48 protein-coding genes (1 of these 48 running past the window's edge) are annotated in these 57,671 nt (G+C 69.7%); 29 read left to right on the top strand and 19 right to left on the bottom strand.

Annotated features, from left to right (window positions below; all coding sequences use genetic code 11):
- Together AB0I69_RS46485 and AB0I69_RS46480 are read left to right on the top strand one after the other, a co-directional pair.
- Positions 1-667, top strand: the 3' portion of a protein-coding gene (locus tag AB0I69_RS46485; protein ID WP_363101901.1) for a hypothetical protein. 452 nt of this gene lie to the left of the window's left edge; 667 of the gene's 1,119 nt are visible here — the last part of the coding sequence; the start codon falls outside the window, past its left edge; its stop codon occupies positions 665-667.
- The gene (locus AB0I69_RS46480; protein WP_363101900.1) at positions 664-2,004 is read left to right on the top strand and encodes a hypothetical protein; all 1,341 of its coding nucleotides are present in this window, start codon (positions 664-666) and stop codon (positions 2,002-2,004) included. The genes AB0I69_RS46485 and AB0I69_RS46480 overlap by 4 nt, the downstream gene beginning before the upstream one ends.
- An 882-nt stretch (positions 2,005-2,886) precedes the next feature.
- Here AB0I69_RS46480 and AB0I69_RS46475 read toward each other — a convergent pair.
- The gene (locus AB0I69_RS46475) at positions 2,887-4,383 is read right to left on the bottom strand and encodes an oligopeptide:H+ symporter (protein WP_363101899.1); all 1,497 of its coding nucleotides are present in this window, start codon (positions 4,381-4,383) and stop codon (positions 2,887-2,889) included.
- A 514-nt stretch (positions 4,384-4,897) separates the two neighbouring features.
- Here AB0I69_RS46475 and AB0I69_RS46470 point away from each other — a divergent pair.
- Positions 4,898-5,575, top strand: a complete 678-nt coding sequence (locus AB0I69_RS46470) for a response regulator transcription factor (RefSeq protein ID WP_174447603.1) — start codon at positions 4,898-4,900, stop codon at positions 5,573-5,575.
- A 126-nt stretch (positions 5,576-5,701) separates the two neighbouring features.
- The gene (locus AB0I69_RS46465; protein ID WP_363101898.1) at positions 5,702-6,979 is read left to right on the top strand and encodes an ATP-binding protein; all 1,278 of its coding nucleotides are present in this window, start codon (positions 5,702-5,704) and stop codon (positions 6,977-6,979) included.
- Between the two features lie 19 nt (positions 6,980-6,998).
- On the opposite strand, the gene AB0I69_RS46460 is transcribed toward AB0I69_RS46465, so the two are convergent.
- Complete coding sequence (locus tag AB0I69_RS46460) at positions 6,999-7,529, bottom strand: GtrA family protein (RefSeq protein ID WP_363101926.1); 531 nt, start codon at positions 7,527-7,529, stop codon at positions 6,999-7,001.
- A 128-nt stretch (positions 7,530-7,657) separates the two neighbouring features.
- Between AB0I69_RS46460 and AB0I69_RS46455 the strand changes: the two genes are divergently transcribed.
- The 4 genes from AB0I69_RS46455 (at position 7,658) to AB0I69_RS46440 (ending at position 11,801) form a co-directional block, all read left to right on the top strand.
- Positions 7,658-8,833 (top strand): 5-(carboxyamino)imidazole ribonucleotide synthase, encoded by a 1,176-nt coding sequence (locus AB0I69_RS46455; protein ID WP_363101925.1) that lies wholly within the window; start codon positions 7,658-7,660, stop codon positions 8,831-8,833.
- A complete protein-coding gene (gene purE / locus AB0I69_RS46450; protein ID WP_363101897.1) occupies positions 8,830-9,354 on the top strand; it encodes a 5-(carboxyamino)imidazole ribonucleotide mutase in 525 nt (174 codons plus the stop codon). The genes AB0I69_RS46455 and purE overlap by 4 nt, the downstream gene beginning before the upstream one ends.
- A gap of 5 nt (positions 9,355-9,359) precedes the next feature.
- A complete protein-coding gene (locus tag AB0I69_RS46445; protein ID WP_363101896.1) occupies positions 9,360-10,538 on the top strand; it encodes a dipeptidase in 1,179 nt (392 codons plus the stop codon).
- Between the two features lie 120 nt (positions 10,539-10,658).
- A complete protein-coding gene (locus AB0I69_RS46440) occupies positions 10,659-11,801 on the top strand; it encodes a dipeptidase (RefSeq protein ID WP_363101895.1) in 1,143 nt (380 codons plus the stop codon).
- 8 nt (positions 11,802-11,809) lie between these two features.
- On the opposite strand, the gene AB0I69_RS46435 is transcribed toward AB0I69_RS46440, so the two are convergent.
- Together AB0I69_RS46435 and AB0I69_RS46430 are read right to left on the bottom strand one after the other, a co-directional pair.
- On the bottom strand, positions 11,810-12,190 hold the full coding sequence (locus tag AB0I69_RS46435; protein ID WP_363101894.1) for a VOC family protein: 381 nt from the start codon (positions 12,188-12,190) through the stop codon (positions 11,810-11,812).
- 38 nt (positions 12,191-12,228) lie between these two features.
- Positions 12,229-12,588: a VOC family protein gene (locus AB0I69_RS46430; RefSeq protein ID WP_363101924.1), complete on the bottom strand. Its 360-nt coding sequence runs from the start codon at positions 12,586-12,588 to the stop codon at positions 12,229-12,231.
- A gap of 90 nt (positions 12,589-12,678) precedes the next feature.
- Here AB0I69_RS46430 and AB0I69_RS46425 point away from each other — a divergent pair, with 90 nt between their 5' ends.
- On the top strand, positions 12,679-13,179 hold the full coding sequence (locus AB0I69_RS46425; RefSeq protein ID WP_363101893.1) for a CGNR zinc finger domain-containing protein: 501 nt from the start codon (positions 12,679-12,681) through the stop codon (positions 13,177-13,179).
- Between the two features lie 128 nt (positions 13,180-13,307).
- Here the strand turns inward: AB0I69_RS46425 and AB0I69_RS46420 are convergent, their stop codons facing one another.
- A complete protein-coding gene (locus AB0I69_RS46420) occupies positions 13,308-14,651 on the bottom strand; it encodes a UDP-glucose/GDP-mannose dehydrogenase family protein (protein ID WP_363101892.1) in 1,344 nt (447 codons plus the stop codon).
- 178 nt (positions 14,652-14,829) lie between these two features.
- Here AB0I69_RS46420 and AB0I69_RS46415 point away from each other — a divergent pair, with 178 nt between their 5' ends.
- The 4 genes from AB0I69_RS46415 (at position 14,830) to AB0I69_RS46400 (ending at position 18,779) form a co-directional block, all read left to right on the top strand.
- Positions 14,830-15,987, top strand: coding sequence for an acyl-CoA dehydrogenase (locus AB0I69_RS46415; RefSeq protein WP_317885619.1), 1,158 nt, complete (start codon positions 14,830-14,832; stop codon positions 15,985-15,987).
- Positions 15,988-16,148: 161 nt separating this feature from the next.
- Positions 16,149-16,724: a hypothetical protein gene (locus AB0I69_RS46410; protein WP_363101891.1), complete on the top strand. Its 576-nt coding sequence runs from the start codon at positions 16,149-16,151 to the stop codon at positions 16,722-16,724.
- Positions 16,725-16,767: 43 nt separating this feature from the next.
- Positions 16,768-17,730, top strand: a complete 963-nt coding sequence (locus AB0I69_RS46405; protein WP_363101890.1) for a site-specific integrase — start codon at positions 16,768-16,770, stop codon at positions 17,728-17,730.
- 233 nt (positions 17,731-17,963) lie between these two features.
- On the top strand, positions 17,964-18,779 hold the full coding sequence (locus AB0I69_RS46400) for a methyltransferase domain-containing protein (protein ID WP_363101889.1): 816 nt from the start codon (positions 17,964-17,966) through the stop codon (positions 18,777-18,779).
- 6 nt (positions 18,780-18,785) lie between these two features.
- Here AB0I69_RS46400 and AB0I69_RS46395 read toward each other — a convergent pair whose 3' ends face one another.
- Positions 18,786-20,078: an LCP family protein gene (locus tag AB0I69_RS46395; RefSeq protein WP_363101888.1), complete on the bottom strand. Its 1,293-nt coding sequence runs from the start codon at positions 20,076-20,078 to the stop codon at positions 18,786-18,788.
- Between the two features lie 92 nt (positions 20,079-20,170).
- Between AB0I69_RS46395 and AB0I69_RS46390 the strand changes: the two genes are divergently transcribed.
- Positions 20,171-20,725: an acyl-CoA thioesterase gene (locus tag AB0I69_RS46390; RefSeq protein WP_363101887.1), complete on the top strand. Its 555-nt coding sequence runs from the start codon at positions 20,171-20,173 to the stop codon at positions 20,723-20,725.
- Positions 20,726-20,772: 47 nt separating this feature from the next.
- Here AB0I69_RS46390 and AB0I69_RS46385 read toward each other — a convergent pair whose 3' ends face one another.
- The gene (locus tag AB0I69_RS46385) at positions 20,773-22,227 is read right to left on the bottom strand and encodes an LCP family protein (RefSeq protein ID WP_363101886.1); all 1,455 of its coding nucleotides are present in this window, start codon (positions 22,225-22,227) and stop codon (positions 20,773-20,775) included.
- Between the two features lie 126 nt (positions 22,228-22,353).
- Between AB0I69_RS46385 and AB0I69_RS46380 the strand changes: the two genes are divergently transcribed.
- Positions 22,354-23,403, top strand: a complete 1,050-nt coding sequence (locus AB0I69_RS46380) for a glycosyltransferase family 2 protein (protein ID WP_363101885.1) — start codon at positions 22,354-22,356, stop codon at positions 23,401-23,403.
- A gap of 28 nt (positions 23,404-23,431) precedes the next feature.
- Here the strand turns inward: AB0I69_RS46380 and AB0I69_RS46375 are convergent, their stop codons facing one another.
- The 4 genes from AB0I69_RS46375 to AB0I69_RS46360 form a co-directional block, all read right to left on the bottom strand.
- Positions 23,432-24,985 (bottom strand): LCP family protein, encoded by a 1,554-nt coding sequence (locus AB0I69_RS46375; protein ID WP_363101923.1) that lies wholly within the window; start codon positions 24,983-24,985, stop codon positions 23,432-23,434.
- Between the two features lie 130 nt (positions 24,986-25,115).
- Positions 25,116-26,843, bottom strand: a complete 1,728-nt coding sequence (locus tag AB0I69_RS46370) for an LCP family protein (protein WP_363101884.1) — start codon at positions 26,841-26,843, stop codon at positions 25,116-25,118.
- 214 nt (positions 26,844-27,057) lie between these two features.
- On the bottom strand, positions 27,058-28,173 hold the full coding sequence (locus tag AB0I69_RS46365) for an LCP family protein (RefSeq protein ID WP_363101922.1): 1,116 nt from the start codon (positions 28,171-28,173) through the stop codon (positions 27,058-27,060).
- 283 nt (positions 28,174-28,456) lie between these two features.
- Positions 28,457-29,200, bottom strand: coding sequence for a TIGR03089 family protein (locus tag AB0I69_RS46360; protein ID WP_363101883.1), 744 nt, complete (start codon positions 29,198-29,200; stop codon positions 28,457-28,459).
- A gap of 128 nt (positions 29,201-29,328) precedes the next feature.
- Between AB0I69_RS46360 and AB0I69_RS46355 the strand changes: the two genes are divergently transcribed.
- Both AB0I69_RS46355 and AB0I69_RS46350 read left to right on the top strand, forming a co-directional pair.
- The gene (locus AB0I69_RS46355; protein WP_363101882.1) at positions 29,329-30,723 is read left to right on the top strand and encodes a peptidoglycan recognition protein; all 1,395 of its coding nucleotides are present in this window, start codon (positions 29,329-29,331) and stop codon (positions 30,721-30,723) included.
- A 60-nt stretch (positions 30,724-30,783) separates the two neighbouring features.
- Complete coding sequence (locus AB0I69_RS46350) at positions 30,784-31,866, top strand: NDP-sugar synthase (RefSeq protein WP_363101881.1); 1,083 nt, start codon at positions 30,784-30,786, stop codon at positions 31,864-31,866.
- A gap of 219 nt (positions 31,867-32,085) precedes the next feature.
- Here the strand turns inward: AB0I69_RS46350 and AB0I69_RS46345 are convergent, their stop codons facing one another.
- From AB0I69_RS46345 to AB0I69_RS46330, 4 genes are all read right to left on the bottom strand, one after another.
- On the bottom strand, positions 32,086-33,087 hold the full coding sequence (locus AB0I69_RS46345; RefSeq protein ID WP_363101880.1) for a DNA-3-methyladenine glycosylase 2 family protein: 1,002 nt from the start codon (positions 33,085-33,087) through the stop codon (positions 32,086-32,088).
- Between the two features lie 164 nt (positions 33,088-33,251).
- Positions 33,252-34,568, bottom strand: coding sequence for a coenzyme F420-0:L-glutamate ligase (locus tag AB0I69_RS46340; RefSeq protein ID WP_363101879.1), 1,317 nt, complete (start codon positions 34,566-34,568; stop codon positions 33,252-33,254).
- On the bottom strand, positions 34,565-35,524 hold the full coding sequence (gene cofD, locus AB0I69_RS46335; RefSeq protein WP_363101878.1) for a 2-phospho-L-lactate transferase: 960 nt from the start codon (positions 35,522-35,524) through the stop codon (positions 34,565-34,567). Before cofD ends, AB0I69_RS46340 begins: the two co-directional genes overlap by 4 nt.
- 78 nt (positions 35,525-35,602) lie before the next feature.
- A complete protein-coding gene (locus tag AB0I69_RS46330) occupies positions 35,603-36,112 on the bottom strand; it encodes a cysteine dioxygenase family protein (RefSeq protein WP_363101877.1) in 510 nt (169 codons plus the stop codon).
- Between the two features lie 616 nt (positions 36,113-36,728).
- Here AB0I69_RS46330 and AB0I69_RS46325 point away from each other — a divergent pair.
- The 3 genes from AB0I69_RS46325 (at position 36,729) to AB0I69_RS46315 (ending at position 42,396) form a co-directional block, all read left to right on the top strand.
- Positions 36,729-36,992 carry a WhiB family transcriptional regulator gene (locus AB0I69_RS46325; RefSeq protein WP_003975777.1) on the top strand — a complete coding sequence of 88 codons (264 nt, stop codon included), beginning with the start codon at positions 36,729-36,731 and terminating at the stop codon, positions 36,990-36,992.
- A gap of 197 nt (positions 36,993-37,189) precedes the next feature.
- The gene (locus AB0I69_RS46320) at positions 37,190-40,909 is read left to right on the top strand and encodes a glycosyltransferase (protein ID WP_363101876.1); all 3,720 of its coding nucleotides are present in this window, start codon (positions 37,190-37,192) and stop codon (positions 40,907-40,909) included.
- Entirely contained in the window at positions 40,906-42,396 is a 1,491-nt protein-coding gene (locus tag AB0I69_RS46315) for a DUF5719 family protein (protein ID WP_363101875.1), read from the top strand. Before AB0I69_RS46320 ends, AB0I69_RS46315 begins: the two co-directional genes overlap by 4 nt.
- 37 nt (positions 42,397-42,433) lie before the next feature.
- On the opposite strand, the gene AB0I69_RS46310 is transcribed toward AB0I69_RS46315, so the two are convergent.
- The gene (locus AB0I69_RS46310; protein WP_363101921.1) at positions 42,434-42,883 is read right to left on the bottom strand and encodes a metallopeptidase family protein; all 450 of its coding nucleotides are present in this window, start codon (positions 42,881-42,883) and stop codon (positions 42,434-42,436) included.
- A 240-nt stretch (positions 42,884-43,123) separates the two neighbouring features.
- Between AB0I69_RS46310 and AB0I69_RS46305 the strand changes: the two genes are divergently transcribed.
- The 6 genes from AB0I69_RS46305 to AB0I69_RS46280 all read left to right on the top strand — a co-directional run bounded on the left by AB0I69_RS46305 (position 43,124) and on the right by AB0I69_RS46280 (position 49,173).
- Positions 43,124-43,594, top strand: coding sequence for a DUF3499 domain-containing protein (locus AB0I69_RS46305; RefSeq protein WP_363101874.1), 471 nt, complete (start codon positions 43,124-43,126; stop codon positions 43,592-43,594).
- 293 nt (positions 43,595-43,887) lie between these two features.
- Positions 43,888-45,252 carry a phosphomannomutase/phosphoglucomutase gene (locus tag AB0I69_RS46300; protein ID WP_363101873.1) on the top strand — a complete coding sequence of 455 codons (1,365 nt, stop codon included), beginning with the start codon at positions 43,888-43,890 and terminating at the stop codon, positions 45,250-45,252.
- A 206-nt stretch (positions 45,253-45,458) separates the two neighbouring features.
- Positions 45,459-45,629: a Trm112 family protein gene (locus AB0I69_RS46295; protein WP_018567001.1), complete on the top strand. Its 171-nt coding sequence runs from the start codon at positions 45,459-45,461 to the stop codon at positions 45,627-45,629.
- A gap of 31 nt (positions 45,630-45,660) precedes the next feature.
- The gene (locus AB0I69_RS46290; protein ID WP_363101872.1) at positions 45,661-46,788 is read left to right on the top strand and encodes an SIS domain-containing protein; all 1,128 of its coding nucleotides are present in this window, start codon (positions 45,661-45,663) and stop codon (positions 46,786-46,788) included.
- 109 nt (positions 46,789-46,897) lie between these two features.
- A complete protein-coding gene (gene manA / locus AB0I69_RS46285; protein ID WP_363101871.1) occupies positions 46,898-48,049 on the top strand; it encodes a mannose-6-phosphate isomerase, class I in 1,152 nt (383 codons plus the stop codon).
- A 143-nt stretch (positions 48,050-48,192) separates the two neighbouring features.
- A complete protein-coding gene (locus AB0I69_RS46280) occupies positions 48,193-49,173 on the top strand; it encodes a cation diffusion facilitator family transporter (RefSeq protein WP_363101870.1) in 981 nt (326 codons plus the stop codon).
- A gap of 41 nt (positions 49,174-49,214) precedes the next feature.
- On the opposite strand, the gene lepB is transcribed toward AB0I69_RS46280, so the two are convergent.
- Positions 49,215-49,889 (bottom strand): signal peptidase I, encoded by a 675-nt coding sequence (gene lepB, locus AB0I69_RS46275; RefSeq protein ID WP_363101869.1) that lies wholly within the window; start codon positions 49,887-49,889, stop codon positions 49,215-49,217.
- A 107-nt stretch (positions 49,890-49,996) separates the two neighbouring features.
- Positions 49,997-52,159, bottom strand: coding sequence for a fructose-specific PTS transporter subunit EIIC (locus AB0I69_RS46270; RefSeq protein WP_363101868.1), 2,163 nt, complete (start codon positions 52,157-52,159; stop codon positions 49,997-49,999).
- A 468-nt stretch (positions 52,160-52,627) separates the two neighbouring features.
- Between AB0I69_RS46270 and ahcY the strand changes: the two genes are divergently transcribed.
- Both ahcY and AB0I69_RS46260 read left to right on the top strand, forming a co-directional pair.
- Positions 52,628-54,085 (top strand): adenosylhomocysteinase, encoded by a 1,458-nt coding sequence (gene ahcY / locus AB0I69_RS46265; RefSeq protein ID WP_363101867.1) that lies wholly within the window; start codon positions 52,628-52,630, stop codon positions 54,083-54,085.
- Positions 54,086-54,248: 163 nt separating this feature from the next.
- Positions 54,249-54,863: a hypothetical protein gene (locus AB0I69_RS46260; RefSeq protein ID WP_363101866.1), complete on the top strand. Its 615-nt coding sequence runs from the start codon at positions 54,249-54,251 to the stop codon at positions 54,861-54,863.
- Positions 54,864-54,933: 70 nt separating this feature from the next.
- On the opposite strand, the gene AB0I69_RS46255 is transcribed toward AB0I69_RS46260, so the two are convergent.
- Positions 54,934-55,983, bottom strand: a complete 1,050-nt coding sequence (locus AB0I69_RS46255; protein WP_363101865.1) for an RDD family protein — start codon at positions 55,981-55,983, stop codon at positions 54,934-54,936.
- A 128-nt stretch (positions 55,984-56,111) separates the two neighbouring features.
- Between AB0I69_RS46255 and AB0I69_RS46250 the strand changes: the two genes are divergently transcribed.
- A complete protein-coding gene (locus AB0I69_RS46250; RefSeq protein ID WP_363101920.1) occupies positions 56,112-57,119 on the top strand; it encodes a stage II sporulation protein M in 1,008 nt (335 codons plus the stop codon).
- Positions 57,120-57,671 lie beyond the last annotated feature (552 nt).

Raw genomic sequence — 57,671 nt, 5'->3', positions numbered from 1 at the left:
GGTCCTGTCCGACACCCGGCTGGACGGATCGAGCGGGCTGCTGACCTGGTTCGGGGCGCCGCCGTCCCGCACGCTGGTCTTCACCGTCGGCAACGCCGGCTCGTCCGCCGTCAAGAACCCCGTCTTCCAAGTAGGCACCTCCCACGGGGTGTTCGCGCCGCAATGGGACGACCAGCAGTTCAGCGGCACGATCGCGCCCGGCGGAAAGGCGGAGGTCAAACTCCCGGTCGAACTGTCGGCCGGGGCGCACGGCGACTACAACGTCTCGCTGAAATACGGCGGACGAGTGCTCGCCGACCAGCCGTGGGGCGTGGGCCGTCCGTGGGGCGTGACCCTGTTCTGGATCCTGCTCTGCGTGGTCGTACCGGCAGCGGTGTTCCGCGTCGGAATGGCAGTGGTGGACCGCATACGGCCACGCAGGGCGGGCCGCAGCACGGGCCCACCCCGACACCGGGGCCTTCGCATGCCCACCCAACTCACCCTGCGCATAACCAAGTTCGGCCAAGCGACCGCCGCTTCCCGGGAAGCAGCCGCAGCCGCCCCCACGACCTCGACCCTGCCGTGGTTCACCCCGGACTCCGATCCGGGCACGGCCGGTCGGCTCTCCGCACCGCACGACGACAGTCCGACGAGTCCGACGACTCCCACCAGGAAGGGACTTACGTGAGCAAGCGAAGGAGAGTCACACCGGCCGGCGGAGGCGGTGTACGGAGAGCGGGCGCGGCCACGTTCGCGCTGGTACTCGGCGGTGCGGGCCTCGCACTCGGCCTGACCGCCGGGACCGCACAGGCCGCCGAGGTGTCCTACGCCACCCACTGCGTGCCGCCCGCCGGCATAGACCCGGTCGACGGCACCACCAAGGTCGAGATCACCGCGCCGGCCACGGCGAAGGTCGGCGACACGGTCGACATCGTCTGGAAGTTCACACAAGCCGCGTCCAAGAACCCCAACATCATCGACCTGCCGGCCAACTCGGTCCAGCCGTCCGGGACTTTGAAGGCCAAAGGCGCGCAGACCGCCGACATCGCGATGCTGGGCCCGCGCGAGAACCCGGCGATCCCCAAGGGCGCGGCCATGAAGCTGTCCGACATGAAGGGCACGTTGAAGCTGACGACGGCGGGGTCGGTGACGCTGACACCGGACGCGTACACGGTCAACGCGTTCTCGACGGACACGAAGTGCACACCAACGGCGACGGTCTCGCCCTCAGCGACGATCAACGTGACGGCGGGGGACGGCAGTTCATCGAGCACGTCCCCCACTCCATCGGACTCGACGTCGACCTCCGCGTCGGCATCGGCATCGGAATCCGCCTCGGAGTCAGCATCGCCCAGTGACTCGACATCGGCATCGACATCGGCATCCGCGTCGGCGAGCGCCAGCGACGGCACCGGAACCGGTCAGACGGACTTCACCGGCAAGGAGGTCTCCGTCCCGTACGCGTGCAAGACGCCGATCGGTGACAAGAACGCGACCTCGCCCGTGCAGATCAACGCCACGAAGGACGGCGGGAGTTACGACCTCGCCGTGAAGTTCAACGGGTCGGTGATGGACAGCCCGGCCGACATCCCGGCGGACTCCGTGAAACCGTCGATGGAGGTGGTCCTGGGCGGCGCCGACAAGGGCACGGTCCACGTCGAGGGCCCGACGAACTCCTCCGCCATCAAGTCCGGCGACCCCATCGAGATCCCGGACCTGACAGGCACGTACAAGCCGGGCGCGAGCGGTACGTCGACGCTGTCACCCGGCGTCCTGACCGTCAAAGCCCTTGGTACGACCACGACTTGTACGCCCACGAAGTCGGAGGTCTCGCTGACCCTCGACACCACCGAGCAGGCGAGCGGCGCGTCCGGCGGTACGTCGACGTCGACCTCGGGAGGCTTGGCGGAGACGGGTTACGACAGCCACGGCGGGCTGAAGGCGCTGGGCCTGGTGTCCGGTACGGCGATCCTGTTGGGCGTGGCGGTGTTCACGTTCATGCCGGGGCGGAGGCGGCTGCGGTAGACAAGTGCTGGTTGGCCGCCCGCTTCTTTGCCAGTGTCGGGATTGCGCGAGCCGAGTAAAGGGCGCTCCCTGCGGTCGCGTCGCCTGCGGCGATGCCCCTTCGGGTCACCCTTGACTCGTCTCACGCAATCCCGTGAGAGAAGCGAGCGGGCGGCCGTGAGGGATGGGTGGCCCAGCTATGAATTCCCTTGCCTGTACTGCGTTCCGGGCCGGGGTGAGGGGGCGCGCTCGCGTCTCGCCAGCACGCCGGGCAGGCTTAGCGGCCAACGGTGAGTGGGGACACCCGCAACAGGCGGGATGGAGGATGGATAGATGGAGCCTCCGGGCCGGTCACCGACGACTGACGGCCGTCGGCGACTGGCGGCCGGTGGGGCGAGCGCGTCGGGCATCACACTTCCGCACCCACCACTCTCTGCGGTGTGGGGTCTTTTCTAACCAGTCATGGGGCGGGTGAATGGTTAGTCTGACCCACACACCTTCCAGCACCCCCACCCACCCACCCACCCACCCACCCACCCACGCGCGCGCTCACTCACTCACCCACTCGCGGTTGGCCGCTGAGACGGCCCGGCGTGCTGGCGAGACGCTGACGCGTCCCTCCACCCCGGCCAAGAACGCAGTACAGGCAAGGGAATTCATGGCTGGGCCACCCGTTCCTCCGGGCCGCTCGCTCGCTTCTGAAACGGGCTGGAGCGGGTTGAGTCAAGGGTGGAGCGCAGCGGAATCGGCGTAGCCGACGCGACCGTAGGGAGCGCCCTTTACTCGGGCCGTGGAAGCCCGACACTGGCCAAGAAGCGAGTGGCTCAACGTTCACCGGGAAACGCCGGAACACGAAAGGGCCGCCGTACCCCGAAGGATGCAGCGGCCCTTTGCAGACGAACGTCAGTGCACGTCGCCCATGAGTTCCTTGACCTTCTTGCGGTACATCCACACCGCCGCGCCCGCGAGGACGGCAAGGGCCGCCTGCAGCGTCACGATGCCCGTCTTGTTCAGGTCGACGCCCGCGATGGACAGGAGGCCCGTCGTCGCGTCGCCCGCCGTGACGGCGAGGAACCAGACGCCCATCATCTGGGAGGCGTACTTGGCCGGAGCCATCTTCGTGGTGACCGACAGGCCGACGGGGGAGAGGGTCAGCTCGCCGACCGTCTGGACGAAGTAGATCGCCACCAGCCACATCGCCGCCGCCTTGTGACCGCCGTCGGCGATGGCGAGCGGGGCGAGGAAGAGGAAGAAGGACGCGCCGATCAGGACCAGGCCCATCGCGAACTTCGTCGCCGTGCTCGGCTCCTTGCCGCGGCGGGCCAGGGCCAGCCAGGCCCAGGCGAAGACCGGGGCCAGCGCCATGATGAGGACCGGGTTGACCGACTGGTACCAGGAGATCGGGAAGTTCCAGCCGAAGACGGTGTTCTTCGCCGAGGAGTCGGCGAACAGGGACACCGTCGAGCCGCCCTGGTCGTAGATCATCCAGAACACGGCCGCGGCGACGAAGAACCAGATGTACGCGGACATCTTCGACTGCTCGGAGCGGTCGAGGTCCTTGTCGCGCTTGATGCGGGCGATGACGACGACGGGGATGAGCAGGCCCGCGACGGTGATCGGGACCAGCAGCCAGTTCAGCGTGTAGTGGCCGGAGAAGCCGACGACCGCGTAGAAGACGACCGCGACGGCCGCCCACAGTGCCGACTTGCGCAGCGTGGCCGCCTTCTCCTCGGCGGACAGCGGCGTGGGGACGATGTCCGAGCGGGAGCTGAGGTGGCGCGTGCCGATCAGGTACTGGGCGAGGCCGATGGCCATGCCGACCGCGGCGAGCGCGAAGCCGAAGTGCCAGTTGACGTTCTCGCCGACGGTGCCGATGGCCAGCGGCGCGGCGAAGGCGCCGACGTTGATGCCGATGTAGAAGAGCGTGAAGCCGCCGTCGCGGCGCGGGTCGTCCGGGCCGTCGTAGAGGTGGCCGACCATCGTGGAGATGTTGGCCTTCAGGAGACCGGAGCCGATCGCCACCAGGCCGAGGCCCGCGAAGAACGTGCCCGAGGACGGGAGGGCCAGGGTGAGGTGGCCGAGCATGATGATCACGCCGGCGACGGCGACCGTCTTGCGGGGGCCGAGGACACGGTCCGCGAACCAGCCGCCGGGCAGGGCGAGCAGGTACACGAGCGACAGGTACACCGAGTAGATCGCGGTCGCGGTGGCCGCGCTCATGTGCAGGCCGCCCGGTGCCACCAGGTACAGCGGGAGCAGAGCCTTCATGCCGTAGTAGGAGAATCGCTCCCACATCTCGGTCATGAAGAGAGTGGCCAGTCCGCGGGGGTGGCCGAAGAAGGTCTTCTCGGAACCGGGGGTGCCCGGAGTCACCGAGTCCTTCGTCAGGCTGGACGCCATGGTCGTTCCTTGCTGGTTCGGGACGCGCATGCAAGAGCGGTTGCGCGCCCGGTGGGGGGCGGCCGGCACCGGCGGGATCGGCACGTCCGTCCCCACGCCCTCGGGGAGTCCGCCCCGGGTCACGGGGCGGTGGACGGCGACCACTGGGATCCACGCCCTGCGCGTACTGCGCTCGGGCCCGGCCACAGGTCATTCCTTTCAAGGCTGGCAACAGCCAACCCGCACACAAAAGAGACCTTCAGCAGTAAATGCTCGCCAAAGGTCCCCTGTGTTGCTGCAGGCGTTCAGGTCACCATACGGCAGGACACTGCCGGATATGGAAGGACTTGAGAGATCGATCACAGGGAGAAGTGGAACCGCGGTCGGTCTTTCGAAGGTGGATACAAGGATGGCACCCCACAGGCACAGGTTCGGACCGGATTCTTCACCGCAGCGATTCCGACTTGCCCCAAGGTAAGAATCACTCGTGGCGATCACACCCCGACCGCTGTCCGAGGCGGACTACCATCACCTCATGACCCGTGTACTGCTCGCCGAGGACGACGCGTCCATCTCGGAGCCGCTGGCCCGCGCTTTGCGACGGGAAGGTTACGAGGTCGAGGTGCGCGAGGACGGACCGACAGCGCTCGACGCCGGCATCCAGGGCGGCATCGACCTGTGTGTCCTGGACCTGGGCCTGCCCGGCATGGACGGCCTGGAAGTCGCCCGCCGACTGCGCGCCGAGGGCCACACCGTCCCCATCCTCATCCTGACCGCACGCGCCGACGAGGTGGACACCGTCGTCGGCCTCGACGCGGGCGCCGACGACTACGTCACCAAACCCTTCCGGCTCGCCGAACTGCTCGCCCGTGTCCGGGCCCTGCTCCGGCGCGGCGCGGCCGAGCCCGCGCAGCCGCCCGCCACACACGGCGTCCGTATCGACGTCGAATCGCACCGGGCGTGGATGGGTGACGAGGAACTCCAGCTCACCGCCAAGGAGTTCGACCTGCTGCGGGTGCTCGTGCGGGATGCCGGGCGGGTTGTCACCAGGGATCAGTTGATGCGTGAGGTCTGGGACACGACGTGGTGGTCGTCGACGAAGACCCTCGACATGCACATCTCCTGGCTGCGGAAGAAGCTCGGTGACGATGCGGCGAACCCCCGGTACATCGCCACTGTGCGGGGTGTCGGGTTCCGGTTCGAGAAGAGCTAGGTCGGTCTACGCGCGACATCGCCGTGGTGGCTTGGGTGGGTGCGCGGGTGCTGGCTGTGTGTGGCTGGTCGCGCAGTTCCCCGCGCCCCTCTAGGGCGCTGAAGTCGCCGTTTCTCGGAGAGTGCCGTGCGTCGTCGTCTTATTCAGTCCACGCTTGCCGTCGTGCTCGTCGTGATCGCTGTCTTTGGTGTGTCTCTTGTCATCGTGGAGACGCGGACCATCAGCAACAGCGCCCAGGAACGCGTGGATTCCGAGGCGCTCAGGCTGGCCAGCATCGTGGACAGCCGGATTCTCGGGGCGGAGATCGTCGACTCGGAGGTGCTGCGCACCCAGGTCACGGAGGATCGGTACGCCGTGATCCGCATCCCGGGTGACCCGGTGATCGCGGTCGGCACCAAACCGACGGGTGACGTGATCCGCTCCACCGCCAAGGGCGAGGAGGGCGAGACGGTCACCGTCGAGGAGCCGCGCTCCACGGTGACTCGTGAGGTCGGGCGGACCCTGCTGATCATCGGCGCGGTCGCCCTGCTCGCCGTAGTGGCCGCAGTGCTGCTCGCGGTACGGCAGGCCAACCGGCTCGCCTCGCCGCTCACCGACCTCGCGGAGACCGCCGAGCGGCTCGGGTCCGGTGATCCGCGTCCCCGGCACAAGCGGTACAGCGTGCCCGAGTTGGACCGGGTCGCCGATGTTCTCGACGCCTCCGCCGAGCGCATCGCCCGTATGCTCACCGCCGAGCGCAGGCTCGCCGCGGACGCCTCCCACCAACTGCGTACGCCTCTCACCGCGTTGTCCATGCGGCTGGAGGAGATCACCCTCACCGACGACCCGGACACGGTGAAGGAGGAGGCGACGATCGCGTTGACGCAGGTCGAGCGGCTCACGGACGTCGTGGAGCGGTTGCTGACGAACGCGCGTGACCCCCGTACCGGCTCCGCCGTCTCCTTCGACCTCGACGAGGTCATCCAACAGCAGCTCGCCGAGTGGCGTCCCGCCTACCGCAGTGCGGGCCGCGCGATCGTCAGCTCGGGCAAGCGGCATCTGCAGGCCGTCGGCACCCCGGGCGCCGTCGCGCAGGTGCTGGCCGCGCTGATCGAGAACTCCCTGATGCACGGCGGCGGCACGGTCGCCCTGCGCACCCGCGTCACCGGCAACCAGTCCGTCGTAGAGGTGACGGACGAGGGCCCCGGAGTGCCCACCGATCTCGGCGCCCGCATCTTCGAGCGCACGATCAGTGGCCGCAACTCGACGGGGATCGGTCTGGCGGTCGCGCGTGACCTCGCGGAGGCGGACGGCGGGCGGCTGGAGATGTTGCAGGCGCAGCCGCCGGTGTTCGGGCTGTTCCTGTCGCGTACGCCGCCCACGAAGCGGCCGCTGGTGGAGGAAGAGGAGCCCACGGTCCGCTGAGCCGGAGAAAGAGGGTGTTTCAGCTCACGTGCTGCTTGGGGCGGGGCAGCGGCTCCGGCTGGGGCTGGGGCTTCAGAAAGGACTCCGCGACCGGGGCCTCGGCTTCTTCCTCTTCGTCCTCGGCCGGCAGCGCCTTGAACACCCAGCTGCGGTAGGACCAGAAGCGGAACAGCGTCGCGATGCCGATGCCGAGCACCTTGAAGACGTTGCGCTGCAGCGAGCTGTCCCAGCCGAAGCCGTAGATCGCCGCGAACAGGATGCCGTTCTCGATCACCAGGCCGACCAGGCTGAACGCCAGGAACAGGGTGAGTTCCTTGGTGCGGGCGCTCTTGTCGCGGTCACGGTAGGTGAAGTAGCGGAAGCCGATGTAGTTGCACGCGATGGCGACAATCGTGGCGATCACGTTGGCGCGCACGGCCTGCAGGCTGGTCAGATGCCACAGCAGGTTGGAGACCGCGAAATTCACCACGGTGCCCACCACGCCCACCGCGCCGAACTTGGCAACCTCTCGCGCGAGCCGTTTGAAAGGCCCTTCGGAACCACGTTCCATGGTTGTGCAGGCCCCTGTCATCTCGGATTCGTCGACCAAGCCATGCTAGCCACCGCTTTCCTCCGGCGCCCGTGAAGCCGCTCACAGGTTGGGAAGAGACCCGGAAAAGAACGGTAAGAGGTACGGAAATCGGGCCGCCGTGGCGTGACCGATACCCTGGGGGAGTGACGTTCCCGGTAGTCGGCATGGTCGGCGGGGGGCAGCTCGCTCGTATGACACACGAGGCGGGCATCCCGCTCGGCATCAAATTCAAGCTTCTCAGTGACACCCCTCAGGATTCCGCGGCGCAGGTCGTCGGCGATGTCGTCATCGGCGACTACCGCGACCTCGACACGCTGCGTGACTTCGCGCGGGGCTGCGATGTGATCACCTTCGATCACGAACACGTACCCACCGAGCATCTGCGCGCTCTGGAGGCGGACGGCATCCCCGTGCGCCCGGGCCCGGACGCGCTCGTGCACGCCCAGGACAAGGGCGTGATGCGGGCGAAGCTCGTCGAGATCGGTGTGCCGTGCCCGAGGCACCGCATCGTCGCCGACCCGGCGGACGTGGTCGCCTTCGCGGCGGAGGGGGACGGCTTTCCCGTCGTCCTCAAGACCGTCCGCGGTGGCTACGACGGCAAGGGCGTGTGGGTCGTCGACTCCGTGGAGGAGGCCGCCGAACCCTTCCGGGCCGGCGTCCCGGTCCTCGCCGAGGAGAAGGTCGACTTCGTGCGGGAGCTGGCGGCGAACGTCGTACGCTCCCCGCACGGCCAGGCGGTCGCCTACCCGGTCGTCGAGTCCCAGCAGGTGAACGGCGTCTGCGACACGGTCATCGCGCCCGCCCCCGGCCTCGACGAGTCCCTCGCGCTGCAGGCCGAGGAGATGGCGCTGCGCATCGCCAAGGAACTCGGTGTCGTCGGCCATCTCGCCGTCGAGCTGTTCCAGACCGGCGACGGCCGCATCCTCGTCAACGAACTCGCCATGCGCCCGCACAACTCGGGCCACTGGACGCAGGACGGCGCGATCACCAGCCAGTTCGCCAACCACGTCCGCGCCGTCCTCGACCTCCCCCTGGGCGATCCGCGCGCACGTGACACATGGACCGTGATGTGTAACGTGCTCGGCGGCGACTACCCGGACATGTACTCCGCGTACCTGCACTGCATGGCCCGCGACCCCCAGCTGAAGATCCATATGTACGGCAAGGACGTGAAGCCCGGCCGCAAGGTGGGCCACGTCAACACCTACGGCGCCGATCTGGACGACGTGCTCGACCGCGCCCGTCACGCAGCCGGCTACCTGAGAGGCACGATCACCGAATGAGCCCTGTCGTTGGAATCGTCATGGGGTCGGACTCCGACTGGTCCGTCATGGAGGCCGCCGCGAAGGCCCTCGACGAGTTCGAGATCGCGTACGAGGTCGACGTCCTCTCCGCGCACCGCATGCCGCGCGAGATGATCACGTACGGCGAGCAGGCCGACGGCCGCGGCCTCAAGGTGATCATCGCGGGCGCGGGCGGCGCCGCCCACCTCCCCGGGATGCTCGCCTCGGTGACCCCGCTGCCGGTGATCGGCGTCCCCGTACCCCTGAAGTACCTGGACGGCATGGACTCGTTGCTCTCCATCGTGCAGATGCCGGCCGGTGTGCCCGTCGCCACCGTCTCGGTCGCCGGTGCGCGCAACGCGGGCCTGCTCGCGGCCCGCATCCTGGCCACGCACGACGAGGAACTCCTCGTCCGTATGCGGGACTTCCAGCAGGAGCTGAACGACCAGGCCACCGAGAAGGGCAAGCGCCTGCGCGCCAAGGCCGAGGGCTCCGGCAGCGGCTTCGGCTTCGGGAAGTGACGGGGATGACTTCACTCGACGAGGCGCGGGAACTCCTGCGTGAGTTCCCGGTGGTCGACGGGCACAACGACCTGCCCTGGGCGCTGCGCAACCAGGTCCGCTACGACCTCGACGCCCGCGACATCGCCGTACACCAGAACGCCCATCTGCACACCGACATCCCGCGCCTGCGCGAGGGCGGCGTCGGCGCGCAGTACTGGTCGGTGTACGTGCGCTCGGACCTGCCCGACCCGGTGCCGATGACGCTGGAACAGATCGACTGCGTACGGCAGTTGCTGGCCCGCTACCCGCAGGACCTGGCGCCCGCGCTGACCGCCGCGGACATGGAGTCGGCGCGCGATGAGGGTCGTATCGCCTCGTTGATGGGCGCGGAGGGCGGGCACTCGATCGCCAACTCCCTTGCCACGCTACGGGGGTTGTACGCCCTCGGCGTCCGCTACATGACGCTCACCCACAACGACAACAACGCCTGGGCGGACTCGGCGACGGACGAGCCGGGCGTGGGCGGTCTGTCGGCCTTCGGCCGTGAGGTCGTGCGGGAGATGAACCGCGAGGGCATGCTCGTCGACCTCTCGCACGTCGCGGCGACGACGATGCGTGACGCGCTGGACGCGACGAGCGCACCGGTGATCTTCTCCCACTCGTCGTCGCAGGCCGTCTGTGATCACCCGCGCAACATCCCGGACGACGTGCTGGAGCGGCTGCCGGCCAACGGCGGCATGGCGATGGTGACGTTCGTGCCGAAGTTCGTGCTCCAGGCCGCCGTGGACTGGACGGCCGCGGCCGACGAGAACATGCGCGCGCACGGCCTGCACCACCTGGAGACCACGCCCGAGGCGATGAAGGTGCACCGCGCCTTCGAGGAGCTCAACCCGCGCCCGGTCGCCACGGTCTCCACCGTCGCCGACCACCTCGACCACATGCGCGAGATCGCGGGCGTCGACCACCTCGGCATCGGCGGCGACTACGACGGCACGGCCTTCACCCCCGACGGCCTGAACGACGTCTCCGGCTACCCGAACCTGATCGCGGAGCTGCTGGACCGCGGCTGGTCCAGGCCCGACCTGGCCAAGCTGACCTGGCAGAACGCGGTACGGGTGCTGGGCGCGGCGGAGGACGTGGCGCGGGAGATCCGGGCGACACGTGGGCCGTCGAACGCGACGATCGAGTCGCTGGACGGCTGACCGGCGCGGCGCGGGAGCGCCCACTCCCGCGCCCGTACCCCGAACGCCCCGCTCACCAGGTAGCCCCCTCGTCAGCGTGCGACGGTGACCGTACTGCCGTAACGACGTACGGAGCCCGCCATGGCCGACCTCCAGGACCAACTGCACTCGACGACCGAGGTCGGCGAGCTCGACGACTTGGTCCACGAGCCCTTTCCCGGTGAGCCCTTCCCACCGGACAGCGCGGAACCGTACGACCCCGTCTCCGACCCCGAGGCGGCCCCCCTGGAGCGCGCCCGCGCCATCCTCGCCGCGCACCCGGTCGCGGACGGCTACAGCGGGCTGCCGTGGGCGCTGCGGCACCTGCCGTGGTTCGACCTGGAGCTGGGCGAGAGTTCCGTGGACACCGATGTGCCGCGGCTGCGCGAGGGCCATGTCGGCGCCCTGTTCTGGTCGCTGCACCTGCCCGAGGGCCTCGCCGGGGACCGGGCGGTCGGCGCCACCCTGGAACAGCTGGACCTGGTGAACACGGTGGTCCGCGCCCACCCCGAGGGCCTGCGCCTGGCGTACACCGCAGGGCAGACCACCGACGTGCGCAACTGCGGCCGTATCGCCGTGCTGCTCGGCCCCGCCGGAGCCACCGCGCTCGGCGACTCCCTGGGCATCCTGCGCTCCCTGCACGCGCTGGGCCTACGGGTCCTCACGCTGGCCGGGGTGTCCTGGGCGAGCGAGGCCGGGCTGACCCGGTTCGGCGAGGAGGTCGTCCGCGAGATGAACCGCCTCGGCGTGCTCGCCGACCTCTCCGGCGCCTCCGACGGCACGGTCCGCCGCACCCTCGCGGTCTCCAAGGCGCCGGTCCTGTTCACCCGCTCCGCCGCCCGCAGCCTGCGCCCGCACCCGGCGAACCTCTCCGACGAACTCCTCGCCGCGGTCGGCGCCGCCAAGGGCCTGTGCATGGTGCCGCTCACCGCCGAGCAGACCGGCCCGTCCGTCCGGGACGTCGCCGACCACCTCGACCACGTCCGCGAGGTCGCGGGCCGCGAGTGCGTCGCCCTGTCCGGCACCTACGACGCCGGTACGGCCCACCCGCAGGACCTCGCCGACGCCTCCTGCTACCCGAACCTCATCGCCGAACTCCTCCACCGCGGCTGGCCCGAGCCCGACCTCGCCCTGCTGAGCTGGGGCAACGTCCAACGCGTCCTGCGCAGCGCCGACTTCACGTCCCGCGCCGCCCAGCAGCGCCGCGAGCCGTCCACGGCGAAGATCGCCGAGCTGGACGGGTAGATCCTCGGCTAGTGGTTGATCCGGCAGAGGCAGAAGGGATGCCCTGCCGGATCGGCGTACACCCGGAAGTCCTCCTTGTCCTGCCGCTCCAACACCCGCGCGCCGAGGGCCAGTACGGCACTCTCGGCCGCCTCGATCTCCTCCCAGGTCGACCCGGCGTCGAAGTCGAGATGGAACTGCTGCGGCCGGTCCGCGCGCGGCCACTCCGGTGGGGTGTAGTCGGTCGCCCGCTGGAAGGCGATCCGCGGCCCGTCCGGAATATCGAGTACGACCCATTCGTCGTCGGCGGCGTGGGGCGTGCCGCCCAGGATCCCGGCGTAGAACGCGGCGAGCGCGAGCGGGTCCGGGCAGTCGATCACGGTGGAACGGAAACGTGCCACGGCGGACATGGTGACCTCCAGAATCTCCAGAATCTCCGGGATTGACGTCAGCAGGCGCAGAGGCAGAACGGGTGCCCCGCCGGGTCGGCGTACACACGCCACGTGCGCGAGCGGTCCTCAGTGTCCAGCGGCGTCGCGCCCAGCGCCAGGACGCCCTTCTCGGCCGCGTCCAGGTCCGCGACGGTCAGGTCGAGGTGGAACTGCTGCGAGTCGCCGGGCGCGGGCCACTTCGGCGGTACGTGCCCTGGAGCCTTCTGGAACGCCAGTGACCGTCCTCCCGGCAGTTTCAGGTCCACCCAGTCCCCCTCGCCCTCGACGGTGCCGCCCAGGATCCCGGCGTAGAAACCGGCGAGTGCGCGGGGGTCGGGACAGTCCAGGACGACGGCACCCAGCTCGGCGATGGCGATGGCCATGACGGACTCCTCCTTGTTACCTGCGGATGGCATTATGTGGTAACGGTTACTGCATGCTCCCGCATTGGAGGTAACGTCGCAAGCATGAGTGAGAGAGTTTCCGCCCCCGGCGACCTGGCCCTGATCGAGGCGCTGGTCAACACGCTGGACATCGAGGCGGGCGCCGACGAACTCGACACGGCGGACGGCCGGGCGCGCTTCGGACTGACCGAGGACGAGGTGCCGCGCGCCCGCGAACTGCGCGAGTCCCTGCGCGCCACCCTGCTCGCCCACGCGGGCCACCCCGCGCACCAGGACGTGACCCCGCTCGGCGAACTGCTCTCCCGGGCCCCGCTGTTGGTCGCGGTCGACACACGCGACGGCTCGGCGCACATAGAGTCCGCCGACGCGGAACCCCTGCTCTCCCGCATCGCCGCGACGATCGCCGAGTCCCTCGTCGCGGGCACCTGGCCCCGCCTCAAGGCCTGCGAGGCCCCCACCTGCCACTGGGCGTACTACGACCGCAGCCCGGCCGGCCGGGGCCGCTGGTGCTCGATGGCGGTGTGCGGGGCGCGCGCGAAGATGCGCCGGTACCGGGCCAAGTAGCCCTAGCCGGGGGCGACTTGAGCGGTCCGCGCGCCGAGCACGGCCCAGTGGTGCAGAATGCAGCCAGACGCCGGTCCGGCCGACTGAGCCTCGGCCGGACCGGCGTCGCCTTGCCTGCGGGCCGCTGCCTACGCCGTGGGACGGCCCATCGCGCGGAACGTCCAGCCCGCCTTCCGCCACAGCTGCGGGTCGAGCGCGTTGCGCCCGTCGAGGACCACCCGGGCGCGTACGGCCTCGCCGAGCGCCGCCGGGTCCAGCTCGCGGAACTCCCGCCACTCCGTCAGGTGCAGGACGACATCGGCGCCCCGCACGGCCTCCACGGCGGTGTCCGCGTAGCCCAGCGTCGGGAACAGCCGTAGCGCGTTGGGCATGCCCTTCGGGTCGTACACCGTGACCTGGCCGCCCTGGAGGTGGATCTGGCCGGCGACGTTCAGTGCGGGGGAGTCGCGTACGTCGTCCGAGTCGGGCTTGAACGTGGCGCCGAGCACGGCGACCCGCTTGCCCAGGAAGGACCCGCCGCCGAGCGCCTCGCGCGTCATCTCCACCATCGCCCCGCGCCGCCGCATGTTGATGGAGTCGATCTCGCGCAGGAAGGTCAGCGCCTGGTCGGCACCGAGCTCACCGGCGCGCGCCATGAACGCCCGGATGTCCTTGGGCAGACACCCGCCGCCGAACCCGATACCCGCCCGCAGGAACTTCTTCCCGATCCGCTCGTCGTGCCCGATCGCCTCGGCCAGCTTCACGACATCGCCGTTCCCGGCCTCGCAGACCTCGGCCATGGCGTTGATGAAGGAGATCTTGGTGGCGAGGAAGGAGTTCGCGGCGGTCTTCACCAGCTCGGCGGTCGGGAAGTCGGTCACGACGAACGGCGACCCGGCCCCGATCGGCACGGCGTACACCTCGCGCATCAGCCGCTCGGCCCGCTCGCTCCGTACGCCGACCACGATCCGGTCCGGATGCAGCGTGTCCTGGACGGCGAACCCCTCGCGCAGGAACTCCGGGTTCCAGGCCAGCTCGGCGTCCTCCCCGGCGGGCGCGTGCTCGGCCAGGTATGCGGCCAGCCGGTCCGCGGAGCCCACCGGCACGGTGGACTTGCCGACGACGAGCGCGGGGCGGGTGAGGTGCGGGGCGAGCAGCTCGAAGGCCCCGTCGACGTACGACATGTCGCAGGCGTACTCGCCGTGCTTCTGCGGGGTGTTCACGCACACGAAGTGGACGTCGCCGAACTCCGCGACCTCGGCCCAGTCCATGGTGAAGCGCAGCCGTCCGGTGGAGCCCTCGATCCCGGCGACGTGCTTGCGGAGCAGCTCCTCCAGCCCCGGTTCGTACATCGGGACCTCACCCCGCTGGAGCATCGCGATCTTCTCGGGCACGACGTCAAGACCCAGCACCTCGAAGCCCAGCTCGGCCATGGCCGCGGCGTGCGTGGCGCCCAGGTAGCCGGTGCCGATCACGGTGATCTTGAGGGCCATGAATGCTCCAGAAGGTGTACGGGGGCGATGCGCGCCCGAGCATAGTCGGAGGTCCTGACGGGCAGTTTTCCCCCTGTCGCCAAGCTCACGTATCACTCCCGTGGGCGGGCCCCTAAAATTTGGGTTACTTAACGGTAATTAGCACCGTCATCACAGCGTCCTTGGAGCGTGAGAGACCTTGGCCGGATCGGCTGACTTCGACCTGTACCGCCCGTCAGAGGAGCACGACATGCTCCGCGACGCGATCCGCTCACTGGCCGAGGCGAAGATCGCGCCGTACGCCGCAGCGGTGGACGAGGAGTCCCGCTTCCCGCAGGAGGCCCTCGACGCCCTCGTGGCGAACGACCTGCACGCCGTCCACGTACCCGAGGAGTACGGCGGCACCGGCGCGGACGCGCTGGCCACGGTGATCGTGATCGAGGAGGTGGCGCGGGTCTGCGCGTCCTCCTCCCTCATCCCCGCGGTGAACAAGCTGGGCTCGCTCCCCGTGATCCTCTCCGGCTCCGAGGACCTGAAGAAGCGGTACATGACCCCGCTCGCCAAGGGCGACGCGATGTTCTCGTACGCCCTCTCCGAGCCGGACGCGGGCTCCGACGCGGCCGGCATGAAGACGAAGGCGGTCCGCGACGGCGACCACTACATCCTCAACGGCGTGAAGCGCTGGATCACCAACGCGGGCGTCAGCGAGTACTACACGGTGATGGCGGTGACGGACCCCGAGAAGCGCAGCAAGGGCATCAGCGCCTTCGTCGTCGAGAAGTCCGACGAGGGTGTCTCCTTCGGCGCCCCGGAGAAGAAGCTCGGCATCAAGGGCTCCCCGACCCGCGAGGTCTACCTCGACAACGTCCGTATCCCGGCCGACCGCATGATCGGCGCGGAGGGCACCGGTTTCGCCACGGCGATGAAGACCCTGGACCACACCCGCATCACGATCGCGGCCCAGGCCCTCGGCATCGCCCAGGGCGCCCTCGACTACGCCAAGGGCTACGTCAAGGAGCGCAAGCAGTTCGGCAAGCCGATCGCCGACTTCCAGGGCATCCAGTTCATGCTCGCCGACATGGCCATGAAGATCGAGGCCGCCCGCGCCCTGACCTACCAGGCGGCAGCCGCGTCCGAGCGAGGCGACAAGAACCTCACCTTCCAGGGCGCGGCGGCCAAGTGCTTCGCCTCGGACGTGGCGATGGAGGTGACGGTCGACGCCGTCCAGCTCCTCGGCGGCTACGGCTACACCCGCGACTACCCGGTCGAGCGCATGATGCGCGATGCGAAGATCACCCAAATATACGAAGGAACGAACCAGGTTCAGCGCATCGTGATGGCGCGCAACCTGCCGTAAGAGGCTGAGCACAGGAGGCGTCCTTCGGGGGGCGCCTCCATTCTTCCTGAAGCGTGAAACACGGAACATGGCGTGGGTCGTGTTTCATGTTCTATGCTTCGCGTGTGTCCGGGGGCCACCCGGCACATGGTGGCTGCTGTGTGTCGCGCTATGTTCGACTGGTGACCAGTGAACGTGGAGACGCCGAACTGCCTGAGGGATGGCGCGTGGACGGAGAACAACTCGTCCATGAGGCCGAGTTGCACGGCTGGAGGTTGACCGTGGTGAGCGTTCTGGGCGCGCCATGGGACGGCCCTTCCAGCCTTCGTATCGATCCTCCCGCCGACCTCGACGCCGTAGCGGGGACGGACGGCATCACGGCGGAACTCATGCGATCGATCTCCATGGCGGAGATCCGCAGGACGACGAAGGAACTTCGTGCGCGACTGGGCTACGCGATCGATGGTGCCCGGTCCGGTGTCGTGCTCGACAGAGTCGAGACCGAGCAGGACTACGCCCTGATGTCCCGCGAGTATGTGCGGCTGGTGGAACAGGGATACCGGAGTCCGATCACGCGGCTGGCGACGGCGTGGGGGATGAGCCGGAACACCATCAGCGGCCGTATTCGGCGGGCGCGCGCCATGGGTTTCCTCGACGGGCCGCCAGGTAAGCCCGCTGATCGCCTGACGGCTAAGTCCAGGCGATGTCTGGAGAGGGAAGAACATGAGCCGAGCCGAGACCGGTCGGATCGGGAGTGAGCCGCTCGTTGTGGTCTTCGAACGATGGGCTACGACGCGTGGCTTGGAAAACAGCAGCGTCAAGCAGTATCGGTCGATCCTGAGCCGAAGCGTCGTACCGTTCTTCGGGGCGCGGATCATCGGCGCACTCGTGCCGGCCGACATCGAGGAATGGGTCACATGGATGACCCACACGCGAAAGTACAAACCGTCCACGACGAGGTTCCGCTTCAACATCCTCATGTCGGTTTTCGCCTGGGCGACGGAATGCGGGCTGGCCGACAGCAACCCCTGCAAAGGAGTCGACCTCCCTGTCAGCCGGGCACGGGCGCACCGAGACCAGCGAGCCGAAGTCCACGTCCCCAGCGCGGAAGTTGTGCACGCTGCCATTGGGGCGGCACCTGAGCGCTATCGCGGCATGTTCTGGCTCATGGCCGGATGCGGCTTGCGTCTCGGTGAGGCCATGGGCATCGGGCGAGACCGGATCCACTTCGGCGGTAGGACACTCACAATCGACCGGCAGGTCGCCTGCGACGGGGATACCGGATCGGGCAAGTACGGCAGCATGCGGCTTCGTCACATCAAGTGGCGTGAGGAGGGCGACAGAGGACGGGATGTTCCGCTCCCTGACGTGGTGGCCCTGGCTGTGCGTCGGCATCTCAACCAGTACGAGACCTGGGGTCCTGAAGAACTCCTGTTCAGCAACGTCACTCGCACCGGCTTGTTGTACCCGTACTACTGGTACTCCAGGATCTGGAAACCCGCCTTGGCTGCCGCCGACATCGCCTATTTCAAACCGCACAGTTTCCGGCACTTCTACGCCGCGTCCCTGTTGTCCCAGGGCGTGCCGGTGAGCGAGGTCTCCGTGTGGCTCGGCCACTCATCCGTCAGTTTCACGGAGCGGTACTACGGGGACCTCATGCCGGATGCTCCGGATCGTGCCCGGCTGGCAATGGACGGCGCCCTTGGACTTGTCCGCCCGGCGGACGGCATGGGTTCAACGCGTGGGCTGTTCGGTGTGGCCTGACAGTGGCGTGAGTCGGCATGGCCATATGGACGTCGGCAGGGCCTCGACGACGCGGCCTCCGGTTCGATGTCGGTGGCTCTTGCCGACTTCAGTGAGGAAACCCGTTCGGAGCGGATGCCCGATGGAGAGAGGGGATGGGTGACGCCGGGCGCGGCGATGTGAGCGCCGACTGACGCGAGTCGAGGGCACCCCCGGCGGGTGCCCTCGCTGCTTCGTCCGGCATGCTGCGGCCCATGAACGATCCGACCCAGGCTTTCGACACCGCCGAACGCACCATGTGGGCCGGCCGCGCCGACGCCTATGCCGGGAGCTTCGCGCTTCTCTGCGCACACCCTGTGGCGCAACTGCTGGACACGGCCGGGGTCGAGGCCGGGACGTACGTCCTCGACGTCGGCACCGGGACCGGTACGGCGGCCCTGGCCGCGCTGGCGCGGGGTGCGCGGGTGTGTGCCGTGGACGCGGACGCCGGGATGGTGGCCGCCGCGCAGCAGGCAGGCGTTGCGGCGAGCGTCGCCGTACTGCCCGAACTGCCCTTCCCCGACGGCGAGTTCGATGCCGTCGTCGGCAACTTCGTCGTCAACCACGTCGGCCGCCCCCGCGCCGCCCTCGCCGAACTGCGGCGGGTGCTGAAGCCGGGCGGCCGGGTCGCGCTGACCTCGTGGGGCGCGCGGAGAGGCGCCGGGCAGGAGTTGTTCGGTCGGGCGTTCGCGGCGGCGGAGGCCGTGATCCCCGCGGATCTGCCACGGCTCGACCCGGCCGAGGACTTCGCGCGTACGGCGGACGGGTTCGCGGAGCTGCTCCGCGAGGCGGGCTTCACGGACGCCCGGGCGGTCGAGCTGGAGTGGGACCACCGCACCACCGTCGACGCGTGGTGGGGCGGACCCGCCGCCGGGGTCGCCACGGCGGGGCTGGTCGTCACCTCGCAGGAGGCGGGGACGGTCGTGCGGATCCGGCGGGAGTACGAGCGGCTGGCCGGTGAATTCACCGCCGGGGGAGACGAGTTGGCCCTGCCGCACATCGCGTTGCTCGCGTGCGGCAGGGCCCAGTAGCTCTGCTCAGTTACCGGAGACCGTGACCTTCTGGTCGTTGTTCAGCTCGTTCACCAGCGTCTTCACCTTCGCCTTGTCCCAGACGAGGTTGCCACCGACGGAGCCCGAGAGCGGCATGTTCATCGAGGTGCCGTCACCGCCGCTGACGCCCTTCATCGCCCAGAACATGGACGCCAGGTCCCAGAGCGACATGTCCTTGTCGACGGACAGGGAGTCGAGGCCGGCGCCGAGCGTCGGGTAGAGCTTGAAGGGGTTCAGCAGGGTGCCCGGCGTCGCGACCTGGTGCGCCAGCGCCGACAGGAACTTCTGCTGGTTCTTCGTGCGCTGGAGGTCCGACGCGGCGAACGCGTGCCGCGTACGGACGAAGGCGAGGGCCTGCTCGCCGTTCAGCGTCTGCTTGCCGGCCTTGAAGTCCGCGCCCGAGTACGAGTCCTTGAAGCCCTTGTCGATGTCGATCGTGACCCCGCCGACCGCGTCCACGATGTCCGCGAAGCCGTTGAAGCCGATCTCGACGTAGTGGTCGATGTGCAGGCCCATGTTGTACTCGACGGTCCGGACGAGCAGCGTCGGGCCGTCCTCCGCGTACGCCGCGTTGAGCTTCGTCTGCCGGCCCGTGTTCTGGTACGTCTTGCCCGAGGTGGATCCCACGTACGACGGGATCGTGACGTTCGAGTCGCGCGGCAGCGAGATCAGCGTGTCGCCGCTGTCGCCCACGTGCAGGATCATCATCGAGTCCGTGCGCTTGCCCGCGGCGGAACCGGTGTGCAGCTTCTTCTTCTCGGCGGCGGTCAGCCCCTCGCGGCTGTCGGAACCGACGATCAGGTAGTTCGTGCCGTCGCCCGCCTCCGGCCGGTCGATCACCTTCGACAGGTCGACGTCACGGTTCAGCTTGGAGTCGGCCCAGAAGTAGGTCGCCACGGAGGTCACGACCAGCACCGTGACCAGGGTGATCGCGGTCCACTTGATACGACGGCGCCAGTTCGGCGCGCGCCGCGGACCCCGCCCGCCGTCCGGCCCCGCCGGTCCGCCCGGCCCACCACCGCCGTAGACCTGGCCCGTGTTGTAGCCGTCGTGCCCGTTGTCGTAGCCGCCCTGGCCGTAGCCGTTCTGGCCCTCGTCATAGCCCTGGCCGTCCGTGTACGACGGCTGCGGCGGGACTCCGGCGCCGTACGGCGGGGCCTGCGGGCCGCGTCGTACCTGACGCATCACACGTGCGCTCTCCGGCTGTGCGTTCGCGCTGCCGCGTCCGTACTCGTTGCCGCGGTTGCCGCCGGACCATCCCTCGGGCCAATCGTTCATGGGGCCCAGTGTGCAGGTAGCGGCTATGTCGTTTACAAGGGTCGTAGGAAAATCAGGGCACTGCTGTTGCGAAGCCAACACAAAGTCCGCAGATGTCCACCCGGCATAAGGTGAAGTCCATGACAGACCCCCTGCCGGGCAAGCCGACGTCCGCCTCCCGGACCACCCTCAGTCACATCATGACCAACGCCGACACGAACCTGCTGGGCACGGTGCACGGCGGTGTGATCATGAAGCTGGTCGACGACGCGGCCGGCGCCGTCGCCGGGCGGCACAGCGGGGGACCGGCCGTCACCGCGTCGATGGACGAGATGGCGTTCCTGGAACCGGTCCGCGTCGGCGACCTCGTCCATGTGAAGGCGCAGGTCAACTGGACCGGGCGGACGTCCATGGAGGTCGGCGTGCGGGTCATGGCCGAGCGCTGGAACGAGTCGAACCCGGCCACCCAGGTCGGCTCGGCGTACCTGGTCTTCGCCGCCGTGGACGCCGACGGCAAAGCGCGCCGGGTGCCGCCGGTCCTCCCGGAGACCGAGCGCGACGAGCGCCGTCACCAGGAGGCCCAGATCCGCCGCACCCACCGCCTGGCCCGCCGCCGCGCCATCATGGAGCTGCGCGAGAAGCGGGCGGCGGAGGGCCTCGACGACTGACCCTTCCCGAAAAAGTGTTACAGAAAAAGGCGAAGTGTCACACTTTTTCAGGCACACCCCACCTCGTCCCCGGTCACCACCCCGAACTCGCCCTGCTGCACATCCGTCGCCCGTACCCGCGTGACCTGCTTGAAGTCACTCCCGGCGATCACCTTCAGCAGCGGCCCCTGCCCCTTCACCGCCCGCAGCTCGCTCCCGGGCAGCGCCGCCGCGAGGGACTTCGCGGAACGGTCCCAGCGCGGGTCGTAGGCGACGACCGTCCGTCGTACGGTGCGGTCGGCCGCGCTCGTCGGCTGGTGCGTCGTACGGAACCCGGTCGCCGCGAGCGCCGCGTCCACGCGCTTGCCGAGACCGCCGGTCGCCGTCCCGTTCTCCACCTGGACCTGGATCTGCTGCGGGGCCACGTCCACCTTCACGGCGTTGGCGTGCGCCGCCTTGTGCACGGTCAGGGGCTTGTCGTCGCGCAGGGCCTGGAAGAGCTTGGCCGCCTTCGGCTCGTCCCACTTCAGCGTGGAACCGATGCCCTTCACGACGTATCCCATCTGCCCGATGGGCACGGTGGTGAACTCGGAGGAGGAGGGCGAGAAGCTGCGCATGGCCCGGCCGAGGTCGAGCAGTTCGTCGGTGCCGAAGCCCTTGTCCGCGCGGACCGACCCGAGCACGGCGTGGGTCACATCACGGAACTTCAGCGGATTCAGCAGCACCCCGGAGGACGTGGCCTGGTCGATCAGCGCCGCCAGGAAACGCTGCTGGCGCTTCATCCGGCCGAGGTCGGAGGCGCCGTCGACGTGCCGGGAACGGACGTACTGGAGGGCCTGCCCGCCCATCAGCGTGTGCGTGCCGGCGGACAGATCGAGGCCGGTGTACGAGTCCTTCAGGGGCTCGGCGGTACAGATCTTCACCCCGCCCAGGACGTCGACCGTTTTCATGAAGCTGGTGAAGTCGACCTCCAGGTAGTGGTCGATCTTCACGTGGGTCATGGACTCGACGGTCTGGACGGTGAGGTTCGGGCCGCCCTCCGCGTACGCCGCGTTGATCTTGATGGGGTGCGGGCCGTGGTGCTCGCCGGTGGTCTGGTCGGTGTGCGGGGGCGTCTCGGCGTAGGAGTCGCGCGGGATGCTGACGACGCTGGCCCGCTCCCGGTCCTCCGAGATGTGCACGATCATGATCGTGTCGGTGCAGTGACAGGGGGCGCCGCCGAGATGGTACGCGCGCCGCTCCGCCTCGGTGATCTTGTCGCGGCCGTCGGTGCCGACGAGCAGGACGTTCATGCCGTGGCCCGCGCGCGGCCGGTTCTTCATGTCCTTGAAGGGGTCGACGCGGGCGATGTCCGCGTCGAGGCTGGTGACCACCGCGTGCCCGATCCCGGCGGACGCGAGCACCACCACGGACAGCGTCGTCGCCGCCCGCATGGCCCAGCGCGGCTTCTTCGGCCGTACGGGGGGCCGTGGGCGGCGCTGAGGGGGACGGGCGGCGGGGGAGCGGCGGGGCGGCGTGGGCATGGGGGACACCTCCGCGAGGGCCGTACGTGGGATCTTGAGCACCGTAGGCCGATACGATCTGATACCACCGCCGCCGCCCCGGGCGGGCGCATCGGTGTCCCCCGTTCGCGGTAACGTGAGCCCCCTATGAACGCCAAGCCCGACGTGCGACTCCCCGCCGTTTCTGTGATCATGCCCGTCCTCGACGAGGAGCGGCATCTGCGCGGAGCCGTCCAAGCGATCCTCGCGCAGGAGTACGACGGCGAGATGGAGGTCGTGCTCGCCCTGGGTCCGTCGAAGGACCGTACGGACGAGATCGCGGCCGAGCTCGTAGCGGAGACTGCATCTTTTAAAAGCAAGCGTGTCCACACGGTCCCGAATCCGGCCGGCCGCACCCCCGCCGCCCTCAACGCCGCGATCAAGGCATCCCGCCACCCGATCGTCGTCCGCGTCGACGGCCACGGCATGCTCTCGCCGAACTACATCGCCACCGCCGTACGGCTCCTGGAGGAGACCGGCGCGCAGAACGTCGGCGGCATCATGCACGCCGAGGGCGAGAACGCCTGGGAGGACGCGGTCGCCGCCGCGATGACCTCGAAGATCGGCGTGGGCAACGCGGCCTTCCACACGGGAGGGGAAGCGGGTTCCGCCGAGACGGTCTACCTCGGGGTGTTCCGCCGCGAGGCACTGGAGCAACAGGGCGGCTACAACGAGGAGTTCATCCGTGCCCAGGACTGGGAGCTGAACTTCCGGATCCGGGAGGCGGGCGGCCTGATCTGGTTCTCGCCCGAGCTGAAGGTGTCGTACCGCCCGAGGCCGAGCGTGAAGGCGCTGGCCAAGCAGTACAAGGACTACGGCCGCTGGCGGCACGTCGTCGCCCGCTATCACGAGGGCTCCATCAACCTGCGCTACCTCGCCCCGCCGACCGCCGTCTGCGCGATCGCGGCCGGCATCGTGGTCGGCGCGGCACTGACACCGTGGGGCTTCCTGGTCCCGGCCGGCTACCTCGCGGCGATCACCCTCGGCTCACTCCCGGCGGGCAAGGGCCTGTCCCTGAAGGCCCGCCTGCAGATCCCCGTCGCCCTCGCCACCATGCACATGTCGTGGGGCTACGGCTTCCTCACCAGCCCCAAGTCCCTTGCGCGCAGGGTGATCGCGTCCCGGCGGCCCGCGGTACTCAGCTCGACCAGCAGCTGAGTACCGCCACAAGGAACGACGACCCGGACTACGACCAGACGTAGTTCGGGTCGACGTGCATGCAGGCCGTGGTGTCCGAACCGTTGAGGGCGTCGGCCGACGGCGGTGTCGTGTCGTCCTCGGCCGGTGCCTTGTACGTGGTGCCGGTGGTCCAGTCCGCGCCGACGATCAGAGTGACCCCGGAGACGCTGGTGGACTTCTTCACCGCGCTCGTCGGGACACCGAGCGCCTTGGCGACCCGCTGGGCGTCACCCTCCAGGTCCGCGCTCGGATAGCGGATGACCGTCGTGGCCTCGCTGAGGACCGTCGACGAGTCCGCCACCGCCTCCTTGAAGCCCTTCCCGACGAGGAGCTCGGCCACCGCGGTCGCCCGCCCCCGCACCGCGCTCGTCGTGCTGGTCCGGGTGCCGTTCTCCACCTGGACGGCGATCTGGTCGTCGGCGGCGGCCGGATCGGTGGACGCCTTCACCGCCGTGGCCGTCTTCTTCTTGTCCTTGCCGTCCAGCGCGATGTCCTCACGGACCAGCCGGAACAGCTTCGCCGCGTCGGTCGGCCTGGGCACCACCCGGCCGCTGCTGCCCGAGTACTCCCACGGCATGGTCGTCATGGTGATCCGGCCGGTCGGAACCTTCTTCAGTTCCTTGCTCAGGTCGTACAGCTTGGCCACGGTCCCGAGACCGTTGTCGACCGTGATCGCCTTGGTGGCCGTCTCGGCGAGGCTGCGCAGCCTGGTCGGATTGCTCAGCGTGGCGTTCTCGCGCAGCCGGCGGACCATCGAGTTCATGTACTGGTGCTGCGCCTTGGTCCGGGCGATGTCGGTGTCGTCCTCGAAGCCGTAGCGCGTCCGCAGCCACTGCAGGGCCTGCTTGCCCTTGACCGACGTGGTGCCCTTCTTCAGCTTCAGGCCGGAGCCCTTGCCGGAGGAGGTGTGCGAGTAGACGTTGGCGTCGACACAGACCGGCACCCCGCCGATCGCGTCCGCCATCGACACCACACCCGAGAAGTCGACCATCATGAAGTGGTCGATGTGGATGTCGGTCAGCTTCTCCCAGGTCGCCACCGTGCAGCCGGGGCCGCCGCGGCCCAGCGAGTCGTTCGTGATGACGTCGGTCTCCGCCGCGTACTTCTTGCCGGTGTCCGGGTCCGTGCACTTGGGGATGTCCACCAGGGTGTCACGGGGCATGCTCACGACCGACATGTTGCTGCGGTCCGCGGAGACATGGAGCAGCATCTGGACGTCGGCGCGGGCCGGGGTGCCGAAGGTGTCCTTCGCGCCGCCGAGCTTCTGGTTCTCCGCGGAGTCCCGCGCGTCCGAACCGATCAGCAGGATGTTCAGCGGGGTCTGGCCCGCCGCGTTGGCCTTGGACTGGGCCGCCCTGTCCTTCTCGTCCCCGATGTTCAGGGGGTCTTTCTTTATGTTGCTGTTGAGGTGCTGGTAGTACAGGTATCCGGCGCCGGCCGTCCCGAGTATGACCACCGCGAGGACGATCGCCGACCAGCGCAACGCCCGGCGTCTACGGCCCTTGCGGCCGCCCCCGTTCGTGTCCGCCCGTCTCTTCCCGTCCGCCGGCGTGAGCGACATCGTGTCCTCAACCGCCGGCACCTCCCCGCGCACGCTGCTCTGAGTCAAGTCCCCACCCCTCCCAAGCCTGCGCCTGACACACGGGTCCGCCCCGCGCCCTGTGAGACGCGGAACGGACCCGTGTGGTCACTTACTTGGCGCACTCAACCTTGTCCGCCGTGGACTTCTGGACCCCCTCCGGCGTCGACCCGGAGGTCGAGGTGAGCGGGACGCCGGCTCCCTTGAAGTCCTTGCCCAGGGTCAGCGTCATCGCCGGCAGCCCCTGGGAGTTCTCCACGCTCTTCCCCGGCTTCATCGCGGACCCCGAGAGGCCCATGATGGCGGCGAGCCTGCGAGCCTGGTCCGCCTGGTCGGGTGCGTACTCAAGGGTCGTCTTCGCCAGCACCGCCGGAGCGTTGCCCGCGTTCTCGGACTTGAGCACGCCCTCATCATTCTGCAGCCACGTAAGAGTTTCCTGTGCGCTGCCGGCGTCGGCCCCTCCGTTGAGGATCCGGACCCGCACCGCGGAGGCGGCGGACTTGGTGCCCTTGAGCCGGGCGGCCACGGCGGCCTTCTCCTTCGCGGCCTTCTGCTTGACCGCGGTGAAGGAGGTGTCGCTCTTGATCAGCGAGAAGACCTGCGGGGCGGTCGAGTTGTTGAGGACGACCGTCACCGGGGTCTTCTCCGCCGGGTTGTCGACGACCGGCACGGTGGTGAAGGTCAGGTTCTTCGGGTTGAGTTTGCCCAGCTCCAGACCGAGGTCCTTCAGCTTGCCGATGGTGTCGAGGTTGTCGTCGACGGTCAGCGCCTTGGTGCCGGTCTCCGCGAGCTTCAGCATCTTCGCGGGGTTGGTGAGCGTGGAGTTGGACTTCAGCTTCCGCATCAGCGCGCTGAGGAACTGCTGCTGCAGCGTGATCCGGCTCAGGTCACCGCCGAAGCCCACCGAGTGCCGGGTGCGCACGAAGGCCAGCGCCTGCTCGCCCGAGATGTTGTGCGTGCCCTTGGACAGCTTCAGATGCGAGTCGGAGTCGTCGATGTCCTTGGCCAGACAGACCTCGACGCCGCCGACCGCGTCGGTCAGCGTCTTCACGGCGTTGAAGTCGGCCACCATGAAGTCGTCGGGCTGGATCCCGGTCAGCTCGGTGACCGTCCGCACGGTGCAGCTGGGCGTACGGCCGCCCTGCCCGAGGCTGGTGTTGAAGCGGACACTCGTCGTGCCCGGGATGACCTTGGACGAGCCGTCCGACTGGGTCGTCGGGCAGTCCGGGATGTCGGTGATCAGGTCACGGGGGATGCTGAGCGCGGTCGCGTTCGAGCGGTCCTTGGACACGTGCAGCAGGATCGTGGTGTCCGCGTGGCCGACGCTGCCGGAGTCGCCGTAGCCCTCGTTGCCCGCACCGGTGCGCTTGTCGGTGCCGATCACCAGCAGGTTGATGGCCTTGCCCTTGCTGAAACCGCCGGTGCTCGCGCCGTCGTCGGAGACGGCCGTGATGTTGTCGTTGAGGTGCTTGATGTAGAGGTAGCCGCCTCCGGCGACCGCGACCAGCACGAGGGCCAGACCGCCGCCGGTCCACATCAGGACCTTCTTGCCCCTGGCCTTCTTCTTCACCGGCCGGCGCCCGCGCCGCCCCGGTGGCTCCTCGGGTGCGCCCCGCCGTCTGCGCGGCGCCGGCACCTCACGCCCGGGACTCCTCGGGACCGTCTCCCGCTCCGGCGCCGCCACACTGCGGTTCTGCGCAGTGGCTCTACGGGGCCCCGGCACCGCTGACTGCGGTGTGGAAGGAGTCAGTCGCAGTTCGTATTCGCCAGTGTTCGGATTGAGTACCCACTGGTCTGCGGGGTCGATGTTGTCCGCCCGCCCACGGCCTTGCGCGTCCACGGTTTACCGAATCCTCCGTCGGGGCCACGCGGCGCCTTCCCCCTCCAGGCGCTCGGGTCTCGTACATCCGATGCGCAAGTACACAGCACACCGGATCGCTCACACTATCCGTCCAGTTGAGCGGCAAGTGACTGCGGTGACAAATTCCACGTCCCTACAACCGGTCAATCCGCCCTATTTTTCGGAACAAAAGTTCGTCGACTTGGTGAGCGCATTACCCGCAGGTGTCCTCGGCGGCGGTGTTCCCACGGAACGTCGGCGCGGGCGTGGCCTCCGAACCGGGCGCCGTATTAAGGGTATTTGTGGCTGAATCCCGCGGTACTTCCTTCGTCACCGCGACAGTCGCGTCCGCCCGAAGCCGGGCGAACAGCTTTTCGGCCTCGGGCTCCACGAGCTGGTCGCGATTCGCGTTGTAAATGTACGACTCCCGCGGAACGGTGAGGAATTGCACATGTTCGGTGGGGATGTTCCGCAGGCCGCGCACCAGTTCGTACAAACCGCGCAGATTGGCCAGTTCCGGATCGGTGGTGAGCGACGAGGTGGCCGCGTCCAGCACCGGATACAACTTCCCCGGATTGAACAGCACATCGTCGCTCTGCACCTTGTTGACGAGCGCCCCCAGAAACCCCTGCTGACGGTCCATCCGATCGGTGTCACTGCCGTCACCCAGCGACTTCCGCGCCCGCACATACCCGAGCGCCTGCTCCCCGTCGAGCGTGACCCTGCCCGCGGGCAGCCTCAACTTGGCGGCCTTGTCACGAATAGGAGCCTTGAGACAGACCTGCACCCCGTCCACGGCATCGACCATGTCCTTGAACCCGTGGAAGTCCACCACCATGTGATGGTCGATCCGCACGTTCGTCAGCTTCTCCACGGTCCGGATCGTGCACCCCGAACCCCCCATCTGGAACGCGTAGTTGAACATCGCGAACATCGGCTCGCTCCGCGTCCCGTCCGGCCGCAGACACCCCGGCACATCCACCATCAGGTCCCGCGGCAGCGACACGGCGGTGGCGCTGCGCCGGTCGGCCGCCAGATGCAACAGGATCGTCGTGTCCGACCGCTCGGTCCCCGAGTCCCGCCCGTACTCCGAGTTCCCGTCCCCCGACCGCGAGTCGGACCCGATCAGCAGAATGTTCTGCGCCCCCTTCACCAACGCGGTAGGCCGCTCCTTCTCGTACCGGGCGAGCTCGGCAGCGGCGGCGTTGTCGGGGGTGATGTTCGCGTCGAGCTTGGCGTAGAGGGCCCACCCGACCCCGGCGGCCCCCACGAGGACCACGGCAACCCCGATCGCCGTTCCCCGCACCCATCGCCGACGCCGCCGACGTATGAGCCCGGCCCCGGAGGCGGAGGCCCCCGCCCCCGGCCCGAGAACGCCTCCTACGGTGTCGTCGAACACGGGCGGTCCACCCCTCATGGCCGAGGACGAGCGTGTGGTCCTGCGAGTGGTTCTGCGTCGGCTTCTGCTCTTACGACCATGGCGTGGATGGGGCGGGGGCGGCGGGCGGTGGGGGTCCATTCGGGTGACTGGTGCTTTTGTCTTCAGGGGCGCGAGGAACTGCGCGACCAGCCCCCACCGGCCGTCACTCGCCAAACAACCCTCCCCACCCCCTTCAGTAGCGCGTAACAGTCACCCGCTCACTCTCGACCCGCTTGGCCAAAGACTCCTCACCCAGCTGATCAAGATTCCGGCACAACACCACAGACCCCCCAGAGGCAAGCGGCCCGTACAACCCCACGCTCAACCCCTCCCACGTGTCGTACGACAACCCCGACAACACCCGAGCCCCCGCATCCGCACCCCCGTCGGCAAGGGCCCGCTCAACAACCTCGGCCCCCGTGAACTCACTCCCGCCGACGACCAACGCAGGCTCCTCAGGATCCACCGCCGAGAACGCAACAAACCGATCCCCCTGACTCGGCACCTCAACGGCATAGTCGACAAACCCAGCCGGAGTCTGCGGAAACCGCCCCCCGAGCGGCCGCAAGGCAAGAGCAACCCGCTCCCCACCACACGCTCGCGCCGCCTCCAACGACTCAGGCCCACTCACGACCACGTCGGCCGCACCCGCATCGCCCCCCACGTCCGCGACCACTCCCACGGACGAACACGCCAGCAACCACACCGCCGTCTGCCAATGCGCCGGCAACAACAACGCGACCCGATCACCGGGCCCCGCGCCGAGGTCCCCTTGAAGCAGGTTGGCGGTCTTGGCCACCCAATTGGCGAAGGTGGCCACGGACAATTCGACACGTTCCCCCGTGGCGTCGTCGTAGAAGGTCACCAGGGGGCGGCCGGGATCCGCGGCGAGCGCGGAACGCAGCAGGTCGGCAGGGGTGCGATCGGTGGCGTTCACCCGCGCAAGCGTACGCGGACGCACGGTCGTGCACGGAGTGCGGGACCACCGGTTCGGGCGAACGGCAGCCGACGGTCCGTCAATTCCCGGATGGGCGGATATGTATGGCTATGTTCAGAATCAGGAGCATGCGTGGATTCCTTGCTTCCTCGATCGGCGTCACCTGTGTGGCCGCACTGGCCCTCCCGCTCACCCTGCCCGCGGTCGCGGCACCGGCACCGGCACCGGCGGCGCAGCCAACGAGCGGCACGAGATCCGTGTCGACGGCCGCCGCACCGGACCTCCCCGGCAGCACCCAGTCGCTGCCCCTCGCCCCCCGAACCCGCGACCGCACCCTCGGCTCGGCCCCCGAGCAGGGCCTGACCCGCGACGACGTACACCGCTTCTCCCTCGTCGGCGTCATCTGGGACAACCCGGACACCGAACTGCATGGCAGCGTCCAGGTCCGCACCAGGGCCACCGGCACCGGTACCTGGTCCGGCTGGCAGGACGTCGACACCCACAACGAGGACCACGGCGCCGACCCCGGCACCGCCGAGCGCACCTCGGGCCGGGTCCACGGCTCCACGGCCCCGCTGTGGGTGGGCGACTCGGACGGAGTGGACGTACGCGTAAGAGCGGACGCCGACACCGAAGCCACCCGGACCGCAGACCCGCGGACCTCCTCCCTCCCCGCCGGCCTGCACCTCGAACTCGTGGACCCGGGCGCGGAACCCGCGTCCGCGAGCGCCCGAGCCGCCGCACCCCCCACCGCCGAGATGGCCGCAGCGTCGTCAGCGTCGTCAGCGTCCGCTGCCAACACCGACCTGGTCCCGCTCGGCGCCACCGAGATCCCGGCGTTGGACAGGCAGGCCACCGAACGCGAACTGGTCGCGCTGCGCGGCCCCGAGCTGACGCGGGCGGAGCGGGCCGCGCCGTACATCGGGCCACGGCCGCGCATCATCACCCGGCGTGGCTGGGGCGCCGACGAGAAGCTGCGCGAGAAGGGGTTCGTCTACACGAAGAAGGTCAAGGCGGCCTTCGTTCACCACACCGCCACCGGCAACAACTACCGCTGCTCGCAAGCCTCTTCAGTCATTCGTGGTATCTACCGCTACCACGTCAGGAGCAGTGGCTGGCGCGACATCGGCTACAACTTCCTCGTGGACAAGTGCGGAAACATCTACGAGGGGCGTGCCGGGGGAGTGGCGAAGGCGGTCCTGGGTGCACACACCCTCGGTTTCAACACCAACAGCATGGGGATCGCGGTCCTCGGAACCTTCGGCACCGCCAAACCGTCCTCGGCGGCAGTGACGGCCATCGCCCGACTCACCGCGTGGAAGCTCGGGCTCTACGGAGTCAATCCGCGCGGCAAGACATACCTGAAGTCCGGGGGTGGCAATCTCTACCGAAAGGGAAAGAACGTACGACTCAATGTGATCTCCGGCCATCGGGACGGGTTCGCCACAGAGTGCCCAGGACGGCAGCTCTACGGCAAGCTCGGCTCGGCCCGCTCGACGTCGGCCCGTTTCCAGGGCCGCTGACAGACACTGGCCGGCCGAGAAAACAGCTCGGCCGGTCCCGGCAGGAAGCAGAGACGACAGGTGACAGAAGCGATCCTCCTGGTCGGCGGCAAGGGCACCCGGTTGCGCCCGCTCACGGTGCACACCCCGAAGCCGATGGTCAGGGCGGCGGGGGTGCCGTTCCTCACGCATCAGCTGGCGAGAGCGAGAGCGGCGGGCGTGGACCACATCGTCCTGGCCACTTCCTATCTGGCGGAGGTGTTCGAACCGCACTTCGGTGACGGCTCGTCACTCGGCCTCCACATCGAGTACGTCACGGAGGACGAGCCCCTCGGCACGGGCGGCGCGATCCGCAACGTGGCCTCGCGCCTCCACTCCGGCCCCGACGACCCGGTCCTGATCTTCAACGGCGACATCCTGACGGGCCTGAACATCAGGGCACTCGTGGACACCCACGAGACAACGGGCGCGGACGTCTCCCTCCACCTCACCAAGGTGACGGACCCCCGCGCCTACGGCCTGGTCCCCACGGACGAGACGGGCCGGGTCCTGGCCTTCCTGGAGAAGCCCCAGACCCCCGAGGAGATCGTCACCGACCAGATCAACGCGGGGGCGTACGTCTTCCGCCGCTCGGTCATCGACACGATCCCGGCGGGCCGCCCGGTGTCGGTGGAACGAGAGACATTCCCGGACCTGCTGGCAGCCGGCGCCCACCTCCAAGGCCTGGTGGACTCGACGTACTGGCTGGACCTCGGCACTCCAGCCGCCTTCGTTCGAGGCTCGGCGGACCTGGTCCTGGGCCGCGCCCCGTCCCCCGCGATCCCCGGCCGCTGCGGCGACCGCCTGGTCCTCCCCACGGCCCGGGTCGCCCCCGACGCCAAGCTGACGGGCGGCACGGTGGTGGGCGAGGGCGCGTTCGTGGCGGAGGGCGCGAGGGTCTTCGGCTCGACGATCCTCCCCGGCGCCGTCATCGAACCGGGCGCCGTGATCACCGACTCCCTCATCGGCACCCGAGCCCGAGTCGGCGAACGCTCCGTCCTCACCGGCACGGTCATCGGCGACGGCGCGATCATCGGCGCCGACAACGAACTCCGGGACGGCATGCGGGTGTGGTGCGACGTGCGGATTCCGGCGGGGGCGGTGCGGTTCTCTTCGGATCAGTAGGGGACGGGGGTGCTCGGGTGGGTGACTCTTCGACCCACCGAGTCGGGTCAGTGGGTGACTGTTGGGCCTACCGAGTTGGGTCAGTGGGCGACTGTTGGGCCCACCGAGTCGGTCGATGGTCCACTTCTGGGCCTACCGAGTCGGGTGGTGGGTGGGCATAGGTCGGGGGTCTGGGGGCGGAGCCCCCAGGAGGACCCGCACCCCCACCCACCCGCACTCTCACAACTTCCCGATGTCACCCCGAGGCATCTTCGGCGCACGCCTGGCCGGCGTCCTCCCGCTCAGCAGAATCAACCGAGCCGCCCGATGCCGCTGCCCCGCATACGGCTCCAGCAACGACAACATCACCGAGTCGTCCGCATCCCGGTCCCCGGCCAACGCCCACCCCACGATCCCCGGCAGATGCAGATCCCCCACAGTCACCGCATCCGCCGCCCCATGACTCCGCTGCACGGTCTCCGCGGACGTCCACACCCCCACCCCCGGCACCACCTCCAACCGGGCCCGCGCATCCTCCGCCGACATCGACACGGCCTGCTCAAGCCGCGCAGCAACCCGTACGGCACGCAGAATCGTCGAGGCCCGCTTGTCGTCGACCCCGGCCCGATGCCACTCCCACGACGGAATCAACGCCCAGGCACGCGGCGCAGGCATGACCCACATCCGCCCGCCCACAGGCCCGGGCGCCGGCTCCCCGAACTTCCGCACCAACAACCGCCAGGCCCGATACGCCTCGTCGGTCGTCACCTTCTGCTCCAGCACGGACGGAATCAACGACTCCAACACGAGCCCGGTCCGCGTCAGCCTGAGCCCCGGCCGCCGATGCTGAGCCACCGCCACAAGCCGATGCCGAGGCACAAACGCATCAGGATCATCAGCGGCACCAAGCATCTCCGGCAACCGCGCCAACAACCACTCGCCCCCGGGCCCCCATGCCTCCCCGCGCACCTCACTCCCGTGACCGGACACCCGCAAGGTCCCCGGCCCGACCGGCGTAAGACTGGCCCGCCACACAGCCCCGTCCGCAGTCACCCGAAACGTGGGATCCCCGGGCCCCCGCCGCAACGGCCCGAGCACCAGCCCGAGATCAAGCGCCCCGCTCGGCACCCAGCTCCGCACACGCCCCGCTTCGCCGACCTGCCGAGGCACACTCCCAGGCACCACAACATGCCCACCCCGCACAGTCGTAGGAGTGGGCCGAGGAGCAAAACGTCCGGCCACGGTGAGTTCCAGGGGTGAGGTGAGTTACCTGAAGAGTGTTAGGAGCCTAGGCGGTAGCGCCCCTTCAGGGGCGCGGGGCTGTGTCGAATATGCGGCTCCGCCGCGTGGGCGCGCCCAGCCACAAACGACACGCACCCGCAACCGACACAGCCCCCAACGGCGACTCACCGCACCTCGATAAACGCCCCCGCATCCCGCTCAGCCCGAGCGGCAGGCGACGCCGCCGCATGCCCCACAGCCACCGCCCCCATCGGATCCCACCCCTCCGGCAACCCCAACACCCCCCGCACAACATCCCGGCAGAACATCGTCGACGAAACCCACGCCGACCCCAACCGCTCCCCGGCAAGCGCGACCAGGAAATTCTGCACACCCGCCCCCGCGGCCACCACGAACATCTCCCGCTCGGCCCCGTCCCGCCGCACATCCCCGTACGTGTGCGACCCGTCCATGACGAGACACGGCACCACGAGATACGGCGCCCCGCGCAGCACATCCCCGCGCCGCACCCGTTTCGCGATGGACTCCTCCGACTTCCCGTCCCGCCGCAGATCCGCGATCCACGCATCGCGCATCGCATCCAGCAAGGCCCCCCGAGACTCGGCGGACTCCAGCAGCACGAACCGCCACGGCGTCGTGTGATGCGGCGCCGGCGCGGTCACCGCCGCGGCCACGGCCCGTCGTACGGCACCGGGGTCCACCGGCTCGTCCGTGAAGGCCCGCACCGTACGACGCTGGGTCACCGCCTCCCGTACCGCCTCCGACGTCCCCAGCCGGAACATGTCGTCGCGCCCGCCCCGCACCATGGCCCGAGCCCCCGTCCCGTCGTTCTCGGAGGTCACGACATGCGCCAGCCCCCGCACCACAGCCACCGGCAGCCCCGCGGCCTTGCCCTTGACCAGATCACCGGCGGCGGCCAGTTCGTCCGCCGTCGCCACGACCGTCGCGCTCAGCGGATTGCCGTACGCGTCCGTGCCCCCGCGCAGATCGTCCAGTACGTGCACCCCTGCGGCGCCGATCGCGACGTCCGTGAGCCCCGTGCGCCAGGGCCGCCCGAAGGTGTCGGTGACGACGACCCCGACGTTGACACCGAGCGCGTCCCGCAGCCCGTCGCGGATCGCGCGCGCGGACGCGTCCGGGTCCTCGGGCAGCAACAGCACAGTGCCGGCAGGGGTGTTGGAGGCGTCGACCCCGGCGGCGGCCATGATCAGCCCCTGCCGGTTCTCCACGATCCGCAGGGCCCCGCGCCGCGCCACGACCCGTACGGTCTCGGCGTCGATCGCGGCCTCCCGGTCGGCCGCCTCGACGATCCGCCCCTCCGCCTTGGACACGATCTTCGAGGTGACGAGGAGCACGTCCCCGTCGACGAGCCCGGGCTCGGCCGTGGCGATCAGCTTCGCGAGATCGTCTCCCGCCGCGACCTCGGGCATCCCGGGCACGGCCCAGACCCGGTAACCCTCCACCGGTGCCACCTCGCTCATGCCGCCCGCACCTCCTCCGCCAACGCCAGCGCCTCCCGCGCCATCCGCGCGGTCGCCTCGTCGTCGGTCATCATCAGCGGCACGGCCCGGCAGCGGATGCCGGCCGCCTCGACGTCCGCTACGGCGGCCTCGTCCACGGTGTCGACGAGCCAGCCGTCGAGGAGTCCCGAGCCGTAGTGCTCGGCGACCGCCGTGGCCGTGGACTCCACGCCCACCGCAGCGAGCACCTTGTCGGCCATCCCGCGCACGGGCGCGTCCCCGACGATGGGGGAGAGGCCGACCACGGGCACCCCGGCCTCGGCGATGGCCTCCCGGATGCCGGGCACGGCGAGGATCGTGCCCACGGAGACGATCGGGTTGGACGGCGGGAAGAGGATGACGTCCGCCTCCGCGATGGCCTCCAGGACCCCGGGCGCGGGCTTGGCCTGCTCGGCCCCGACCGGTACGACGGCCTCGGCGGCCACCGACGCGCGCAGCCGCACCCAGTACTCCTGGAAGTGGATCACCTTGCGCTCGCCGTCCACCTCAACGGCGACATGCGTCTCGACGCGGTCGTCCGTCATGGGGATGAGCCGTACTCCCGGTTTCCACCGGTCGCACAGCGCCTCGGTGACCGCGCTCAGCGGAAACCCGGCGCCGATCATCTGCGTCCGCACGATGTGCGTCGCGAAGTCCCGGTCGCCGAGCCCGAACCACTCCGGCCCGACCCCGTACGCCCCGAGCTCCTCCTTGAGGTGGAAGGTCTCGTCGGCCCGACCCCAGCCCTGCTCCTCGTTGATGCCGCCGCCGAGCGTGTACATCACCGTGTCGAGGTCGGGACAGACCTTCAGCCCGAAGAGGTGGATGTCGTCCCCCGTGTTGCCGATCACCGTGATGTCCGCGTCCGGCACGGCCTGCTTGAGACCGCGCAGGAACCGGGCACCACCGATACCGCCTGCCAGAACCACAATGCGCATGGGCACAAGTCTTGCAGGCGGGTCTGACAATGCGGCAGGCAGTCGTCGCATCGGGCGCCGAGCCGTCACCGCATCGCGTCAGGCGGTCACGGCGTCGACCGGTTCCGACCCGGTGCGCCGCGCGCACGCCGTGTGCATCGGCATCTCGGTCAGGCCCGGGAAGTAGACGTGCAGGCTTATGGCCGGTTCCAAGGTGTCGTTGACGACCTCGTGGACGTACCCCGGCGCGAACATCCGCTGCGCGCCCGCCCCCAACGCGCGCGTGCCCCGCTCGGTGCGCTCGGTCAGCGTGCCGTCCAGGACGGTCAGCACACCGGAGGAGAGACCGTGGTCGTGCAGCCCGCTGCCCTGCCCGGGCACCCAGGACAGCAGCCACACCTCGTAGCCGGGGCCGGTGCGCAGCCGGTGGTACCAGCGGCTCGTCGCGTCGTACTCGACCAGGTGCTCCCACTGCGTGCGGTCGGCGGCGACGGAGCGCGCCAGGCCGACGAACTCGGCCACGGTGGCCGGGTGCTCGCGCGGGGTCTGGAGAAGATGCGGGACTTCGAGGATGTCGCCGGCGATCTGGAGGTCGTTGTCGCTGTTCATGGGGGTGCGGTGGTTCCTCGGCGTAAGAAGTAACGGCGGGGGCTGGGTGTCACCAAGACAAGAAAGCAAGCAAACAAGCAAGGCCGGAGCGCGTAGGGCTCAACAGCTGGAACAGCGACAACAGCTACAGCGAGCGTGGGCAGCACCGAGGGACCCGGCGGTGCGGGTCGAGGTGAGTGCCAAGTTCGCGAGCATGCCCACAAGGACAGCGGTTCACACCCGCACTGTCAACTCGACGCCCGGTATGTGGGACATGTTTCACCTCATCCGGTTCATCTCCGAGGTGAAAGGTTTGTTCAGGAGCCTACCGGGACACATGGCGCACAACCGGGCGCACAAACCCCGTTGGAACGAGATCGAACTCCTGAGCGTCCTCCCCCGTACAGGCCCTGTCTTGGGGTAGGAGGCCCGCGAGGGTCTCCTCTGCCCTGTCAAGGTTTATGCCGATTTGAACACTTTCCGCTAGGCCTTGGTTCCGCAGAGTGAATAAGGGGCCCAATAGCAGATCTCGGCTTGACTCGCCCGGAGCAGCACACTTGTAATTTCACTCGTGTCGTTCAGCCGACATCGGTGACGGCTACATCACGGGGACGCGAAAGACAGACGAGGGGCGCACATGACCGAGCTGGTGCAGCAACTGCTGGTCGACGACGCGGACGAGGAACTCGGCTGGCAGGAGCGCGCGCTGTGCGCCCAGACCGACCCCGAGTCCTTCTTTCCCGAGAAGGGCGGCTCCACCCGCGAGGCCAAGAAGGTCTGCCTCGCCTGCGAGGTCCGCTCCGAGTGCCTCGAATACGCCCTCGCCAACGACGAACGCTTCGGCATCTGGGGCGGCCTCTCCGAGCGGGAACGCCGCCGGCTCAAGAAGGCCGCCGTCTGAACCGGACGGCACACCCGGGGACATACCGCGGGGCACACCTCGGGACGTACTGAACGGCCCGTCGCAGCTGGGTTATCCACAGGCGGCGGGCCGTCGCTGTGCCCAGCCGATAGTGTGGGCGCTCGTCCGAGACGTACCGCAGTCCCCTCGGGACACGGGCGTCCACCGCAGTCCATCGAACCGGGGCCCGTACCTCGATGTCCGTGCACAGCCACACGGCAGCCCAACACGACGCTGCCACTCCTGAGTTCCCGCGTCACGTGGTGACCGCGGTGCTCGTCTCCCACGACGGCGCCCGCTGGCTGCCCGACGCGCTCGCCGGGCTGCTCGGCCAGGAGCGCCCCGTGCAGAGCGTCATGGCCGCCGACACCGGCAGCGCGGACGACTCCGCCCAGCTGGTCACCGACGCCCTCGGCGCCGACCGCGTGCTGCACCTCGCCCGGCGCACCGGCTTCGGCCAGGCCGTCGAGGAGGCCAACCGCACCGCACCCGTGCTGACCCCGGACGAGCTGCCGTACCTGAAGCGCCCCAGCGGCTGGGACCCCGTCACGCGCACGTGGCGCGACGACGCCTACGACCTGCCGGAACTCCCGCACGGCGAGCCCGTCCAGTGGCTGTGGCTGCTGCACGACGACTCCGCCCCGGAACCCGACGCCCTGGCCCAGCTGCTGCGGGTCGTGGACCAGGAGCACGAACTGGGCCGCGACGACGTGGCTGTCGTAGGCCCCAAGCTGCGCGGCTGGTACGACCGGCGGCAGCTCCTGGAGGTCGGCGTCACCATCGCCCACTCCGGCCGCCGCTGGACCGGCCTCGACCGCCGCGAACAGGACCAGGGCCAGCACGACCACGTGCGGCCCGTGCTGTCGGTGTCCACCGCGGGCATGCTCGTCCGGCGCGATGTCTTCGACGAGCTCGGCGGCTTCGACCGCAGGCTGCCCCTGATGCGGGACGACGTCGACCTGTGCTGGCGCGCCACCGCCGCCGGCCACCGCGTCCTGGTCGCCCCCGAGGCGGTCGTACGGCACGCCGAGGCGGCCTCCCGCGAGCGCCGTGCCGTCGACTGCGCGGGCCGCACCGTCGCCTCCCCGCACAAGGTCGACAAGGCCGGCGCCGTCTACACCCTGCTCGTCAACAGCCGTACGGCCGTGCTGCCCTGGGTCCTCTTCAGGGTCGTCGTCGGCACACTGCTGCGGACCGTCGCCAACCTCGTCGGCAAGGTCCCCGGACAGGCCCTCGACGAGATCCGCGGCCTCCTGGGGACCCTGCTGCGCCCCGAGCGGATCATCGCCGGACGGCGCAGGCGCGCCGGCGCGCAGATCGACAAGGCCGAACTGAGGCCGCTGTTCCCGCCGCCCGGCGCGACCGTCCGGGCCACCTTCGAACAGGTCGCCGGGAGCTTCGTCGACACCTCCGACCCCGAGATCACCTCCGGAGCCGGCCGGCACGGCGGCGCGGTCGAGTCCGGACCCGGCGGCGACGACGCGGACTTCCTGGAGATCGACCAGTTCGCGCGCGTGAGGCGCATCGCCCGCAAGCCGGGCCCGGTGCTGTTCCTGGTGCTGCTGCTGGTCTCGCTCGTCGCCTGCCGCGGACTGCTCGGCAGCGGCGCGCTCACGGGCGGCGCGCTGCTGCCCGCCCCGGGCGACTCCGGTGAGCTGTGGTCACGCTTCCTGGACTCCTGGCATCCGGTGGGCGCCGGCGGCACTCCGTCCGCGCCGCCGTACCTCGCGCTCGTCGCGATGCTCTCCTCGCTGCTCTTCGGCTCGACCGGCTTCGCCGTCACGGTCCTGCTGGTGGCCTCGGTCCCGCTGGCCGGGTTCACCGCCTACTTCGCGTCCCGCCCGCTCGTCGAGTCCCGGCTGCTGCGCGCGTGGGCGGCCGTCGTCTACGCCTTCCTGCCCGCCGCCACCGGCGCCCTCGCGGGCGGCCGCATCGGCACCGCCGTGCTCGCCGTGCTGCTCCCGCTGATGGCCCGCGCGGGCATCGCTGCCAGCGGCCTCACCCACTCCTCCGGGGCCCGCGGCAGCTGGCGCGCCACCTGGGCGTACGCCCTGCTCCTGACGATCACCACCGCCTTCACGCCGATCATCTGGCCCATCGCGCTGCTCCTGGGCATCGCGCTGCTGGCCGTGCGCCGCGGCGACCTCGTCGGCTACGGCCCGCGCTTCCTGGCCCAGTTCGGCACCCCGCTGCTGATCCTGGCGCCCTGGTCGCTGACGCTGCTCCCGTTCGGCTTTTTCCAGCAGGCCGGTCTGGAGTACGGCTCCGGGGCCGCGTCCCCCCTCGACCTGCTCGGTGCCAGCCCGGGCGGCCCCGGCACGGTCAGTGGCCTGATGCTCATCGGCATCGTGCTGGCCGCGCTCGCCGCCCTGCTGCGCAGTGAGCGGCAGTTCGGAATCTGGACGGCCTGGGGCGTCGCCCTCGTGGGCCTCGTCTTCGCCGTCCTGTCCAACAGCTCCACCTGGGCGGGCCCCGCGACCCTCGTCTACGGCCTCGCCCTCCTCGCCGCCGCCGCGCTCGGCGCCGACGGGGCACGCGCGCGTGTGGCCGAGCAGAGCTTCGGCTGGCGCCAGCCGGTGGCCGTGCTGATCGCCTTCGCCTCGGCCGCGGGCCCGCTGCTCGTCGCCGCCGGCTGGATGATCCGCGGCGCCGACGGCCCCCTGGAGCGCCACGACCCGACCCAGGTGCCCGCGTTCGTCGCCGAGGAGAGCGGCACCCAGGACCAGGCCCGCACCCTCGTCCTCGACAGCGACTCCGCAGCCCACGTCGGCTACATGCTGGTGCGCGGCTCCGGCGCCCGCATGGGAGACGCCGAATTCGCGGCCGCGGATGGGGAGAACACCAGGCTCGACAAGGTCGTCGCCAACCTCGTCGCCGGTTCCGGCGCCGACCAGGCCGACGAACTCGGCGGCTTCGCCGTGCGCTACGTCCTCGTCCACAAGGGCGCGCCCCGCGAGGTCAGCCGCGTCCTGGACGCCACCCCCGGCCTCAGCAGGCTCAGCCAGGCCGACGGCAGCGCCCTGTGGCGGGTGGACGCGCAGGTCTCCCGCGCGGCCATCGTCACCGGCTCCGCCGCCCCCAAGCCCGTCGCCGCCGGACCCGTCGACATCCACACCACGGTCCCGTCCGGCGCCACCGGCCGCGTGCTGCGCCTCGCCGACTCGGCCGCCGTCGGCTGGACGGCCACCCTGGACGGCAAGCCGCTCACCCGCACCACGGTCGACGGCTGGGCCCAGGGCTTCGAACTCCCCGCCTCCGGCGGCAGGTTGGACGTCACCTACGACGACCCGATCGGGCACACCGCCTGGCTGTGGACACAGGGCGCACTCGCCCTCGTCCTCGTCGTGCTCGCCCTCCCGGGCCGCCGCCGCGAGATCGACGACGACCTCCCCGAGGAGGAGCTGATCCCGGCCCAGGCGGTCGCGGGCGAGGGCCGCCGGGCCCGCCGCCTGCGCGCCCAGGCCGAGGCCGAGTCCACCGACCAGACCGACGACCCCGCGGACACCGGGCAGTTCGACGCGTTCGCCACCAACACCCCACCTCCTCCTGCGGAGGAGGCAGCCGCCGCGATCCCGCAGCAGCAGTCCTACGGCGAGTGGGACACCGCGAGCTATGCGGGCGCCGAATACGGCACCTACGGCGGCGAGCAGTACCAGGCCAACGAGCAGTACCAGGCGGGCACTTACGACCAGTCGTACCAGGCGGACCCCTACCAGGGCGGCCAGTACGACCCGTACGCGTACGGCGGTCAGCCCCCGACACCGGCGTACGACCCGACGTACGAACAGGGCTACGACCAGAACCAGGGGCAGAACCAGGGCTACGACCCGAACTACGACCCCGCCTACGACCCGACGTACGACCCGGCCCAGCAGCATCCGCACGGCAGTGAGCGCCCCGACGGGAGCCAGCAGTGAACCGCACCACCCTGTCCCTCCTCGCCGGCGTGGTCGCGCTCGCCGCCGTCACCGGGTTCGCCGAGATGAACACACCGGCCGCGGCCGGCTCTGGCACCGCCAAGGCGGCCGCCCGACTGCCCGTGGAGCGCACCAGCCTGCTGTGCCCGGCACCGAGCACCTCCGACCTCGCCGACACGTCGTACACGTCCTTCACGCCCGTCACGACGGGCACGGGAAGCAGCGGCAAGGCCGAACTGCAGTCCGTCACCGAGGAGTCGGGCGACGGCACGAGCGGCAAGAAGAAGCCCGCCAAGCCCGTCCTTGAGCCCAAGGACCCCGGCACACCGGCCACCGGTGACAGTTCCGGCGCGGACTCGCCCGCGCTGCTCGGCACCGCCGAGGGCAAGTACGCGCCCGGCTGGACCGTCCAGGAGACCACCGAGGTCGCCGCGGGCAACGGCCGCGGCCTCCAGGGCGTCAACTGCACCGCTCCGGACACCGAGTTCTGGTTCCCGGGCGCCAGCACCTCCGCCGACCGCACCGACTACGTGAACCTCACCAACCCGGACGACTCCGCCGCCGTCGTCGACATCGGCCTCTATGGCAAGGACGGCGACCTCAAGTCGACGGTGGGGGAGGGCATCACGGTCGAGCCGCACGCCAGCGAGCCGATCCTGCTGTCCACGCTCACCGACGACCAGGAGGCCGACCTGACCGTGCACGTGACCGTGCGCAGCGGCCGGGTCGGCGCGTCCGTGCAGGCGCTCGACGCCAAGCTCGGCGGCGACTGGCTGGCCGCGTCCACCGACCCGGCAGGCAGCCTGGTCATGCCGGGCATCCCGAAGGACGCCACCTCCGTACGGCTGATCGCCTTCACACCGGGCGACTCGGACGCCGACCTGAAGGTGCGACTGTCCTCACCCACCGGGATGATCACGCCGGCCGGGCACGAGACCGTGCACGTGAAGTCGGGCATGACGACCGCCGTCGACCTGGGCGACGTCACGCGCGGCGACCCGGGCTCCCTGATCCTGACGCCGACCGACCAGTCCGTGCCGGTCGTCGCCGCGCTGAAGGTCGTACGGGGCAAGGGCAGCAAGCAGGAGACGGCGTTCATCTCCGCGACCAGCCCGGTGGACACGCGCGCGACGTCCGTCGACAACAGTGCCAAGGGCACCACGTTGTCCCTGGTCGCGCCCACCCGCACCGCGACGGTCAAGGTCACCGCGTCCGCGGGCAGCGGCGGCGGTACGCCCGTCTCGAAGACGTACACGATCAAGGCCGGCACCACCGAGGACGTCGAACTCCCCGTCCCCGGCGGCCTGAAGGGCACGTACGCGCTGACGATCGAGCCCCAGTCGGGCGGCCCGGTGTACGCGGCCCGGACGCTGTCGGCGACCGAGGAGGGCGTACCGGGCTTCACGATCCAGACACTGCCCGACGACCGGGGCACGGTGTCGGTGCCACAGACGGACGAGGACCTCTCGGTCCTGCAGAAGAAGTAGCTGTCGTAGGAGTCGGGGGCACGCGCGCGTGGGGAGGTCAGTCCTCCCCGTAGCGCGGATCGACCGTCTCCGGGGTGAGCCCCAGCAGTTCGGCGACCTGTTCCACGACCACCTCGTGGACCAGGGCCGCGCGTTCGTCGCGCCCCTTCGTGCGGATCTCGACCGGCCGCCGGTAGACGACCACGCGCGCGGGCTGTCCCTCGCGCGAGGGAATCGTGCCGCCCAGGGGCACCGACTCGTCGTTCCAGCCCTCGCCCGCCCCACCCAGCCGCGGCACTTCGAGGACGAGGAAATCGATGTCGGACAGCTGCGGCCAGCGTCGCTCCAGGCGCTCCACGGAGTCCTGCACCAGATCCGCGAACGCATCGGCCCGGCTCGCGGCCAGCGGAACCTGGGGCGGTGCGATCGGGCCGCGCATGCCCCGGCCGTGTCGATCGCGGCGCCGGGGCCCGGGGCCGGCGGCAGAGGGCGGTACGGGGGTGTCCATCACTGGTGAAGCGTAGTCCCCGCCGAGTCCGGCCACCCGACTCCACCCGCCGTCCGGCCGCTCGTACGCCATGTCGCCGGATGACCATTCCGGCCAAGGTTGGGCTCGATTCCGTATGTCTCCAAGACCGTCACTCTCAAGGCAATTGACGGTGTTTGTGCCGAGTGGTGACCGGACCTGACCCTGTTCGAGATCTCGGGAAGTGGTGTTCGTGCAGGTCAGCGGCGTGTTACCGGAGGGATGTGTGGGGCGTTTCACAGCCCGACACGGTGGAGTGACCTGGGGGAGAGTCGTCGCGGCCCGCTCAAGAGTGCGGTACCGTCCAACGTCGTGAGCCCTGTACGTCGCTGTTCGCGCACCGCTTGCGGCCGCCCCGCCGTCGCGACGCTGACGTACGTCTACGCCGACTCGACCGCGGTCCTCGGCCCGCTCGCCACCTACGCCGAACCCCACTGCTACGACCTGTGCGCCCAGCACTCCGAGCGCCTCACCGCGCCCCGCGGCTGGGAGGTCGTCCGGCTGCTCGACAGCTCCGCGCCCGCCCGCCCGAGCGGCGACGACCTGGAAGCGCTTGCCAACGCCGTGCGCGAGGCGGCCCGCCCGCAGGAGCGGGCGGCCGAGGCCGGCGGCAGAGGCGGGGCCCGTACGGCGGACCCGATGGAGGTCGCACGCCGGGGTCATCTGCGGGTACTGCGGTCGCCGGACAACTGACGTCGTCTGCCCCGGAGTTCGTCGCCGGAGTTCGTTCAACGATCCTGTTGTTCAGCGAGCCGGTCGTTCAACGATCCGCTCGCCCGGTGATCCAGTCGTTCAACGATCCGCCTGGCCCGCGGGCGAGTTGTTCAACGATTCACGCGACCCCTCACCCAACCACCCTGTACCGCTGGGGTGGATGGCGCCCTGAGCTGAGGTAACGGTGTGTGGACGGCTCGGTTGCCGCACGTCGCACGGTGGTCCTTGCGGGTAGTTTGGGGCGACCGATAGGACTTTCTGGAGGGTTGGCCGTGTCTGCTGATCTGTCGCAGCTCGTGAAGGCGTACGACGTTCGGGGCGTCGTCCCGGACCAGTGGGACGAGACGTTGGCCGAACTGTTCGGGGCGGCCTTCGTCCAGGTGACCGGCGCGAGCGCGATCGTGACCGGACACGACATGCGGCCCTCGTCCCCCGGCCTCTCCGCCGCCTTCGCGCGCGGGGCGGCGGCACGTGGCGTCGACGTGACCGAGATCGGCCTGTGCTCCACGGACCAGCTGTACTACGCCTCGGGCGCCTTCGACCTGCCCGGTGCCATGTTCACGGCCTCGCACAACCCGGCGAAGTACAACGGCATCAAGATGTGCCGGGCGGGCGCGGCCCCCGTCGGCCAGGACACCGGCCTCGCGGAGATCCGCCAACTCGTCGAGTCCTGGCTGGACTCGGGCACCCCGGAGGTCTCCGGCCCGACAGGAACGATCACGAAACGGGACACGTTGGAGGATTACGCGGCGCACCTCCGCGGCCTCGTCGACCTGACCTCCATCCGCCCCCTGAAGGTCGTCGTCGACGCGGGCAACGGCATGGGCGGCCACACCGTCCCGACCGTGTTCGCCGGCCTGCCGCTCACGCTGGTCCCGATGTACTTCGAGCTGGACGGCACGTTCCCGAACCACGAGGCCAACCCGCTCGACCCGGCCAACATCGTCGACCTCCAGGCACGCGTCCGCGAAGAGGACGCCGACCTCGGCATCGCCTTCGACGGCGACGCCGACCGCTGCTTCGTCGTCGACGAGAACGGCGACCCGGTCTCCCCGTCCGCGATCACCGCCCTGGTGGCCTCCCGAGAGCTGGCCAGGAACGGCGGCAAGGGCGTGATCATCCACAACCTGATCACCTCCTGGTCGGTCCCCGAGGTCGTCAGGGAGAACGGCGGCACGCCGGTACGCACGCGCGTGGGCCACTCCTTCATCAAGGCCGAGATGGCGAAGGCCGGCGCGATCTTCGGCGGCGAGCACTCCGCCCACTACTACTTCAAGGACTTCTGGAACGCCGACACGGGCATGCTGGCCGCCCTCCACATCCTCGCCGCGCTCGGCGGCCAGGACGGTCCCCTCTCCGGCCTCGTGGCCCAGTACGACCGCTACGTCGGCTCCGGCGAGATCAACTCCACGGTCGACGACCAGCAGGCCCGCCTCGCGGCGATCCGCGCCGCCTACGAGGGCCAGGACGACCTGACCCTCGACGAACTCGACGGCCTGACCGTCTCCTCCGCCGACTGGTGGTTCAACGTCCGCCCGTCCAACACGGAACCGCTGCTGCGGCTGAACGCGGAGGCGCGGGACGAGGCGACGATGGCGAAGGTGCGGGACGAGGTGCTGGGGATCATCAGGGGCTGAGGGTTCTTCTCGATGCCGGTCGGGATGTTTCAGCCCGTCCGGCGTTTGAGGACGAGGCCGTTCAGGCCGAAGGAGGGTCCGGGGGCGCAGCCCCCAGGGACGTCGCCCCCAACCCCGGCGCACACCCCACACCGGCGGTACCCTGACCAGGCACATCCGCCCAAGCGTCGCAGACAGTCGCAGACACCCTTTCGGAGGGACACCCCATGCCGCTCGAAGCCGGCCTCCTGGAGATCCTGGCCTGCCCGGCCTGCCACGCCCCCCTCAAGGAGCAGGACACCGAGCTGATCTGCACCGGCGAGGACTGCGGCCTGGCCTACCCCGTCCGGGACGGCATCCCCGTACTGCTCGTCGACGAGGCCCGCCGCCCCGCGTAACCGACGACGACGCGATCGGAGGCTGCCGCCCATGCTCGACGAATCGCTGCTCGACACCCCGGAGGCACTGGCCGAGGCCGACCGCCGAGGCCTGCTCCGCGGTGCCGCCGAAGCCGGTGCGAGGGTGCGCACAGCCGCCCGGCACGCCGCCGAGGCCGGCGTCCACGACCTGAAACCGGACGGCCGCCCACGCGCCATCCTGATCGCGGGCCCCGGTGCCGCCGCCACCTGCGTCGCCGACCTGCTCGGCAAGCTCGCCGGCGCCAGCAGCCCCGTCACCCGCCTGGCACCCACCGGCGTGGCCCCCGCGGCCGGCGCCCTGCGCTGGGAACTCCCTGGCTGGGCCGGCTCCGTGGACCTGCTGCTGATCACCACCCCGGACGGCACCGAGCCCGGCCTGTCCCTGCTCGCCGAGCAGGCCTACCGCCGCGGCTGCACCGTCGTCGCGGTGGCCCCGACCCGCAGCCCCCTCACCGAGGCGGTGGACGGCGCCCACGGCCTCTTCGTACCGATGGCGACCGCACCGTACGAGCACGACGAACCCCTGGCCGCCTCCGCCCCCGGAGTGCTCTGGGCGCTGCTCACCCCGCTGCTCGCGCTGTTGGACCGCACCGGGCTGCTCAGCGCGCCGCCGGAGGCCCTGGAGAAGGTCGCCGACCGGCTCGACCAGGTCGCCGAGCGCTGCGGGCCCGCCGTCGCGACGTACAGCAACCCCGCGAAGACGCTCGCCGCCGAACTGGCCGACTCGCTCCCGGTGATCTGGACGGAGGGTGCTTCGGCGGGTCCTGCGGGCCGTCGTTTCGCCGCCGCGCTAGCGGAGTTGGCCGGTCGCCCCGCGCTCGTCTCCGAGCTGCCCGAGGCGCTCGCCGAGCACAACGCCCTGCTGGCCGGCCCGCTCGCCGCCAGCGCCGACCCCGACGACTTCTTCCGCGACCGCGTGGACGAGGCACCCGCGCTGCACGCACGCGTGGTGCTGCTCCGGGACCGTCCGATCGGCGGCCTCACCGCCGCTCCGACCGCCCGTGACCTGGCCCTCAGCCACGACACGCCGATCAGTGAGCTGGAGCCCGAGGAGGGCGGCGAGTTGGAGACCCTCGCGGAGCTGATCGCCATGACGGATTTCGCCGCCGTTTACCTGGCGCTCGCCTCGGGCGCCTGATCTTGTCGTCGAAGCCCTGAGCCGCCGTACACCGTCGTACGGGGCGCGAAGCCACGTCGTACCCAGGTCGTCCTCGGGTCGTACGCAGAGAGAACCGGTAGAGAGCCACATGGACCGCCTCGACAACACCGTCCGCCCCTACGCCTGGGGTTCCACCACCGCCATCCCCAAGCTGCTCGGCGTCGAGCCCAGCGGTGAACCGCAGGCGGAGATGTGGATGGGCGCGCACCCGGGAGCACCCTCACGCACCGCGCGCGGGACGCTCGTCGAGGTCATCGAGGCCGCTCCGGAGCGGGAGTTGGGGGAGAAGGCGGTGGCGAAGTTCGGCCCGCGCCTGCCCTTCCTGCTGAAGATCCTCGCCGCCGGCGCCCCCCTCTCCCTCCAGGTGCACCCCAACCTGGAGCAGGCGAAGGAGGGTTACGCCGACGAGGAGCGCCGGGGCATCCCCGTGGACGCCCCGCACCGCAACTACAAGGACGCCAACCACAAGCCCGAACTGATCTGCGCGCTCACGGAGTTCGACGGCCTGTGCGGCTTCCGCGACCCGCTGCACGCCGCCGACCTGCTCGCCGGCCTCGGCGTCGACTCCCTGAAGCCGTACGTCGACCTCCTCCACGCACACCCCGAGGAAGCCGCCCTGCGCGAGGTCCTCACGGCGATCCTCACCGCCGACCCCGAGGAGATGCGCCACACGGTCACCGCGGCGGCGACCGCCTGCACCCGCCTCGGCGGCGACTACGCCCCCTACGCGGACATCGCCCACCACTACCCGGGCGACCCCGGCGTCATCGCGGCCATGCTCCTGAACTACGTCCGACTCCAGCCCGGCGAGGCCCTGTTCCTCGGCGCCGGCATCCCGCACGCCTACCTCAACGGCCTCGGCGTCGAGATCATGGCCAACTCCGACAACGTCCTGCGCTGCGGCCTCACCCCCAAGCACGTCGACGTCCCCGAACTCCTGCGCATCGTCAACTTCGAGGCGAGCGACCCCGGAGTACTGCGCCCCGAGGCGTCCCCCGACGGCGAGGAGGTCTACGAGACCCCCATCGACGAGTTCCGGCTGTCCCGGTACGTCCTTCCGGCGGGCACCGGCGCCCACGACCTCACGCTCGACACCCCGCAGATCCTGCTCTGCACGGCCGGAGCGGTGAAGGCGGGCGAGCTCGAACTCGCCCTCGGCCAGTCGGTCTTCGTCCCCGCGGGAGACATGGCCGAGGTGTCCGGAGTCGGCACGGTCTTCCGGGCCACTGTGATCGTATGACCGGGCCTGTGGATACCTGACGAGCCGTCGTCGGGCAGGGCTGCAAGAATGGCTCACCGGCAAAGGACGGGCAAAGACGCCCGGACGGCCACTGGGCAGACGTCCGGGGCAGACGTACGAAGGCGAAGGGACACCGCGAACACATGAGCGCGTCAGGCGGCACCAGGGCGATCGTGGCGGCACTCGGCGCCAACCTCGCGATTGCGGCATCGAAGTTCGTGGCGTTCGCCTTCAGCGGCTCGTCCTCGATGCTCGCCGAGGGCGTCCACTCGCTCGCCGACTCCGGCAACCAGGCCCTGCTCCTCATCGGCGGCAAGAAGGCCCAGCGCGAGGCCACCCCGCAGCACCCCTTCGGCTATGGCCGCGAGCGGTACATCTACGCCTTCCTCGTCTCGATCGTCCTCTTCTCGGTCGGCGGCATGTTCGCCGTCTACGAGGGCTTCGAGAAGATCAAGCACCCCCACGAACTGGAGCACTGGTACTGGCCGGTGGGCGTCCTCGTCTTCGCGATCATCGCCGAGGGCTTCTCCTTCCGTACGGCCATCAAGGAGTCGAACGAACTGCGCGGCACGCACTCCTGGTCGCAGTTCATCCGCCGCGCCAAGGCCCCCGAGCTGCCGGTCGTCCTCCTGGAGGACTTCGGCGCGCTCATCGGCCTGGTCCTCGCCCTCGGCGGCGTCGGTATGGCCCTGCTCACCGGCGACGGCGTCTGGGACGGCATCGGCACCCTCTGCATCGGCATCCTGCTCATCCTGATCGCGCTGGTCCTGGCCGCCGAGACCAAGTCCCTCCTGCTCGGCGAGTCCGCGGGCAGCGAGGACGTCAAGAAGATCGAGGCCGCCATCGTCGACGGCCACACGGTCACCGGCATCATCCACATGCGCACGCTCCACCTCGGCCCCGAGGAACTGCTCGTCGCCGCCAAGATCGCCGTCCAGCACGACGACACGGCCGCCGAGGTCGCCACCGCGATCAACGCCGCCGAGTCCCGCATCCGCGAAGCCGTCCCGATCGCCCGCGTGATCTACCTCGAACCCGACATCTACAGCGAGTCCGAAGCCACCAGGGGCCCGGACCGCGAAGCAACCCCCGGAGGCCCGGCCCAGCACCCCGCCGACCACTGACTGTCCCGCCCCGCTACGGCGGCGGGGGAGCGCGGCTCCCGCTAGACCCGCTGGACGGGCCACGGAGCGACCGGCACCGCCTTCCGCCGCCGTACGACGAACGCGGCGATCCCCAGGCCGATCCCGACCAGGGCGAGCACGACCCCGCCGATGACCACCGCCCCGATGCCGGAGGCGACCGTACGGTCGTCGGTCACCCGGCCTCGGACTGCGGACTCGGCCACCGTGCCGTCGTGGTCGCTCGCGAAGAGACGCGAGTCCGCCGAGTTCGCACGGTTGTCACCGAGCAGGAACAGCCGGCCCTTCGGGACCGTCACGTCGTACGACTTGTGCACGCCGTCGACGTCGCCCTGCTTCACATAGGGCTCCGACAGGGGCTTTCCGTTCACGGTGACCCGTGCGGCCGTGCCCGAACCCGTGCAGCACACCACGCGGTCGCCGCCCACCCCGACGACCCGCTGCAGCACGTTCGCGCCGGACCCGTAGCGGTCCGGCGCCGAGAACAGCACGACGTCACCGCGGTGCACCTCGCCGCCGCCGACCTTCTCGTAGATGATCCGGTCGCCCGGCTCGTACGTAGGCGACATGCTCTGGCTGCTGATGGTGGAACTCCCGTAGGAATTCCGCGCGTACGCGAGTGCGCCGATCGCCAACACCACCCCCAACAGCCCCACCACCACAGCCGCGACCCCAAGTCCCCGCCCCTTGCCCGACATCGTTTCCCTCCCCATGCGGCACTTCCGCGGGGGCGAGGGTAACGGGTGTCTGTGAACGGTCTGTGCGGGCCCGCGACCTGCGACGGCCGCAGGCCCGCACCGGCCGGCTAACCGACCTCGCTCAGCACACCGAGCACCGCCGACTCGTCCTCGGCCGCCGACAGCCGCTCCCGGAACCCGGCATCCATCAACTTCCGCGACAGCAGGGCCAGAATCCGCAGATGCTCATCACCGGCGGCGGCCTCCGGCACGGCGATCATGAAGACCAGCCGCGCCTTCGTACCGTCCAGGGAGCCCCACTCGACCCCCTCCGCCGACCGCGCGAACCCGACGACCGGCGCACTCACCGCGTCCGTCTTGGCATGCGGGATCGCGATCTCCTCCCCGAGCCCGGTCGTACCCTGCGCCTCCCGTCGCAGCGCGGTCGCCACCAACTCGCCCACGTCCACGACCTTGCCGGTCCGCGCCAACAGCCCGGCCATCTCCCGGATCGCGGCTTCCTTGTCGACCGCGTCCAGCCGCACCTTCACGGTCTGCTCGGTGAGATAGCCGGAGAGAACTTCGGAACGGACTTCGGAACGGACTTCGGAACGGACTTCTGGGGCGGTGTCCGCGGCGGGGACATCTTGACGAACCCGTGGCCCCGAACCGGCCGAGTTCCCCACGCTTCCTGCGCTTTCCACGCTCGCCGCCGTCGCTCCACGCGCCTCCCGCTCCGCCAGGCCTACGACGGCTCCGGCGCCCGGTGCTCCCACCCCGGCCCCGACCAACGCAAGCTCGGGTTCGCGCGTGACCGCGTGTTCGACGGACTCCCCGCGCCGCTTCCGTTCCCTCACGTCGGCCAGCGCGACCGTCGTCACCGCGGTGACCGCCGTACCGATCGCCACCGCCACGAAGAACATCGGTACGCCACTCACCGCGCCCAGCACCGCCACGATCGGCCCGCCGTGCGGCACCGCGTCCTTCACCCCGGCGAGCCCGGCGACCGCACCGGCCACCGCGCCGCCCAGCATGTTGGCGGGGATGACCTGCGCCGGCCGCGCCGCCGCGAACGGGATCGCGCCCTCGGAGATGCCGAAGCAGCCCATGAACAGCGAGGCCAGACCAGTCTCCCGCTCCTGGTCGGTGTAGAGCCGCTGCCGTATCAGCGTGGCCAGGCCCTGGCCGAGCGGCATCACCGGAATCGCGGCGGCGCACATGCCCATGACGGCCTGGTTGCCGGTCGCGATGAGCCCCGCGCCGAACAGGAACGCCGTCTTGTTGACCGGCCCGCCCATGTCGAACGCGATCATCAGCCCCAGGATCGTGCCGAGCAGGATCGCACTGGTGCCGGTCATCCCGCCGAGCCAGCTGGTGAGGTGCTCGAACACCCAGGAGATCGGCTTGCCGATGACGTAGATGAAGAACAGTCCGAGCGCCGTCGTCGCCACGATCGGGATCACGATGATCGGCATGATCGGCTGCACGAACTTCGGCACCCTGACCTTCTTGATCCACAGCACCAGATACCCGGCGAGGAACCCGGTCACGATCGCCCCGATGAACCCGGCGCCCGCCTTCGAGTCGTACAGCGCACCGGTGTTGGCGATCCACCCGCCGATCATGCCCGGCACGAGCGCGGGCCGGTCGCCGATCGCGTAGGCGATGTAGCCGGACAGGATCGGCACCATCAGCGTGAAGCCGATGACACCGATGTTGTTCACGTCCATCCAGAAGGAGTCCTTCGGGATGACCAGACCGCCGGAGGGGTCCGGGTGGCCACCGAGTGACAACGAGATCGCGATCAGCAGCCCACCGACCACGACGAACGGGATCATGTAACTGACCCCGTTCATCAGCGCCTTGTACGCGACGCTCCGCTCCCTGCCACCCGGAGCCGCTGCCGCTGCGGCCGTACCGCCCGGCGTGTGCACAGGCGCCGACCGCACCTGCTCGATCAGCCGCTCGGGATGCCGAATGCCCTCGGCGACCCCGACCATGAGAACCCGCTTGCCGGCGAAACGGCTCAGGTCCACGTCCTTGTCCGCGGCGATGATCACACCGTCCGCGGTGCTGACATCGTTGTCATCAAGGATGTTTTCAGCCCCGATGGATCCCTGCGTCTCCACCTTCATGTCGATGCCGCGGCTCTCGGCGGCCTGCGCGAGTTTCTCCGCCGCCATGTACGTGTGTGCGATGCCGGTCGGGCATGCGGTCACCGCGAGCAGCTTCAACCGCTTCTGCTCGCCATCGCCGCTGCCCGTGGGGGGAGGGCCGGCCGGACTGGTCACGTCGATCTCCTAACACCTTCGTCGCACGGAACGCCGTCCCGGACGTCCCGCAGGATCGATCAGAGGCTCCTGATCTCCCCGCATCCTGCAACATCCACCGCCCGACTCAAACACCCGAACATCCCTGATTGCCCCCATATGCTCCCTTCCGGCAGACGTTCGTGCGCATCCTGTTACCGCGCTCCCGGAAGCTCGATCCGACGCCGGGCGCCCGCTCGGTTCGGCTGGATCTGTCCGGAGCGGACTGGGGGCGGCCGGGCCTACCGGTGTAACTTGGGACGGAGCCAGACGTCGCTGCTGATGGCGGTCGGGCGGTCCCACCGCGGACCGACCGAGGGAGAGAGGGCCTCCGACGGACTGCGCTGCGCGCACGCGGGCATGCCTGTGTCCTCCTTGGGGCACCCCTGTGTCCGCCGCCGCGCAGACCAGCCGTACCCACCTCGCCCCAACCCCGAGGAGTACCTCGCAATGACGACTGTCGACAACCGACAGGACTTCAAGGTCGCCGATCTCTCCCTGGCCGAGTTCGGCCGAAAGGAGATCACCCTCGCCGAGCACGAGATGCCCGGCCTGATGTCGATCCGCCGGGAGTTCGCCGCCAGCCAGCCGCTGGCCGGCGCCCGCATCATGGGCTCGCTGCACATGACCGTGCAGACCGCCGTCCTCATCGAGACCCTGGTCGCCCTGGGCGCCGAGGTCCGCTGGGTGTCCTGCAACATCTTCTCCACCCAGGACCACGCGGCCGCCGCCATCGCCGTCGGCCCGAACGGTACGCCGGAGAACCCCCAGGGCATCCCGGTCTTCGCCTGGAAGGGCGAGACCCTGGAGGAGTACTGGTGGTGCACGGAGCAGGCGCTGACCTGGCCGAACACCCCCACCGGCGGCCCGAACATGATCCTGGACGACGGCGGCGACGCCACCATGCTCGTCCACAAGGGCGTCGAGTACGAGAAGGACGGCAAGGTCCCCTCCCTCGACACCGCCGAGTCCGACGAGCACCGCGTCGTCCTCCAGGTCCTGCAGCGCACCATCAGCGACGGCTCGCAGAAGTGGACCCAGCTCGCCTCGGAGATCCGCGGCGTGACCGAGGAGACCACGACCGGCGTGCACCGTCTCTACGAGATGCACCGCGACGGCACCCTCCTGTTCCCGGCGATCAATGTGAACGACGCCGTCACCAAGTCGAAGTTCGACAACAAGTACGGCTGCCGCCACTCCCTGATCGACGGCATCAACCGCGCCACCGACGTCCTCATCGGCGGCAAGACCGCGGTCGTCCTCGGCTACGGCGACGTGGGCAAGGGCTGCGCGGAGTCCCTGCGCGGACAGGGCGCCCGCGTGATCGTCACCGAGATCGACCCGATCTGCGCGCTGCAGGCGGCGATGGACGGCTACCAGGTCACGACGCTGGACGAGGTCGTCGACAAGGGCGACATCTTCATCACCACGACCGGCAACAAGGACATCATCATGGCCGCGGACATGGCCAAGATGAAGCACCAGGCGATCGTCGGCAACATCGGTCACTTCGACAACGAGATCGACATGGCCGGCCTGGCGAAGATCCCGGGCATCGTCAAGGACGAGGTCAAGCCGCAGGTCCACACCTGGAAGTTCCCCGACGGCAAGGTCCTCATCGTGCTGTCCGAGGGCCGCCTGCTGAACCTGGGCAACGCCACCGGCCACCCCTCGTTCGTGATGTCCAACTCCTTCGCGGACCAGACCCTGGCCCAGATCGAGCTGTTCACCAAGCCCGAGGAGTACCCGACCGACGTCTACGTGCTGCCCAAGCACCTCGACGAGAAGGTCGCCCGCCTCCACCTGGACGCGCTCGGCGTGAAGCTGACCACGCTCCGCCCCGAGCAGGCGTCGTACATCGGCGTCGAGGTCGAGGGCCCGTACAAGTCGGACCACTACCGCTACTGAGCCGGCGACCCCGCCCGCTGTGACCGCGTCCGTGCACTGACGCAGTCCTCAGCGGCGGGTCCTCAGCAGCAGATCCTCCGAGGCAGGCCCCCGCACCCCCGTGTCGGGGGCCTGCCCCTTTGGTTCCTCTGGCCGGACCGGCCCGTCAAGACCCAGGACCCCGATGCCCCGCGGCCGTTATTCGCTCCACGATCCGCACGATCACACCCCCCTCGCTACAGAACACTTCCAGTGCGCCCCCGGCCCGTCCGGCTGGCGTTATGTCTCCCAACTCACCACCCCCTCCGGCGACCACAGCGGCTCCGTCGACCTCACCCTCGACGAACTCGGCCGCCCGATCCGGCTGGAGCTCCACGCGGCGAGCTGGCAGGTGCGCGGCGCCGCTCTCGACGGCGTCACCTGGGTCCGCACCGACCCCACCGGCACCGATGCCACCGAAGGCAATGTCCGCGCCCACGCCTTCACCGGCACCTCCCCCGCGTTCCTCATCGCCACCACCCGTCTCCTGCGCCTCACCCCTTCCTCCTCCGCAACCCGCGTCCGCCTGGTCGCCCTCACGGATCCGGTCCTCGCCCCCCGCACCGTGGACCAGTCCTGGGCCTTGCTGAAAAGAGAAACACACGGCACTGACAACGGCCCTCTGACCGTGGACGAATACCAGGTCACAGCCCTGGACACGGGGGAGCAGCACGCCGTGCACATCGCCGGCGACGTGGTGCTCGCGGCGCCCGGTATCGAGCTGGAGGAGCTTGAGTCGCCGCCGTCCGTCTTCGGCTGAGCGGTCGCGCGGGGTCGCTGGGCGGGACAGGGCAATCCGGTCCGGCTACCGAGGGGCGCGGCCGACAGGGTCAGGCAGGCGGCGCGAATCCGGAGGAGGGTCGAGGGTCGGAGGGCGATACGTTCTGCGGCACCTGCGGCTGGGGATCAGGTGTCTGTCCACCGGGCGCGACCGGATCGGCTCCCGTGCCGCCTGCCGTGGGCGAAGAGGAAGCGGCGCCGGTCGGCCAAGAACCAGGACCAGGAGCAGGCGTGGGAACAGAACCGTAGGGCTGCTGAGGAGCCGACGGCGGCTGGAGCGCCGAATTGCCGAAGGCGCCCGGCACACCCGCCCCAGGCCTGAACCCGCCTGCCGGTGCGCCCCCGACCGCGCCGTTCCCGAAGGCCCGCCGCACATCCCGTGCCTGCCGCTCCTGCACCACCGCCGCCAGATACGCGGCCGGCGGTACACCCTGCGGCGCCGGAGCGCCTGTACGAGCCACGAGATCCGTCGCCAGCCGCTCGGCCATGGCCCAGCCGACCTGCGGATCCAACTGCTGCATCCGCGTCAGGTACTGACGGATGGCCAGCCACAACCCGTCGGGAACCGCGGACAGATCAAGCTCCGCAAAACGTCCCGACAGCCACGGCGGCGGAGGAGGCACGAAGGCCGTCTGCCCGGCGGGCACCCTTTCCCGTACGACCAGAGTGCCCGCGAACACATCCCCGAGGCGCCGACCGCGTGCCGAAACGAGCGAGGCGATACAGGCGACGGACCCGAACGTCATCAGGATCTCGACCACACCGATCGCACCCCGCACCAGCGCGTGCCGGAACCGGATCGGCCCGCCGTCGTCCCGCACCACTCGCAGCCCGAGCGCCAGCTTGCCGAGCGAACGACCGTGACTGAGCGTCTCCACCGCGATGGGCCCGCCCACCAGTACCAGCACGAACGCGGCGATCGACAGCGCGATCTGGGCGGCATCGTCCAAAGAGGCCGTGGAAGCAATCAGAATCAGGGTCACGCCGATATAGACGGCCATGGCCACGATCAGATCGAGAAACACAGCCAGCGCCCTGCTGGGCAGTCTCGCGGGGCGCAACTCCAGCGCCACCGCCTCGCCCGTCACCAGCTCACTCACGCCTGCCGCCCTTCCCCTGCCCTGCCCCTGGAACAGTCAGTCTGCCAAGCTGAGGGCACATCGTGCCCCAGTACGACAAGCTGATCCCCGACCAGCAGTCGACGAGCAGCCGAGGAGCAGGCAACCAGATGGACCTCGACGTCTTCGTCTCGGCCCACCGAGCCGAGTGGGACCGCCTCGACGCGCTGCTCCGCCGCCAGCGTCGCCTCAACGGCGCCGAGGCCGACGAACTCGTCGCGCTGTACCAACGGACGGCCACCCACCTCTCCCTGATCCAGTCCAGTGCCCCGGACCCCCAGCTCACGGGTCGGCTCAGCCAACTCGTGGCACGCGCGCGTGGTGCGGTGACAGGAACGCGTCGTGCCTCCTGGCGAGATGTCACGCGCTTCCTGGGGCAGAGTTTTCCGGCCGCGGTGTACAGGGCACGCCACTGGTGGGTCCCCACCGCGCTGCTGTCGACCGTGGTCGCGATCCTCCTGGGGTGGTGGATAGGCACCCATCCCGAGGTGCAGTCCTCCATCGCGGCCCCGAGCCAACTGCGCGACCTCACCCGCCCCGGTGGCGAGTACGAGACCTACTACTCCAGCCACCCGGCGGCTGCCTTCGCGGCGCAGGTCTGGACGAACAACGCCAAGGCCGCCGCGATGTGCCTGGTCCTGGGCATCTTCCTGGGCCTGCCGGTCCTCTGGATCCTCTTCGAGAACATGCTCAACCTGGGTGTGGGCATCGGCCTGATGTCGTCAGCAGGCCGACTGGACACGTTCCTGGGCCTGGTCCTCCCGCACGGCCTGCTCGAACTCACGGCGGTCTTCGTCGCCGCCGGCACGGGCATGCGCCTCGGCTGGACCCTCATCGACCCCGGCCCACGCACGCGCCGCACGGCCCTCGCCGAAGAAGGCCGAGCCGCCGTGGGCATGGCGATCGGCTTGGCCCTGGTGCTGTTCGTCTCCGGCGCCATCGAAGGCTTCGTCACTCCGTCAGGCCTTCCTACGTGGGCCCGCATCGGCATCGGCATCCTTGCCGAGGGGGCCTTCCTGACGTACGTCTACGTCCTGGGCGGTCGTGCCGTACGCGCCGGTGAGACGGGCGACGTCGAGGCGGCCGAACGCAGCTCCACGGTCCCCACAGCCGCCTGATGTGCAGGCACTCCCTCTGAGCTGCTAGTCTCCTCTTCGCCCCAAAGGAGCCGTTGACACGGACCGGTCGGGGAGGTAGATTCGAACAGTTGCCTAGAACTGGATCTGGTCCGGTCGGCAACAGCGAGTGTCTGTCTGCTTCTAGAAACTTCGCTTTCAAAGAAGCCACACTCCCGATGAATCGGAAAAGAGCGGCCGGTCAGTCCGGCTCAGAACTTCTGATAAAGTCGGAACCGCCGGAAAGGGAAACGCGAAAGCGGAAACCTGGAAAGCACCGAGGAAATCGGAACCGGAAACGGTCTGATAGAGTCGGGAACGCAAGACCGAAGGGAAAAGCCCGGAGGAAAGCCCGAGAGGGTGAGTACAAAGGAAGCATCCGTTCCTTGAGAACTCAACAGCGTGCCAAAAATCAACGCCAGATATGTTGATACCCCGTCCATCGGACTCTGTCCGGTGGCGAGGTTCCTTTGAAGAAAACATACAGCGAGGACGCTGTGAACGGCCGGGCTTATTCCGCCTGGCTGTTCCGCTCTCGTGTGTGTGGTCCCGATT

The organism is Streptomyces sp. NPDC050508 (assembly GCF_040655155.1).
Taxonomy (GTDB): domain Bacteria; phylum Actinomycetota; class Actinomycetes; order Streptomycetales; family Streptomycetaceae; genus Streptomyces.
Note: the sequence above shows the minus strand (reverse complement) of the source record. Positions and strands in the feature narration are given on the sequence as shown.

Coding starts and splice junctions, on each gene's coding strand:
- AB0I69_RS46310 (WP_363101921.1), bottom strand. CDS start 42,883: ATGGACACCCCCGTACCGCCCTCTGCCGCCGGCCCCGGGCCCCGGCGC.
- AB0I69_RS46330 (WP_363101877.1), bottom strand. CDS start 36,112: ATGAACAGCGACAACGACCTCCAGATCGCCGGCGACATCCTCGAAGTC.
- AB0I69_RS46475 (WP_363101899.1), bottom strand. CDS start 4,383: ATGGCGTCCAGCCTGACGAAGGACTCGGTGACTCCGGGCACCCCCGGT.
- AB0I69_RS46385 (WP_363101886.1), bottom strand. CDS start 22,227: ATGCCCACGCCGCCCCGCCGCTCCCCCGCCGCCCGTCCCCCTCAGCGC.
- AB0I69_RS46395 (WP_363101888.1), bottom strand. CDS start 20,078: ATGAACGATTGGCCCGAGGGATGGTCCGGCGGCAACCGCGGCAACGAG.
- AB0I69_RS46390 (WP_363101887.1), top strand. CDS start 20,171: ATGTCCACCCGGCATAAGGTGAAGTCCATGACAGACCCCCTGCCGGGC.
- AB0I69_RS46440 (WP_363101895.1), top strand. CDS start 10,659: ATGGCCGACCTCCAGGACCAACTGCACTCGACGACCGAGGTCGGCGAG.
- AB0I69_RS46340 (WP_363101879.1), bottom strand. CDS start 34,568: ATGAGCGAGGTGGCACCGGTGGAGGGTTACCGGGTCTGGGCCGTGCCC.
- AB0I69_RS46400 (WP_363101889.1), top strand. CDS start 17,964: ATGAACGATCCGACCCAGGCTTTCGACACCGCCGAACGCACCATGTGG.
- AB0I69_RS46435 (WP_363101894.1), bottom strand. CDS start 12,190: ATGTCCGCCGTGGCACGTTTCCGTTCCACCGTGATCGACTGCCCGGAC.
- AB0I69_RS46250 (WP_363101920.1), top strand. CDS start 56,112: ATGGACCTCGACGTCTTCGTCTCGGCCCACCGAGCCGAGTGGGACCGC.
- AB0I69_RS46325 (WP_003975777.1), top strand. CDS start 36,729: ATGACCGAGCTGGTGCAGCAACTGCTGGTCGACGACGCGGACGAGGAA.
- AB0I69_RS46420 (WP_363101892.1), bottom strand. CDS start 14,651: ATGGCCCTCAAGATCACCGTGATCGGCACCGGCTACCTGGGCGCCACG.
- AB0I69_RS46470 (WP_174447603.1), top strand. CDS start 4,898: ATGACCCGTGTACTGCTCGCCGAGGACGACGCGTCCATCTCGGAGCCG.
- AB0I69_RS46320 (WP_363101876.1), top strand. CDS start 37,190: ATGTCCGTGCACAGCCACACGGCAGCCCAACACGACGCTGCCACTCCT.
- AB0I69_RS46295 (WP_018567001.1), top strand. CDS start 45,459: ATGCCGCTCGAAGCCGGCCTCCTGGAGATCCTGGCCTGCCCGGCCTGC.
- AB0I69_RS46305 (WP_363101874.1), top strand. CDS start 43,124: ATGTGTGGGGCGTTTCACAGCCCGACACGGTGGAGTGACCTGGGGGAG.
- AB0I69_RS46355 (WP_363101882.1), top strand. CDS start 29,329: ATGCGTGGATTCCTTGCTTCCTCGATCGGCGTCACCTGTGTGGCCGCA.
- purE (WP_363101897.1), top strand. CDS start 8,830: ATGAGCCCTGTCGTTGGAATCGTCATGGGGTCGGACTCCGACTGGTCC.
- AB0I69_RS46280 (WP_363101870.1), top strand. CDS start 48,193: ATGAGCGCGTCAGGCGGCACCAGGGCGATCGTGGCGGCACTCGGCGCC.
- AB0I69_RS46260 (WP_363101866.1), top strand. CDS start 54,249: ATGCCCCGCGGCCGTTATTCGCTCCACGATCCGCACGATCACACCCCC.
- AB0I69_RS46375 (WP_363101923.1), bottom strand. CDS start 24,985: ATGTCGCTCACGCCGGCGGACGGGAAGAGACGGGCGGACACGAACGGG.
- ahcY (WP_363101867.1), top strand. CDS start 52,628: ATGACGACTGTCGACAACCGACAGGACTTCAAGGTCGCCGATCTCTCC.
- AB0I69_RS46290 (WP_363101872.1), top strand. CDS start 45,661: ATGCTCGACGAATCGCTGCTCGACACCCCGGAGGCACTGGCCGAGGCC.
- cofD (WP_363101878.1), bottom strand. CDS start 35,524: ATGCGCATTGTGGTTCTGGCAGGCGGTATCGGTGGTGCCCGGTTCCTG.
- AB0I69_RS46460 (WP_363101926.1), bottom strand. CDS start 7,529: ATGGAACGTGGTTCCGAAGGGCCTTTCAAACGGCTCGCGCGAGAGGTT.
- AB0I69_RS46425 (WP_363101893.1), top strand. CDS start 12,679: ATGAGTGAGAGAGTTTCCGCCCCCGGCGACCTGGCCCTGATCGAGGCG.
- manA (WP_363101871.1), top strand. CDS start 46,898: ATGGACCGCCTCGACAACACCGTCCGCCCCTACGCCTGGGGTTCCACC.
- lepB (WP_363101869.1), bottom strand. CDS start 49,889: ATGTCGGGCAAGGGGCGGGGACTTGGGGTCGCGGCTGTGGTGGTGGGG.
- AB0I69_RS46380 (WP_363101885.1), top strand. CDS start 22,354: ATGAACGCCAAGCCCGACGTGCGACTCCCCGCCGTTTCTGTGATCATG.
- AB0I69_RS46445 (WP_363101896.1), top strand. CDS start 9,360: ATGACTTCACTCGACGAGGCGCGGGAACTCCTGCGTGAGTTCCCGGTG.